The sequence below is a fragment of the Azospirillum sp. Sh1 genome, assembly GCF_008365135.1.
Lineage (GTDB): Bacteria > Pseudomonadota > Alphaproteobacteria > Azospirillales > Azospirillaceae > Azospirillum > Azospirillum oryzae.
Genome location: NZ_VTTK01000033.1, coordinates 1 through 56,287, shown reverse-complemented (window position 1 = coordinate 56,287; position 56,287 = coordinate 1). Strand labels below are relative to the sequence as shown.

Below are 56,287 nucleotides of genomic sequence, written 5' to 3'. Positions count from 1 at the left end.
TCCGCCGGCGCCCGGGCGGCGGTGAGCAGGCCGTCCATCCGGTCGAGCAGGGCGTCCAGCCCGTCATGATCGTTGCAGGGCAGCTCCTCGAACCAGTTGCCGCACAGGGCTTCATAAGAGGCGACGCGCCGGCGGCAATCGGGACAATAGGCGAGGTGGGTCGCCACCAGCAGCGACTTGCCGGCCCGCTCCTGCCCGCTGGCATAGCCGATCAGGAACTGGTCGTCGGGATGGTGGAGCGGCAACGTCACGCCTTGTCCCCCAAGCTGCGTTTCAAATGGCCGAGCGCGAGGCGCAGCCGGGTCTTCACCGTGCCCAAGGGCACGTCGGTGTCTTCGGCGATCTCCTCGTGGGTCTGTTCAAGGAAATACGAACGGCGTAGCACTTCGGATTGGTTTGCCGTCAACGAACCGATCGCGTCCTGCAAATGCCGGCTGCTCTGGACCAGTTGGGCGGACTCCTCCGGCGTGGCGTGGGATTGCGGCGTCATCGCCGGATCCTCCGGGTCGGGAGCCGGGCGCATCTCCCTGCGCAGACGGTCGATGCGCCGGTTGCGGGCGATGGTGAAGACCCAGGTGCCGACGGTGGCCTGGGCGGGATCGAAGCTGTCGGCCTTCAGCCAGACCGTCAGCATCACGTCCTGCACCAACTCCTCCGCCGTGCTGCGGTCGGCGCCGAGCTTCAGGCAATAATGCAGGATCTTCGGGGCGAAATGGCGGAACAGGGCGGCGAAGGCCGTGCGGTCGCGATCCCGCGCCACCGCACCGACCAGCGTTTCCAGCCGGTCGGCATCCAGGCTCTGCGACGGCCGATCCTGGTCCGGATCCCGATCCGGCGGCATAGGCAAGAGAGGCTCCCGCGAAAACGGCATGCAACCACCAGCCAGCATTCCACCGCCGGGCAGCTTACCCCGAACTCCTTAACGGAGCCCTCCGAAAAACGTCAGTCCTCCGACGATGACTTCAGCGGGCCCATGGGATCGAGCGGAGAGACGGTGGGCGTCGTCTGCGGCAGCGGACGGAAGGCGGCCTGTTCCTCGGCCGGCAGCGGCGGACGGACGCGGGATCGCCACAGGCCATAGATTGTGGCGCACAGCGCGCCGCCGCCGATGAAGGCGAACAGGCCGGCCGGCCCCGTCGTGGTCATCAGGGTCGATGCCAACGGCGGCCCGATGATGGCGCCGACCGAGTTGGACAGGATGAGGCCGCCGCTGGCCGACACCATGTCTTCGCGGCGCACATAGTCGTTGGTGTGGGCGGCGCAGATCGGATAGATCGTGAAGGACAGGCCGCCGAACAGCGGCGCCACCAGCATCAGCGCCAGATGCTGGTTCATTCCGGCGGCGGCGATCATGCAGACGCTGATCAGCGACAGCGCGGCCGTCAGGCCGATGATGACACTGCGCCGGTCGAAGCGGTCGGACAGCCGGCCGAGCGGCCATTGCAGCGCCATCCCGCCGAGGATCAGCACCGACATGAACAGCGCCGTGCCCGACACCCCGAAATCGGAGGCGGCGCCGAACACCGGGGCCAGTCCGTAGATCGACCCGGTGATCGCCCCGCTGATGAAGACCCCGGCCACCCCCAGCGGCGAGCTTTGATAGAGCCTGCGGATGCCGAAGGACGAGACGTCCGGCAGCTGCGGCGGGGTGGTCCGCGTCAGTGCCACCGGAACCAGCGCCAGCGTCAGCAGGATCGACACGACCATGAAAAGGCGGATGCCGGACTCGTCATCCAACCGCAGCAGCTGCTGGCCGACGCCCGATGCGCCGTACAGCGTCACCATGTAGGCCGACAAGAGCTGTCCGCGGCTTTCGTTGGTGGCGGTGCCGTTCAGCCAGCTTTCGATGCACATATAGAGTCCCGCCATGCAGAAGCCCTGCGTCAGGCGAAGCACCGCCCACAGGGATGCATCGACGAACAGCGCATGCGACAGCGCCGCGACCGAAACGATCGAGGCGAAAGCGGCGAAGGACCGGATATGGCCGACGCGGGTGATGATCCGGTGCGCATAGAGAGACCCCAGGGTCAGCCCGGCATAATAGGCGGCGGTGATCATCCCGACCGCGGTCGTCCCGGAATCGGTCGCCGCGAGGCGAAGGCCGATCAGGGTCGACAGGGCGCCGTTCCCCAGCATCAGAAAGGCCACGCCCAGCAGAAGCGACGCGACCGAACGCACAACCATGGGCATGCCGTATCTCCGCCGCCGTCAGCGAGTCATGGCCGGTAAGCCGGTCAGGTTCCGTTGATGCATGGCGGGGACTCCGATCCTTTGTTGACGGGCGGCAGCTTGCACTGTCCGGGGACCAACAGCCAAGCCATGGATTCGCTCCGCCGCTGCAGGCCAGCACTTCGGCGGCCCTCCCTTACCATTGGGTCAACCGAACCATTGACAGATCATACCGTACGGTAACATACCTTCCATCAGGTAATGCCCAGCCCACCGATGTTCCTTCAGTTGATGCCAGGGGAGACGCCACGATGTCCGACACAGCTCCACCGGTCCTGGCCCCACCGGTCCTGGCCCCACCGGTCCTGGCCCCACCGGTCCTTGTCGTCCGCGAGGGGGCCGTCACCTGGATCCGGCTGAACCGGCCGGGCGTGCTGAATGCGCTGGACGAGCCGACCGCCGCCGCCTTCCTCAATGCTTGCCGCAGCGTGGCGGATGAGGGCGGGACGGGACCGACGCGGGTTCTGGTGATCGCCGGCAATGGGCGCGGCTTCATGGCCGGCGGCGATGTCGGCCGCTTCAACGACAATCCCGCCGCGGCGCCCGCCGTGGCCGGCGCGATCATCGCCCACCTGCACGAGGCGCTGCGCGTTCTCGACCGGCTGGACGTGCCGGTCCTGGCCTCCGTCCACGGGCCGGTGGCAGGGGCGGGGATGAGCCTCGCCAGCGCCGCCGACCTCTGCATCGCCGCCGACGACGCCAAGTTCACCATGGCCTATGCCCGCATCGGCGCGACGCCGGACGGGTCGGGCAGCTTCCATCTGCCGCGCCTGGTCGGGCTGCGCCGCGCCATGGAACTGGCGATGCTGTCCGACGTGATCGACACGGCGGAGGCCCTGCGGATCGGGCTGGTCAACCGGGTGGTGCCGGCCGCGTCGCTGGCCGAAGAAACCGCGAAGCTGGCCGCGCGGCTCGCCGCCGGGCCGACCGTCGCCTATGCCGGCGTCCGCCACCTGATGCGCCAGTCCTTCGACCGGACGTTGGAACAGCAGCTGGACGCCGAGCGCGACCGCTTCCTCACCACCGCCGCCACCACCGATTTTGCCGAGGGCGTCGGCGCCTTCATCGCCAAGCGCCGGCCGGACTTCACCGGCCGCTGATCCAACACCCTCTGACCGTCATCTCCGCCCGAGAAATGGACCCAACCATGCAGAACGACATCGTCATCGTCGGCACCGCCCGCACCGCCATCGGCGGCTTCGGCGGCAGCCTGAAGGATGTGCCGCTGACCAAACTCGCCACCGTGGCGGTCAAGGCGGCGCTGGAGCGCTCCGGCGCCGCGGCCGACGCCATCGGCCATGTGGTGATGGGCAACGTCATCCCGACCGAGACCAACGACGCCTATCTCAGCCGCGTCGCCGCCATCGACGCCGGCATTCCGATCGGCACCCCGGCCTTCAACGTCAACCGGCTGTGCGGCTCCGGCCTGCAGGCAATCGTTTCGGCGGCGCAGTCCATCGCGCTCGGCGATTGCGATGTTGCCATCGGCGGCGGCGCGGAGTCGATGAGCCGCGGCCCCTATTTCGTGCCGAGCGCCCGCTGGGGCACCCGGCTGGGCGACGGGGCGCTGGTCGATTACATGAACGGCATCCTGCACGACCCGTGGCAGAAGATTCACATGGGTGTGACGGCGGAGAACGTCGCTACCCGTTACGGCATCGACCGCGAGGCGCAGGATGCCCTGGCGTTGGAGAGCCAGCGTCGCGCCGCCCACGCCATCGCCGAGGGCCGCTTCAAGGATCAGATCGTCCCGGTGGAGATCGCGTCCCGCAAGGGCACCATCGTCTTCGACACCGACGAGCATGTGCGCGGCGACGTCACCCCGGAAGGGCTGGCGAAGATGAAGCCGGTCTTCAAGAAGGACGGGTCGGTGACCGCCGGCAACGCCTCCGGCCTGAATGACGGTGCCGCCGCGGTGGTGCTGGCAGATGCCCGCCGTGCCGCGGCGCTTGGGCTGAAGCCGCTTGCCCGCCTCGTCGGCTATGCCCATGCCGGCGTTGAGCCCGACCACATGGGCATCGGCCCGATCCCGGCGACCCGCAAGGTGCTGGAGCGGACCGGCCTGTCTGTCGCCGACCTCGACGTGATCGAATCCAACGAGGCTTTCGCCGCCCAGGCCTGCGCCGTGATCCGCGAGCTGGATTTCGACCCGGCCAAGGTGAACCCCAACGGCTCCGGCATCTCGCTCGGCCACCCGGTGGGGGCGACCGGCGCCATCATCACGGTGAAGGCGATCCACGAACTGCACCGCACCGGCGGGCGCTATGCCCTGGTGACCATGTGCATCGGCGGCGGCCAGGGCATCGCCGCGATTTTCGAGCGGGTTTGAGGTCAACAGAATCCCCCTCCCCCCCCGGGGGGAGGGGGATTCCTCCCGTGGGGAAAGATGCGCACCCCGGTTTTTCATTGAACGATCAATCAAAATAAAAGCGGTCTGCGTCTGCGGCCAATCCCGCACGAGTGCCGTCAAAATGCAGCTTTCGTGAACGCAGCTATCGACCGCGCCCCTCGTCTCGGGGCAATCTACGGCCCGATTGCCTTCACCCTGGTCTGTTGCGTTCCGGAAGCCTTGCCCATGACGATGATCCTGCCCACGCCCACCGGCTCGTCTTCGACGGGCGCTGCTCCGGTGCGTCTGGCGGTCCGCGGCCTGCGCAAGGTCTTCGCCGACGATCCGCGCCCGGCGCTGGAGATGCTGCGCAGCGGGGCGACCAAGGCGGAGGTCCTGCAGCGGCTGAACGTCAATGTCGGCGTGGCCGAGGCCAGCTTCGATATCCGGGCCGGCGAGATCTTCGTCATCATGGGCCTGTCGGGGTCGGGCAAATCCACCATCGTCCGGCTGCTGAACCGCCTGATCGAACCATCGGAGGGGGAAATCCGGCTGGACGGCCGCGACCTCACCGGCCTGTCCTATTCCAAACTTGTCGAGGTGCTGCGGCGGGACATGAGCATGGTGTTCCAGTCCTTCGCCCTGCTGCCCAACCGCACCGCTCTGGAGAACGCCGCCTTCGGGCTGGAGGTCGCCGGGGTGAAGCGGGGCGAGCGGCGCAGGGCGGCGTTGGCGGCGCTGGAACGGGTGGGGCTGGCGGACTATGCCGACCGCTATCCGAACGAACTGTCGGGCGGCATGCAGCAGCGGGTCGGGCTGGCCCGCGCGCTGGCCAAGAACCCGACGATCATGCTGATGGACGAGGCCTTCTCGGCGCTCGACCCGCTGATCCGCAGCGACATGCAGGACGAGCTTCTGCGGCTGCAGCGCGAGGATGCCCGCACCATCGTCTTCATCTCCCACGATGCGGAGGAGGCGATGCGGATCGCCGACCGCATCGCGGTGATGGAGGACGGGCGGATCGCCCAGATCGGCACCCCGGCGGAGATCCTGCGCGCGCCGGCCGACGAGTATGTCCGCGCCTTCTTCCGCGGCGTCGATGCCTCACGCGTGCTGCGCGCCCGCGACATCGCCCGGCCGCCCGACGACGGCTTGCCGCCGCCCGGGCTTGAGCCGGTGGCGGCCGACACGCCCATCCACGCGCTGCTCGGCCGGGTCGCCGCGGCGCCCGGTCCGCTGCCGGTCGTCGAGGCGGACGGCCGGCTCATCGGCGTGATCTCCCGCGCGGTGCTGCTGGAGGCGCTCGACCGTGGCGGGGACGCCGGGCGCGAGGTGCGCCATGGCTGACGCCTCGCTGATCGACGTCGAATGGCTGAGCGAGACCATCGGCGGCGGCATCGCCCGCGGCTCCGAATGGCTGGTGAACACGATCCTCGACCATGGGCAGCCGGCGCTGTCGGTCATCGCCGCGGCGGTGGACGGGCTTGGCGAGACGCTGGACGGCCTGCTGCTGGGGGTGCCGCCCTGGCTGCTGGCGCTGGTGCTGGCGGCCATCGCCCTGTGGCGGGTCGGGCGCGGCTTCGCCCTGTTCACCCTGCTGGCGCTGGGCGGCATCTTCGTGATGGGGCTGTGGGAACCGACGGTCTCCACCCTCGGGCTGGTGCTGGCCTCCACCGCGCTCAGCCTGATCGGCGGGGTGCCGCTGGGCATCTGGATGGCGCGCAGCAAGCTCGCCGACGGGCTGGGCAAGACCCTGCTCGACCTGATGCAGACGATGCCGGCCTTCGTCTATCTGATCCCGGCGGTGCTGTTCTTCGGGCTGGGCCGGGTGCCGGGAATCATCGCCACCGTGGTCTTCGCCATGCCGCCGGCGGTGCGCCTGACCGCGCTCGGCATCCGGCAGGTCCCGGTGGAACTGGTGGAGGCTGGCCGCGCCTTCGGCTGCCGCCAACACCAGCTTCTGTTCAAGGTGCAACTTCCCAACGCCCTGCCGTCGATCATGGCCGGCGTGAACCAGACCATGATGATGGCGCTGTCGATGATCGTCGTCGCCTCGATGATCGGCGCCGGCGGCCTGGGCAACGTGGTGCTGCAGGGCATCCAGCGCCTGGACATCGGGCTTGGCGTGCAGAGCGGGCTGAGCGTGGTGTTCCTGGCCGTCGTGCTCGACCGCATCACCCAGAGTTTCGGCCGGGGCTTTGGCCGTCCGGCTTCCGCCGGATCGGCCAAGCGGCGCTGGTGGCGGCGGTGAGGCCGGAAGAGGTTTTCGAGGCGATTATCGGCCGTCATCCCCGCGAAGGCGGGGATCCAGGAAGCTTCGCGTCCATCCTCCTGGTTCGGATGGATTCCCGCCTTCGCGGGAATGACGGCCGAGAGAAGGACTCGACGAGTTCCGATGGGAAGCGGCGCAAACGTGAAGCGGCTCTCGCCGGGACCAGCGAAAGCTCACAAACTCTGACGTCAGGCGTTCAGTTCGGAATCGAGGTAGCCCAGCGCCACGGCGCGCGCGGCGCTGCCGTCGATGGCGCCGGTCAGGGCGAAGCGCAGCCACAGCCCGTCGATCATCGCGGCAAGGCCGACCGCCACCCGCTCCGCCCGTTCCGGCGGCAGCAGCGGGCGCAGGGCGTGCAGCAGGTTGGAATGCAGCCGGCGGGCGTTGATCCGCTGCAGCCGGCTCAGCGCCGGGTTGTGCGGCGCCTGCGCCCAGAAGCCCAGCCATGCCGCGACCACCCGCGGTTCGAACTGGTCGGGGGCGAAGTTGCAGTCGACGATCGCCTCCAGCCGGGCGCGCGGCGAATCGGCCGCCGCCAGCCGCTGGGTCGCGTCGTCGCGCAGCTGTTGCAGCATGCTGCGCATGGTGGCGGCCAGCAGTTCGTCCTTGCCGCCGAAATAATGGTGGATGATGCCGGGCGACACGCCGGCCCCGCGACTGATCGTCTGCACCGTGGTGTCGGCCAGGCCATGCTTGCCCATCGAGGCGATGGTCGCGTCGATCAACTGGCGGCGGCGGATCGGTTCCATTCCGACTTTGGGCATGGGGCTGGCGGTCTCCTGTCCTTGTCCGCCAAGGCCGTCCGCAACCGGGACCTTGGCTTGCGCCGCAACAAATGCGCCATTTTCACCGCTCCGTCGATGACGAAAACGGCAAATGCCGCGGACTGGAACAACAAGAACGAGGAGTTGAGCACATGAACGGATGGAAGGCTCCGGCCAAATGGATTGCCGGCGTGGGCATCGCGGCGGTGATGGCGCTGGGCGCCGGCGGGGCGCTGGCCGCCGATCCGGCCACCTGCAAGACGGTGCGCTTCGGCGACGTCGGCTGGACCGACATCGCGGCGACGACGGCGCTCGCCTCCGTCACGCTTGACGCGCTGGGCTACAAGCCGACCACCACGATGACGTCGGTTCCGCTGGTCTATACGGGTCTGAAGACCAAGTCGCTGGACGTCTTCCTCGGCAACTGGATGCCGACGATGGAGCCCTTCCTGAAGCCGGTGCTTGAGGATGGTTCGGTCGAGGTGACGCGCGTCAACCTGGAAGGCGCCAAATACACGCTGGCGGTGCCGAAATACGCCGCCGATGCCGGACTGAAGAGCTTCGCCGACATCGCGAAGTTCAAGGACAAGCTGGGCGGCAAGATCTACGGCATCGAGGCCGGCAACGACGGCAACCTCATCATCGATAAGATGCTGAAGGCCGACGCCTTCGGTCTGAAGGACTTCAAGCTGGTGGAATCCAGCGAGGCCGGCATGCTGGCCGAGGTGAAGCGGGCGACCCGCAACAAGGGCTGGGTGGTCTTCCTGGGCTGGGAGCCGCACCCGATGAACAAGAGCTTCGAGCTGACCTATCTGGAAGGCGGCGACGACTGGTTCGGCCCCAACCTGGGCGGTGCCACCGTCGCCACCAACGTCCGCAAGGGTTATGCCGCCGAATGCCCGAACGTGGGCAAGCTGCTGTCCAACCTGTCCTTCACGCTGGACATGGAAAACGCCGTGATGGGCGACATCATGAACGACAACAAGAGGCCGGAAGCCGCCGCCAAGGCCTGGCTGAAGAAGAACCCCGACGTGCTGAAGGGCTGGCTCGGCGGCGTCACCACCATCGACGGCAAGGACGGGCTGGCGGCCGTGCAGGCCAAGCTGGGCGTGGCCGGCAAGTCCTGATCCGACGGCGACCGGAGCAGGGCGGTGTGGGGCAGGGCGGTGTGGGGCAGGGCGGGGCGACCCTATGCCCCGCCCGCTCTACTGCATTTTTTCTTGAAGCAATATCCCTTTGCCCCCGAACATTGCTCTGCTAAGGCCCTTTAGGTCCTGAATGCGGAGCGTTCGTGGCGGCTCGTCGATCACCCATTGCCCGATCCCTGCTCCTGTCCCGGCGGCCCGTCCGGGCAGCCTGCGTGCGTGACGGCACGGTGGGGCGCGGATGAGGATTCGGTCACGCATCGCCATGGTCGGCGGCGTGCCGGTGGCGGTCGCCGCGGTGATCGCGGTCGCCGGCGGGCTGCTGCTCGCCCGCAGCGAGCGGGTCTATGAATCGGCGGTGCTCGCCGGCTCCGTCTATCGCGACGTTCTGGCGGCGACGGCGGCCCGCATCGACTATCTCCAGGTGGCGCCGGCCGACCGTGCCGGCCGCGCCGACCGTTTTGAAAAACTGTCGCAGTCTGCGGCGTCCGAACTGCGGCAGCTGGACGAGGCCGGATCGGCCAGGACCCACCGGTCGGAGGTGGAGCGCGCGACCGGTGTGCTGGCGCGCTATGTCGACCAGATGCGCAGCTTCATCCAGGTGACCGCGGCGAACGATGCCGCCGTGGCCGACATGGGGCTCCATTCCGCCACCCTGATGGCTTTGACCGACCGCGCCCGCGAACGGCAGCATGCCGCCAACGTCGACTCCCTGGGGTCGCTGACGGAAGCCGACAAGCGCCTGCGCGACAGCCGCGAGGTGGTCGACGGCGCCCACGAACTGCGCGAGGCGATGCTGGACCTCCAGCGTGCCGAGGCGCAGCATGTCGCGGCGCTCGGCTTCGGCAGCGGCCTGCATGGCGGCGGGCAGCCCCTGACCGCCGGCGACTTCCGCATCGCCATCGACCGTCTGACGGTGACCGCCGACCGGCTGCAGGCGGTGCTGGGGCGGACGGACCCGCTGGTCGACCGCTATCCGGCGAAGCAGGCCGCCGCCCGCTATGCGGCCACCGTCGCCGGGCTGCAGGGCGCCGTCGCGGATCTGCGCGCGGCCGATGCGGAGCGCGACGTGGCGCTGAGCCGGTTCGAGGCGGCGGCACAGGCTGCGGCGGGGATCGCAGTGGACGGAGCCGATGTCGGACCTGCCGGCAGTCTGGGCGAGCGGATGCTGGGGGAACAGGTCCTCCGCACGCTGCCGGTGGTGCGGGCGCTGGTCCTGACCGGGACGCTCGGCCGTCAGCCCGACGTGACCTACCTGTCCTCTCTCCTGCCGGCGCTGCATCCGGCGCTCGACGGGTTGTATCAGGCGCAGGCCCGCACCGCGGAGGCCCAGCGGGCACTTGAGGCGGCCCAGCGCGCCGGCGCGGAGGCTGCTGCGGCCATCGAGGCGCTGACCGCCCGGATCCTGATGGTGAAGTCCACCGGCTACACCGCGATCCAGGACGAGGTGGTCCAGCTGATCGCCTATGCCATCCAGGCCAACGACACCGAGCAGGAGACACAGAACGTCGCCGTCGTCGCCCTCCGTCTGGGCCGGCGGGCGGCCGACGCCGTGGCCGTGCGCGACGCGGAGGAGGCCGACCGCATCGTCGCCGACGCCGGCGCCCTGCTGGCGACGGTGCGCGAGCTTCCCATGTCGCCGCTACTGCAGGACGAGGTGCTGGCGGCCATCCGCAATTGGCGCGACAGCCTGCGCCGTACGGCGGACGGGCTGCGCCGCCTGAATCAGCTTCTGATCGCCATGGACCGCGACGCCGGTGCCCTGGTCGAGACCGCCCGCCAGCTGGACGAGACCTTCCGGGAAGAGGCCGCGCGCATCGGCGAATTGCTGACCCGCATCCTGGTCATCGGCGCGACCATCGGCCTGCTGCTGGCCGCGGGCGCCGCGGCGGTCGTGGCGCGGTCGATCAGCCGGCCGGTTCTGCGACTGCAGCGGCAGATGACCCGTCTGGCCGAGGATCCGCTGGCCGGTCCGATCGACGGCACCCGCCGCCAGGACGAGTTCGGCGCCATGGCGCGCGCCGCCGCTTTCTTCATCCGCGAGATCGGCCTGCGCGAGCAGGCGGCCCGCCACGCGAAGGACCGCGCCGACCGTGCCCTGGAGGATCTGCGCCGGACCCAGGCCGACCTGATCCAGGCGGAGAAGATGGCGTCGCTGGGCGGGCTGGTCGCCGGGGTGGCGCACGAGATCAACACGCCGCTCGGCAACGCCCTGATGGGGGCGACCCATCTTCAGGACCGGCTGACGGCCATCGGGCGGCTGGCCGGCGAGGGCAACCTGCGCCGCAGCGACTTCGCCGAATTCCATGATACGGCGGACGAGCTGGCCCGGCTGATGGTGCTGAACCTGCGGCAGGCCGGCGAGCTGGTGCAGAGCTTCAAGCAGGTGGCGGCCGACCAGACCAGCGGCGAGGGGCGGCAATTCCTGCTGAAGCCCTATCTGGAGGATCTGGCGACCAGCCTCAGCCCGTCCTGGCGCCGCGCTGGCCACAGCCTGCGGGTGGAGTGTCCCGAAGACATCGAGATCGACGGCTATCCCGGCGTTCTGGCGCAGATCCTGACGAACCTCGTGATGAATTCCATCACCCACGCCTACCGGGAGGGGCAGCAGGGCCATCTGCTGATCCAGGTCGATGCGCCGGAGCCGGATATGGTGGATCTGGTCTACACCGACGATGGCCGGGGGATCGCCCAGCCCGATATCGCGCGGGTGTTCGATCCGTTCTTTACCACAAGACGCGGAAGCGGCAGCACAGGCCTTGGACTTCACATTGTATACAACCTCGTGGTGAACCGTCTGGGTGGCAGGGTTGCCGTCGACAGTCCTCCCGGCAGCGGTGTGCGCTTCACCATTCGCTTTCCACGGCGATTTGCTACTGATAACATATCGATGGCGCCCGCACTATCATCCCCGCAGGAGCAGTGAATGCCTTTGTCGCTGAAGACGTCGATGCGGAGTCTTGCGCAGGGGATTGCTGTTCTGATCGGGCTTGCCGGGCTGCCGGGCCCCGCATTCGCCGACAAGTCGCTGGTCTACTGCACGGAGGGAAATCCGCAGGGTTTCAATGCGCAGGTTTCCACCTCCGGCACGACCGTGAACGCCACGACGCCGCTGTTCAACAATCTGGTCGAATTCGGTCCGGCAGGGCAGATCATGAATTCCGGTCTGGCCGAATCCTACAGGATTTCGGACGACGGGCTGGTCTATGAATTCCATCTGCGCAGGAATGTCGCTTTCCATTCCAACGAGCTGTTCACGCCGAGCCGGCCGCTCAATGCGGATGACGTGCTGTTCACCATCGATCGTCAATGGCGGCCCGACCATCCCTATCACACTGTCGGAACGGCGAATTATGAATATTTCAGGGGCATGGGGCTGCCGACCCTGCTGAAATCGGTGGAGAAGCTGGACGACTACACGGTCCGCATCACCCTGACCCATTCGGAAGCTCCCTTCCTGGCCGATCTGGCCATGCCGTTCCTGTCGATCCAGTCCGCCGAATACGCCGATGTCCTGATGAAGGCCGGCAAACAGGATTTGTTCGACGACAAGCCCATCGGCACCGGGCCGTTCCGGCTGGTGTCCTTCCACAAGGATGTGGCGATCCGTTACAAGGCCTTCGACGGCTATTGGCGGGGTCGCCGGCCGCTGGACAACCTGATCTATTCGATCACGCCGAACATCGCGGTGCGCCTGAACAAGCTGCGATCCGGCGAATGCCATGTGATGATCTTCCCCAACCCGGCCGAATTGGGGGCGATAGAAAAAGATCCCAATCTGGTGATCGAGCAGCAGGACGGCCGGAATGTCGCCTATATGGCGTTCAATACGAGCAAGCCGCCGCTGAACGATGTGCGGGTGAGGCGGGCCGTCACCATGGCGATCGACAAGCGCACCCTGGTCGATGCGGTTTATCAGAATGGCGGATCGCCGGCGAAGAACCCGATTCCGCCCGGCATGTGGTCCTACGACGACGGCATCGAGGATTATCCGTTCGACCCGGCGGCGGCCCGCCGCCTGCTGGCCGAGGCGGGATATCCCGAAGGCTTTTCCCTCGATCTGTGGTACACGCCGGTCACGCGCCCCTACCTGCCGAACGGCAAGCGCGCCGCCGAAATGATTCGCGAGAATCTGGAGCGCGTCGGCATCCGGGTCGCCCTGAAGACGGACAGCTGGAGCAACTATCGCCAGCAGGTGACCCAGGGCGATCCGGACATGGTGATTTATGGCTGGACCGGCGATAACGGCGATCCGGACAATTTTCTTTATTTCCTGCTGAGCTGCGGTGCCGTGCGTCCGGGCGGCGCCAACCTTGCAAGATGGTGCAATCCGGATTTCGAAGACCGGATCACGAAGGCCAAGGTCACAACCGACGTCGAACGCCGCACCGCCGACTACAAGGAGGCGCAGCGCATCTTCCATCGGGAAGCCCCCTGGTTTCCCATCGCGAATTCCATCATTGCCGTCGCCCATCGCAAGGAGGTGAAGAACTACACCAACAACATCTTCAATCAGGATTTCTCCGGCGTAGACATCGAGCCCCAGTGAGCGACAGGCTTATGCAAACCTTGACTGGGCAGGTCCCGACCGTGGACGCGTCTCCCGATGATCTGATGTTCGAGGATGAAGACCCCGGCACGGTGCCGGAACGGCAGTCGGCGGCGGCTGTTCCCTGGCCGATCCTGGTGGTGGACGACGACGAGCAGGTGCACGCGATGACCCGCGTGCTGCTGAAGGATTTCGAGTTCGAAGGCCGGCGCTTCGCCATCGTCAGCGCCTTTTCGGCGGCGGAGGCGCGGGAGATCCTCGCCGAACGGTCGGACCTGCCGGTGGTGCTGCTCGACGTGGTGATGGAGACCCAGGATGCCGGGCTGCATCTGGTCCATCACATCCGGCGCGACCTGGGCAACCGCCACATCCGCATCATCCTGCGCACCGGCCAGCCCGGACAGGCGCCGGAGCGCGAGGCCATCGTCGCCTATGACATCAACGATTATAAGAGCAAGGCGGAGCTGACCGCCCAGAAGCTGTTCACCAGCCTGGTCGGCGCGGTGCGCAGCTGGCGCGATCTCGTCACCATCGAGACGCTGAACCAGTCGCTGGAGCGCCGCGTCGCCGAACGCACGGCGGAACTGGAGCGGCAGACCGCGCTGGCCGACGGGCAGCGCCGCTTCATCGAGAACCTTGTCGAGATGATGCCGAGCCCGGTCTGGTACAAGGACGCCGCCGGCCGGTACGCCCTGTGCAACTGTGCCTTCCGCGAGCTGTTTCCGAATGCCGCCGACGGGATCGAATGGTCCGCCGGCCGCCGGACCGCGTCCGAACCGATGCCGGCCGGCACCGGCGCCTTCTCCTTCGAGTCGAGCGTCGAGGGGCCGGACGGGCGGACGCGCGAACTGCTGGTGGTGAAGCGCCCGCTGACCGCCCCCGACGGTACGGAGACGGGGGTGATCGGCATCGCCACCGACATCACCGAGCGCCGGCGGATGGAGCACGAGTTGCACCGTCTCGCCACCACCGATCCGTTGAGCGGCGCCCACAACCGCCGGCAAATCCTGGAACTGCTGGATCGGATCGTGGACGGGCAGGGTGCCGGCACGGCCTGTCTCGTCATGCTCGACATCGACCATTTCAAGCGCATCAACGACGGGCTGGGCCATGCCGCCGGCGACGTCGCCATCCGCAGGGTGGTCGAGGAAATCCGCCGGCAATTGCGCGGCAGCGACCAGATCGGCCGCATCGGCGGGGAGGAGTTCGCCATCCTGCTGCCCGAGACCTCGCGCACCGGCGGCGCGGCGATCGCGGAGCGGCTGCGCAGCGGCCTTGCCGCGCTGGCGATCGAGCTTCCCGACGGCCGCTGTTTCCAGCTGACCGGAAGCTTCGGCCTGACCGAGGTGCGTCCGCTGGAGGATACGGTCGAAAGCGTGCTGGGCCGGGCCGATCAGGCGCTTTACCGGGCCAAGGCGCTTGGACGGAACCGGGTGGAGGCGGCCTGAGCGCCGGCACCCCCCTTGCGACATTTTGGACGATGACGGCTTGACCGCCGCCGCGGCAACGGGTATGCAGATCCCATGAACACCACCGATACCATGCGAATGCGAATTACCGGCCCGGCGCTCTGAAGCGTCGGAGAGTTGCCGCGTTCGTGTTCACTGGTCGTGTGGAGTGTGTGGCGTGTCGCTGCACCCTGTGGTCCCCGGAGCCCTCAATCCGGTTCATGAGAAGTCCCATCGTCTGACCGCTGCTGCGGCGTCGAACAACGGCGTCCGTTTCGGCGAGCGAATGTGTGGCTCGGCGCGAATTATTCACCCGGTCCGCTGAGGCGGTCCGGGGTACGCCCGTCCTACCCAAAAATTCGTTCGCCGAGGAATTTCGCGATGTTCACCGCGCATGCCGATGCCGCGCGCACCCTTTCTGTCTGCACGCCCGTCCATACGTCCGATCTTGAGGATCGTCCTCTTGAAGATCGTCTGCCGGCATGGCTGCCGCTGTCGGCGGTGACCGACGCCGCCCGGCGACTGTCCGGCCAGATCGTCCGTACGCCGCTGTTGCATGCCCCGACGCTCGACCGCGATCTGTGGCTGAAGGCGGAGGTGTTCCAGGCCACCGGCGCCTTCAAGGAGCGCGGCGCGCTGAACCGCCTGCTGCGGCTGACGGCGCCGGAGCGGGCCGGTGGCGTGGTGGCGATGTCGGCCGGCAACCATGCGCAGGGGGTGGCGCTGCACGCTGCCCGGCTGGGGGTGAAGGCCACCATCGTGATGCCGGAGACGGCCCCCCGCTGCAAGGTGGAGCGCACCGCGGAGCTGGGGGCGGAGGTGGTGCTGCACGGCGCCACGGTGGGCGAAGCGAAGGGCAAGGCGCTGGAGTTGGCGGCGGAGCGGCGTCTGACCTTCCTGCATCCCTATGACGATCCCGACGTGATCGCCGGTCAGGGGACGGTCGGGCTGGAGATCCTGGCCGACCGGCCGGACGTCGACACGGTGGTGGTGCCGGTCGGCGGCGGCGGGCTGCTGGCCGGTGTGGCCGCCGCGGTCAAGGCCCGGTGCCCGCGGGTGCGGGTGATCGGCGTGCGCCTTGCCCGCCGTGGCGGCCCGACGCTGGCCGACGGCATCAACGTCCATGCGCTGGGCAAGCTGCCCCAGGCCATCGTCGACACCCTTGTCGACCGGGTGGTCGAGGTGGAGGAGGCGGAGATCGCCGCGGCGATGCGCGCCCTGCACCGGTCCTTCGGCGTGGTGGCGGAAGGGGCCGGCGCCGCCGGAGTGGCCGCGGTGCTGGGCGGCCGGCTTGGGCGAACCGGGCGGACGGTGGCGGTGCTGTCCGGGCGGAATGTGGACGGCGACACGCTGGCGCGGACGTTGGCGGCGTGATTCCCGACTTGCGATTGCTGCGACCTCTTGCCCCCTCCCCAACCCTCCCCCGCTTTGCGGGAGAGGGAGCACGCGTCGAATCGGCGGCAGTCCCCTCTCCCGCGTTAGCGGGGGAGGGTTGGGGAGGGGGCAAAGCGGCTGGCACCAAAGGACCGCATCCCCGCCGCTCTCCCCCGCAAATCGCATAGCTCCCCCCTTTGCCGAAGCGAAGTCTGGATAGGTCAGCAGAAATGACCTATATTGGCGTTCGCGTGTAAACACACAGGCGACACCGAGGGGTAGCTGGCATGACGAACAATTCCGCCTCGACTATTTCGTCATCCCATGCATCGGTCACTTACGAGCGTCCGCGCGCGGCGCACAGTGTCTTTGACAATTTGCAAGGGCAACTGTTCGGCATCGTCATGACGTCATTCGGGATTGCCATTCTCCATGCCGCCGGACTGGTCACCGGGCAGGCGGCGGGGTTGGCCTTCGTGATTTCCTACGCGACGGGCGTGGATTTCGGACCTCTGTTCTTCCTGGTCAATCTGCCTTTCTACTTCCTTGCGCTGGCCCGCATCGGCGTCGGCTTCACCATCAGGTCGCTGGTCGCGGTGACCGGCATTGCCCTGCTGTCCGGCCTGCTGCCGACGATGATGAGTTTCAGCGCCATCAACCCCTATGTGGCGGCGGTGCTGGCCGGCTTCTGCGTCGGGATCGGCGTCATCGCACTGTTCCGCCACGGCGCCAGCGGCGGCGGTGTCGGCATCCTCGCCTATTACCTGCAGGAGAAGACCGGATTCCGTGCCGGCTGGCTGCAGGCGCTGTTCGATCTGGCGGTGTTCTCGGCCGCCGCCTTCGTGCTGGAGTGGCCGGCGCTGCTGGCGTCGATCCTGGGGGCGGCGGTGCTGAACGCCTTCGTCGCCTTCAACCACCGCGCCGACTGGTACGTTGCCCGGTAACGTGAAAGGGCCGCGTTATTCGCGGCCCAGCACCCGGTCGACCACGGCGTCGGCCCATTCGCGCGACCGGAAGCTCGCCTTGGCCTCCACCGGGTCATAGACGCGCTCGACCCAATCCCAGAAGGCGATCGGGCGCTTCTGGTTGTAGGCGGCGTACAGTTCGAAGAAGTAGTCGAGGATGCCGGTCTTCGCCTGCTTGAAATGGCCGTATTTCCAGGACAACTGCTTCATTGCCTGGTCGAGCGGCTGGCCTTCATGGGCGAACAAGTACAGCGTCGCCATGAAGCCGGCGCGGTCGGCGCCCGACTTGCAGTGCATCAGAGCCGGATAGGTCATGCTCTTGAACAGCTCGCGCGCCTTCAGAAGGGTTTCCTTCTTGGGCATGTCGCGGGAGTTCACCGGGAAATCGACCAGTTCCAGCCCATGGGCGCGGCAGGCCTCCGCCTCCAGGATGTAGGAGGCGCAATCGCGCGAACCGCGCAGGTTCAGGATCGTCTTCACCCCATTGCGTGCCGCCGCCGCGATGTGGGACGGCGAGGGCTGGCTCGCCCGGTACATGGTGGGGGAGATGCGGTAGGTGTTGGAATAGATCAGCCGGAAACAGGCATGGTCGATGAACACGCTTTCCAGGTGGCCGAGCGCCCGCTGCCACGGCGTCGCCATGCGGCTGCGGCTGCGCTTGATCGCGTCGGCCAGCGCGGTGGTGGTGACCGCCCGCAGGGTGCTTTTCTTCGCCAACTCAAACCTTCCGATTCTGACGGAACGCCAACATAGGCATGGTCGGCGTTCCGTCAAGCGCTGAGGATTGCGCCGATTCTCCCTCTCCCCCCCGGGGAGAGGGTCGGGGTGAGGGGGACGCGTCGCGTGCCGCCCCCAAGAATCCTGCCGCGTATCCCCCTCACCCTAACCCTCTCCCCGGGGGGGAGAGGGGATAAGAGAAGCATTTTTCTCCTGCAGCCGCACATACATGTCGTACTGGGCCGCCAGCGTCAGCACGATTTCCATGTAAAGATTGATCAGGCCGTTGGCATAGAAGGCCGGGCAGCCGGTGTAATGACGCTCCCCCGCCATCGCGGTCGGCTCTATCAGGTCGGTGTTCAGGACTATCAGATCCTTGTCCGGATCATAGAGGAAGGCCGACTGGTCGGGACGCAGCGGGTGGATGGCCTGATGGTCGTCGGCCTCGATCTTTCCCGCCGCCATGAACTGGCACAGCATGCCCAGGCTGCCCATGGCGAGCGGCAGCACCTGTTTCAGGCTGCGGCGGGCAAGGTCGTCATAGGCCGCGGCCTCCAGCCCCGGACGCAGCAGCGGCGCCGCCTCCACCAGATTCCAGCAGACATGCAGGGCGGTGTGGCTGCCGGTCTTGGTGATCGACAGCATGTCGTAGCCGGACGGCCCGTGCAGGACCGACTTCTGCAACTCACGCCCCAGCACATAGCCGGCGGCGGCCATGTCGGTAATCGTCCCCTCCGTCCGGCAGCGGTCCTCCTCCACCATCACCTTGATCGCCCAATCCTTGATGATGGCGTCCAGCAGATGGCAGACGGAATCGCGCAGGAAGCCGACCATGCGGTCGGGATCGGCGGCAGCCATGCCGTCGGGGTCGTGGAAGTCCAGCCCGTGCGGCGAGTCCGGCGGGGTCGACAGCAGCAGATGTCCGGACTCGTCGAGCGGCATGCGGGCGATGATGTGCTCCCGCAGGTCGACATAGAGGAATCCCAGCAGGGTGTTGATCGCGACCTTCTCGAAATCCTCCTTGCGGGTGTCGGCATGGGCCGGGCAATGGCCGGCCAGCGCCAGCAACTCCTCGCTGAGCAGATACGCCGGCTCCTCGGCGATCCGATGCAGGATCGGCGCGAGGTTGATCCGGGTCATCCCGGCCTCCTCATGCGCGCCGGCATAGGTCAGGGCGAAGTCGTTGGTGCGGGCCATCGGGCTCAGCCCTCCTGCAGGCGGTCGTAGACGCCGTAGTCGAGCGCCAGCCCGGCGACGATGTCGAGATACAGCTTGATGAGGTTGGTGGTGTAGAAGGCCGGGCAGCCGGTGTAATAGCGCTCGCCCGGCTTGGCGAAGGTGACGATGGGATCGGCGTTCAGCCGGATCAGCCCGTTGGCGTCCAGCACGAAAGCCGTCTGGTTCTTGGGCAGGCGGTGGACGGCCAGCCCGTCGGCCGGCTCGATCCCGCTTTCCTCCATGTAATGGACCAGCATGCCCAGGCTGGCCATCGACAGCGGCACGATCTGCTTCAGGCTGCGGCGGACGAGGTCGTCGTAGAAGGCGGCGTCGCGCCCCGGCACCAGCAGCGGCGCGGCCTCCACCAGCGCCCAGCAGATGTGGATCGCGGTGTGGCTGCCGGTCTTGGTGATCGACAGCATGTCGTAGCCGGCGCGCTGGTAGAGCGGCGAATGCTCCAGCAGCGTGCGCAGGACGAAGGTCGCCGCCGCTTCCAGCGAAATCGCGCCGGAGCCCTGGGAGCGGAAATACTCCTCCTCATGCACCAGATCGACGGCCCAGCCGGTGATTAGGCCGTCCAGCAGATGGCAGGTGGCGTCGCGCAGGACGGAGCAGAAGACGTCCGGCTCCGCCGCCGCCATGGCGGCACGGTCGGCCGGGTCCAGCCCGTGCGGCGAGCGCGGCGGGATCGGCAGCATCGGCCGGCCGTCCGCATCGAAGGGCAGCTTTTCCGCGATGTGGTCGCGCAGGCGATTGAACAGCAGGGCCAGCAGGCTGTTGACCGCGACCTTGTCGGCGTCGTCCTGGGGGATCGGGGCCTGAGGAATGGGCGCCGCTCCGTCCGTGGCGCCCTCGCTTTTCCCGGCATGGAACGGGCATTGCCCGGCGCCCTTGCGGAAGTCGTCGCTGAACAGGAAATTCGGGTCGGACTGGATACGCTGCAGGATATGGGCGATCGACACCCGGCCCAGCCCCGCCTCGCCATGGGCGGTGTTGAAGGTCTGGGCGAAGTCGTTGGAACGGGCGGTCAGGGTGTCGGACATGCGTGCGGCCTTCGGCGCGGATGTAGAGCGGACGGGTTACCCTAAAGGCAACTGCCGGCCGCGCGCAACGGAGTGTCGCCTCCCGGCTCTATAATGTCCCGGCCGCTGCGTTATTTTGCCACGATCCGCCCGTCCACCGTGGGCGCGACCGTTTTCTTGGATTCGACGTAATTCATCACGATGGTCGCCAGCAACACCGCGCCCGAGGCATCGACGATGACTTTGGCCCGTGGGAAGGCGGCATAGCCGTCGCCGCCCTTCAGCATGTAATCGTTGGTGGCGACGCGGTAGGTCGCCTGAGGGTCCAGCGGTTTGCCGCCCACGGTCACCGACATCACCCGCCGTCCGGCCGGCGCCTTGGGGTCGTAGGTCATGGTCAGGCCGGAGACCTGCGGGAAACGCCCGGCCTTCTCCTCCACCTTGCCGACGCCATGTTCGAGGGTGGAGATCAGATCCTGCCCCGACATCTCCACCAGCACGCCGACATTGCCGAAGGGCAGCTCGGCGAAGATGTCCTTGCGGGTCAGCGTGGAGCCGGCGGGGTGCAGCGCATCGGCGCGGATGCCGCCGCCGTTGGTGATGGCGACATCGGCCTTCAACGCGTCGCGCAAGGCGTCGGCGATCAGGTTGCCCATGCTGGCTTCGCGGCTGCGCACCACGTCCTTGCGGCTGTCCAGTTCGGTCGCCGTGGTGCCGATCACCGCGGCCAGATCGCTGTCGAGCCGCTTGGTGTAGCCCTCCACCACCGTCTCGACCGCCGGATCGGGGGCGACGCCGGCGGTGGTGACGAAGCGCCATTCGGTCGGCACGGTGGTGGTCGCCGGACCCTTGCCCGATTCTTTGGTCTCGCCCTTGGTTTCCACGGCCAGCTTCACGACGCCGAGATACTGCGCATCGTGCCCGGCCTTCAGGATCAGGGTGGAGCCCTCATAGAAGCTGATCGGGTCGTGGTCGTGGCCGCCCAGGATCAGGTCGATGCCCTTGACCTTGGATGCCAGTTCCCGGTCCTCCGCGATGGTCAGGTGGGTCAGCGCGACGACGACTGCAGCCCCCTTCGCCCGTAACTCCTTCACCGCCGCATCCGCCGTTTCCAGGACCGGAGAGAAGCTCAGGCTCGGCCCGGCGCTGGACAGGCGGGCGGTGTCGGGGGTGATCAGGCCGATGAAACCGACGGTGATGCCGTCGGTGGTCCGGGTCCAACTCGGCACCGTGCCGGCGAAGGCGGAGCCGTCGGCCGACCGCACATTGCTGCCGATCCAGGGGAATTTCGATTCGGCCATGCGCTGTTTCAGCGTGTCGGGACCGAAGTCGAATTCATGATTGCCGAAGGTCACCGCATCGACGCCGATGGCGTTGAACAGCGCGATCATCTGCTCGCCCCGCGTGGTGCCCGACAGCAGCGACGGCGACAGGAAGTCGCCGCCGACCGTTGTGATCGCATCGGGGGCCGCGGCGCGTTCGCGCTTCAGCAGCGTCATCAGCGGCCCGAACCCGCCCTGGCCCTTCACCGGCGCGATCTCGTACACGTCGTTGACATGCAGGAAGGTCAGCGTGCCGTTCTGCGCCCAGCTGGGCAGGGCGGCTCCCAGGATGACGGCAAACAGTGGAGCGGCGATCAGGCGGAAACGGAACAGCATGGAGAGCGGACCTCCGGTGGCATACTTGCGTATTCTAGACCAGCTTTGCCCCGCCGCGCATAGCGGCTTTGCGGCGAGGAGCATGCGATCGGGCGCGGCTGCGGCTTGAACTCCGCCTGCGACGGTCTCACAACTTGATGACAAGATTGCCAACGACGCGAGCCGAGCAGACCCATGCGCATCCTGGTCGTTCAGAACAGCCGCACCGCTCCCATCGGTCTGGTGGGCGACGCGCTGACCGACAACGGCGCCACCCTCCACACCATTGCGGCCAACGAGGGGGAAACGATCCCCGACAAGGACGGCTATGCCGGTCTCGTCGTGCTGGGCGGCCCGCAGGATGCCTGGAACGACGATAAGGGGCCGCATTTCGGCCAGGTGATGGAGACGATCCGCGACTTCACCGACGCCGACCGGCCGGTGATGGGCATCTGCCTGGGGGCGCAGCTGGCGGCCCGCGCCTATGGCGCCAAGGTCTACCGCCACACCACGCCGGAACTGGGCATCCACCGCGTCAGCCTGACCGACGGCGCGCAGGGCGATCCGCTGCTGGAAGGGTTCGGTCCGGAGCTGAACCTCGCCCAGTGGCACTACGACACCTTCGAGTTTCCCGACGGCGCGGTGCCGCTGGCCACCAGCGAAGCCTGCGACCGTCAGGCCTTCCGCCTCGGCCGCGCCACCTACGCCTTCCAGTTCCACCCGGAGGCCACCGGCGACATCCTGCGCGGCTGGGCGTCGCGCATCCGGGAGGAGGCGCGGGAAAGCAACGCCGAGATGCTGCACGGTCTGGAGGACTCCATCGCCACCCACCTGCCGGTGGCGGAGCGCTTTACCCGCGCGATGACCCGGCGCTGGCTGGATCTGGCGCGATAATCTTTCTACCGTCGGCCGCTTCGGTGAAACGCGCCAGCAGGTCGGGGGTATCGACGTCGTAGAGGATGCCGGCGTCATCGACCGGCACCTCGCACAGCCGGTCGGCATGCTGGCCGATCAGCCGCTTGGCACCGGCGTCCCCCGTCAGCGCCGCCATCTCCGTGAAGAAGGCGCGATCCCACAGCACCGGGTTGCCCTGCTTGCCGTGGGTGGTGGGGATGCAGATGGCGCGCCCCTCCACCGGGCTGTAGGCGGCGATCAGCCGGTCGATCACGGCGGACGCCACCCGCGGCATGTCGCCCAAACACACCACCACCGCATCGGATTCGCTGGGCACCGCCGCGAGACCGGCGCGCAGCGAGCTGCTCAGCCCGTCGGCGAAGGCAGGATTGTGGACGAAGGTGACCGGCCGGTCGGCCAGCGCCCGCGCCACGCTTTCCCCCTGGTGGCCGGTGACCACGATGACGCTTGAGGCTTGCGAAGCCAGCGCCGCGTCGACGGCGCGGGCGACCAGCGGCGTGCCGTTGACCTCCGCCAGCAGCTTGTTGGTCGGCCCCATGCGGCTGGAGCGGCCGGCGGCCAGCACCAGGGCGGTGACGCGCGGCGCGCGGGGCGCTTCCGTCGCGACGCCGGCACGCGGCAGCGGCCGCGTCGGAATCTCGGCCAGCAGCCCGCCGACGCCCATCCGCATCACGTCCGCCCGGTTCGGCGGAATGCCGGCGGCGATGCGCTGCAGCACCCAGTCGAAGCCGTTGAGCTTGGGCGAGCGCGCACAGCCCGGCAGTCCCAGCACCGGTTTGCCCTGGCGACGGGCCAGCAGAAGCAGGTTGCCGGGATCGACCGGCATGCCGAAATGCTCCACCACGCCGCCGGCCCGCTCGATGGCCGCCGGCAGCACGTCGCGGCGGTCGGTGATGGCCGACGCGCCGGCAATCAGCAGCAGGTCGGCCGGCGGCGCCTCTGCGATTTCAGCCGCCAGCGCCGCCTCGTCATGGTTGCAGCGCGATTCATGGATCAGCGTGCCGCCGAGCGACTCGACCCGCTCCCGCGTCACGGTGACGGTCTTGTCGAGCACGCTGTCCTTCATCCCCGGCAGCCGCGTCTGGATCAGCGCCACCGACAGCGGGCGATAGGGCAGGACGCCCAGCGGCGGCGGCCCGTCGGCGGCGATTAGCTCCGCCTTCTCCACTGCGGCGGTGGGGGCGGCGAAGGGGATGATCTTGACGGTGGCCAACATCTGACCGGGCGCGACGGGAGCGAAGTCGGGCAGGGTGGCGATGGTGACGCTCTCGTCGATTTCATTGATGGCGTCGATGCGGGCGGGGTCGAGGCGCAGAAGCCCATGTGCTTCGGCGAACAGGTTGACGCGCCCGGTGAAGGCCGCGGCGATCTGGACGGAGCCGCCCGCCACGGCGGCGGCGATGCGGGTGGCGGCGGCGTTCTCGGCGATGTCGCTGTCGGACAGCTTGGCGGCGATCACGTCCGAAATGCCGGCTTCGCGCAACGCAGTGACGTCTTCGGCCGAAAGCCGGCGACCCTTCTTGAAGGCGATGGAACCCAGGCGCAGCGAATGGGCGAGGATCACGCCCTCGGCATCGGACAGGGGTAGCGGGCCGAAGAACATGGGGGGCTCCGGATGGGCACGGACGATGTATGCCCACGGATATGGCGAGCGGGCCGGAGCCGGGCAATGGGCGGAAGGTGTGGGGTATCTTGGGGGAGGGTTAGGGTGTCGGCTGACGATGCCCCCTCCCTAACCCTCCCCCGCTAACGCGGGAGAGGGGACTGCCGCCGCTTTGGCATTTCATTCATGCCGACAAGCATCCTGCCCCCTCTCCCGCGAAGCGGGGGAGGGATGGGGAGGGGGCATCAGGGGCAACCACTCACCCCCTCAGCAGGGATGGTTCTCCCCGCGCCGCACGCAGGTGATCTGCCCCATGATCGCAATCGCGATTTCCGCCGGGGTGACGGCGCCGATCGACAGGCCGACCGGGCCGCGGATGCACTTCACTTCGGCCTCGCTCAGCCCCTCGTCGCGCAGGCGGTCCAGGCGCAGGGCGTGGGTGCGCTTGCTGCCCAGCGCGCCGACATAGAAGGCGGGAGAGCGCAGCGCCACCACCAGCGCCGGGTCGTCCAGCTTGGGGTCGTGCGTCAGGGTGACCACGGCGGTGCGGGCGTCGGGCTTCAGCTCCGCCAGCGCCTCGTCCGGCCACAGGTGGTTCAGCTTCACGCCCGGGAAGCGCGCCTCGGTCGCGAAGGCGCCGCGCGGGTCGATCACCGTCACGTCATAGCCGGTCAGCGCCGCCACCGGGGCCAGCGCCTGGGCGATGTGCACGGCGCCGACGATCAGCAGCCGCATCGCCGGATTGTGGACATGCACGAACAGGCGGAAGCCGTCCTCGTCCTGCGGATCGACCAGCAGGCCGGAACGGTCCTGGCGGATGCGCCGGCGCACCTCGTCCAGCAGGTCGGGCTCAAGCCCGAAGCCGCCATGGACGGTGTCCTCGTAAACCAGGGTCTGGAGGCCGGTGTTGAGATCGGTCACCAGGGCGGCCGGGATCGCCGCGGCCTTTGCCGCGAGCAGCCGGTCCAGAATATCGCGTTTCATTCCACGGCCTCGACATAGACCTGTACCTGTCCGCCGCAGGCCAGCCCGACTTCCCAGGCCATTTCGTTGGTGATGCCGAAGGACAGCAGGCGCGGTTCGCCGTCCTCCATCGACTTGGCGGCCTCGTGCGCCACGGCGCTTTCGATGCAGCCGCCGGACACGGAGCCGGCCATCGACCCGCGGTCGTCGACCGCCATCTGGCTGCCGACCGGCCGGGGCGAGGAGCCCCAGGTCGCGACGACGGTCGCCAGGGCCACCCTGCGGCCGGCGGCCCGCCATGCGGCCGCTTGCTCCACGATGTTGTCCGCCATCAGGGTGTCGTTCATCCCGCCGCCTCCTTCAACCAGCGGCGCAAGCCCGGGCTACGACGTGGATGGTCGGCCGACAGGACACCGGCCAGATCCGCGAGGCTGTTCAGGCTGTGGGCCGCAAGAAAATCGTCCACATGCGGCAGCAGCGCCCGGATGCCCGAGGATTTCGGCGCGAAGCCTTCCCAGCGCAACAAAGGATTCAGCCAGACGAGCCGCCGACAGCTTTTGTGCAACCGATCGGCCTCTGCCGCAAGCCCTTCCCCTGCATCCCTGTCCAGCCCGTCGGTAATGAGAAGCACGACCGCGCCCTGGCCCAGCACCCGCCTCGCCCAGGTCCGGTTGAAGGCGTGCAGCGCGGTGCCGATCCGCGTGCCGCCCGACCAGTCGGCCACCGCCCCGGATACCGCGTCCAGCGCCACGTCGACGTCCTTGTGCCGCAGATGGCGGGTGATGTTGGTCAGCCGCGTGCCGAAGACGAAGCTGTAAACCCGGTCGCGGTCGTTGGTCACCGCATGCATGAAATGCAGCAGCATCCGCGAATAGCGGGTCATCGAGCCGGAGATGTCGCACAGCACCACCAGCGGCGGCGGCCGGGTGCGGCGGCGCTTGCGGGCAAGGTCCGACAGGTCGCCGCCGGTGCGCAGCATCCGCCGCAATGTGGCGCGCGGATCGACGCGCGGCCCCATCGGGTCGGACCGGTAACGCCGCGTCGTGACCTCCGCCAGCGGCAAGGCGAGACGGGTCAGCAGGCGTTTGGCCTGCGCCATCTCCTCCCCCGTCATCTTCTCGAAATCCTTGTCCTGCAGGCGTTCGGTGGCGGACACGGTGAAGGAGGCGTCGATTTCGATCTCGGTCTTTTCCGGTTCCTCCTGTTCGGCGCCGCTGCCGTGCAGGGCCTCGGCAAGGCGCTGGGCCATCTCCGGCTGGTCGGGCGGAGCCTCCGTCCGCACCTTCGGCAGCATCAGCGACATCATCTTCTTGAGGATGTCGGGATTGCGCCAGAAGACGTGGAAGGCCTGGTCGAACAGCTCGCTCTGGTCGTGGCGGTTCACGAAAATGGCGTGCAGCGCCCAATAGAAGTCGGTGCGGTTGGACAGGCCGACGGCCTCCACCGCCTCCACCGCCTGCAACAGCTTGCCCGGCCCGACCGGCAGGCCGGCGGCGCGCAGCACGCGGGCGAAATGCATCAGGTTGAGGGTGAGGCGGCCGGCCGGCGCGTCGTCCGTCATGGCGGCCTCAGCGCGCGGTGGTGGCGGCCAGCTCGGTCTTGACCTGGGTCAGGATGCGCGCCGCCTCGCTGCCCTGGATGCGGGCGATGTCGTCCTGGTATTTCAGCAGCGTGCCCAGCGTGTCGTTGATGACGGAGGGTTCCAGCTCCAGCTGGTTCAACTCCACCAGGGCCTGCGCCCAATCCAGCGTCTCCGCCACGCCCGGCGCCTTGTAGAGGTCGAGGCCGCGCAAGTTCTGGACGAAGCCGACCACCTGGGCGGCCAGCCTTGCATCGGCCTGCGGCGCCTTGACCGCGACGATCTCCCGCTCCCGCGCGGCGCTGGGGTAATCGACCCAATGGTAGAAGCAGCGTCGTTTCAGCGCGTCGTGAATCTCGCGCGTGCGGTTGGAGGTGAGGATGACGATGGGCGGCTCCGGCGCATGGACGGTACCGAATTCCGGGATCGAGACCTGATAGTCGGACAGGATCTCCAGCAGATAGGCTTCGAACGGCTCGTCGGTGCGGTCCAGTTCGTCGATCAGCAGCACCGGCGGCCCGGCGAGATCCGGTTCCAATGCCTGCAGCAGCGGGCGCTTGACCAGGAAGCGTTCGGAAAACAGGTCGGAGGCCAAGGATTCACGGTCCTGCCCGCCCGACGCCTCGGCCAGCCGGATTTCCATCATCTGGCGGGCATAGTTCCACTCATAGACGGCGGAGGAGGCGTCCAGCCCCTCATAGCATTGCAGCCGCAGCAGCTTGCGGCCGAGCGTCGCCGACAGGACCTTGGCGATCTCCGTCTTGCCGACGCCCGCCTCGCCCTCCAGGAACAGCGGGCGCTTCAGCTTCAGCGCCAGGAACAGCGCGGTCGCCAGCGAGCGGTCCGCGACGTAGGAACCGCGGGTGAGAAGCGCCAGTGTGTCGTCGACGGAGGCGGGGAGAGGGGTGGTCATGAAGGGCCTTGATGGATTGAATGAATGCGCGGCATCAGGCGGCGGCGCACCGTTGGTCCTGTGCACGCTGCCACAGCCGATCTGCCGGATAATCGATGTCCGGGTCCTCCGCGTCGCCCCAGCCGATGGCCCAGCCCCAGGCTGCGACCTTCACCTTGGCGAATAGGGCCGGATCCGCAAGTGGACGCAACATGGTGAAGCGACGGATCGGTTCGGACAGGTCGACCACGTCCCGGGTGCCGTCGATCCAGGTCACGGCCACCGACAGCGTACCGGTAAGGGCTTCGACGGCGGCGACGCGGGGTTGGTCCATCGACTTACTCCTCGCCATTGATCTCGATCCAGCGCAATGCCAGCAACGGCCGGTTTTCTCCCGCCCATTCCAGCACCTTACGCATCGTATCAGGCGGCGCGGTGCCTTTCAGCAAGACCAGATCATTGATCCGGACCAGTGCGTTGAAGTCCGGTCCGACGATATGGAAATGCGGTGGATTGTGGTCGTCGGCATAGATGTAAACGCGGGCGTTTCCTATTCGGACGATGATCGGCATGGAGAAAGTCTGACTGCCCTTGTCCCGCAGCGTCAAGCACCCTCGCCACGACACAGATGGCCGTGGCGAGGGTGTATCGACCGTCTTAGCCCGCGGCTTCGACCGCGCGCTTCGCCATCACGGTGACGAGGTGGGCGCGGTAGTCGGCGCTGGCGTGGATGTCGGCATTCAGGCCGTCGGAGCCTACCGACAGGCCGTTCAGCGCCTCCGCCCGGAAGTCGGCGGCGAGCGCCGTCTCGAACGCCTCGGCGCGGAAGACCGAGCCTGCGGCGCCGGTCACCGCCACCCGCACTTCGGCGCCGAACTTGGCGACGAAGACGCCGACGATGGCATAGCGGCTGGCCGGATTGCGGAACTTGGCGTAGGCCGCCTTGTCGGGACGGGAGAAGCGCACCGACTTGATGATCTCGCCCGGCTCCAGCGCGGTTTCGAACATGCCGGTGAAGAAATCGTCGCCGGCGATGCTGCGGCGGTCGGTGGTGACCGTGGCTTTCAGCGCCACCACCGCCGACGGATAGTCGGCCGACGGATCGGCGTTGGCGATGGAACCGCCCATCGTGCCCATGTTGCGGACCTGCCGGTCGCCGATGCCCTCGGCGAGGCTGGCCAGCGCCGGGATCACCCGTTTGATGAGGTCGGAGTGGGCGACCTCCGCATGGCGGGTGAAGGCGCCGATCTCCAGCCCGCCATCCGCCTCGCGGATGCCCTTCAGCTCCGGAATGGCGCCGAGGTCGATCAGGTCGGTCGGGCGGGCGAGGCGCTGCTTCAGCGTCGGCAGCAGGGTCTGGCCGCCGCCCATCAGCTTGGCCTCTTCCGCCTGAATGGCAGCCGCCGCATCGGCGAGCGTTGTCGGCCGTTGGTACGTGAACGCGTACATTCTCTAGCCTCCTTCTTCTTCGGCCGTCTTATTCCGCCGCCATGGCAGGAGTGGGGGCGGGCGTGGCGTCGCGGATGGTGCGCCAGACCTTTTCCGGCGTCGCCGGCATGTCCATGTGGGTGACGCCGTACTCCGACAGCGCGTCCACCACCGCGTTCATCACGGCGGCGGCGGCGCCGATGGTCCCGGCCTCGCCGCAGCCCTTCACGCCCAGCGGGTTGTGGGTGCAGGGCTGGTCCTCGTGATAGCGCACGGTGAAGGATGGGACATCGTCCGCCCGCGGCATGCAATAGTCCATGTAGGATCCGGTGACGAGCTGGCCCGACTCCTCGTCATAGACGCAGTTCTCGTACAGCGCCTGCCCGATGCCCTGGACAAGGCCGCCATGCACCTGCCCCTCGACGATCAGCGGGTTGATGACGTTGCCGAAATCGTCCACCGCGGCGAAGCTGACGATGGTGGTGACGCCGGTGTCGGGGTCGATCTCCAACTCGCAGACATGGCAGCCGTTGGGGTAGGTGAAGTTCTTGGGATCGTAGAAGGCCTGCTCGTCCAGTCCCGGCTCCAGTTCGTCCAGCGGGAAGTTGTGCGGGACATAGGCTTGCAGGGCGATCTCGCCGATACCCAGGCTCTTGTCGGTGCCGGCGACGGTGAAGCGGCCGTCCTTCACCTCGATGTCGGTCTCGGCGGCCTCCAGCATGTGGGCGGCGATCTTCTTCGCCTTGCGCTCCACCTTGTCCATCGCCTTCACCAGGGCCGAACCGCCGACCGCGAGCGAGCGGGAGCCGTAGGTGCCCATGCCGAAGGGGATCTTGTTGGTGTCGCCGTGGACGATCTCGACATTCTCGATCGGGATGCCGAACCGCTCCGCCACGATCTGGGCGAAGGTGGTCTCATGGCCCTGGCCGTGGCTGTGAGATCCGGTGAAGACCGTCACCGAACCCGTTGGATGGAAACGGACTTCCGCGCATTCATAAAGTCCTGCGCGAGCGCCGAGCGCACCGGCGACATTGCTGGGGGCGATGCCGCAGGCTTCGATGTATGTCGCAAATCCGATGCCGCGCAGCTTGCCGCGCGCCTTCGATTCGGCCCGGCGCTGCTGGAAGCCGGGGTAGTCGACCAGCGGCAGGGCGATGTCCAGGTTCTTGGCGAAATCGCCGGTGTCGTATTGCAATGCTACCGGCGTCTGGTAGGGCATCGCCTCCTTCGGCACGAAGTTGCGGCGGCGGATCTCGGTCTTGTCCATGCCCATCACGCCGGCCGCGACATCCACCAGCCGTTCGATCAGATAGCAGGCTTCCGGCCGGCCGGCGCCGCGATAGGCATCGACGGGGGCGGTGTTGGTGAAGACGGCCTTTACCTCGGCATAGATCGCCGGGGTCTTGTACTGGCCGGCCAGCAGGGTGGCGTAGAGGTAGGTCGGGATCGACGGCGCGAAGGTCGACAGATAGGCGCCGAGATTGGCCAGAGTCGAGACGCGCAGCGCCAGGAAATTGCCGTCGGCATCCATCGCCAGTTCGGCATGGCTGACATGGTCGCGGCCATGGGCGTCGGTCAGGAAGCTTTCGGAGCGGTCGGCAGTCCATTTCACCGGCCGGCCGACCTTGCGCGCCGCCCAGGTGACGACGGCCTCCTCGCCGTAATGGAAGATCTTCGACCCGAATCCGCCGCCGACGTCGGGCGCCACCACCCGCAGCTTGTGCTCCGGAATGCCCAGCACGAAGGCGCCCATCAGCAGGCGGGTGACGTGCGGGTTCTGGCTGGTGGTGGTCAGCGTGTATTCGCCGCTGGACTGGTCGTATTCGCCCATCGCCGCCCGCGGCTCCATGGCGTTCGGGACCAGCCGCTGGTTGACCAGATCGATCTTGGCGACATGGGCGGCATTGGCGAAGGCCGCGTCCACCGCCGCCCGGTCGCCCAGATGCCAGTCGTAGCAGACATTGTCCGGCGCATCGTCATGGACCAGCGGAGCACCGCCGGCGATGGCGCGGGTGGAGGACCCAACCGCCGGCAGTTCCTCGTAATCGACCACCACCATCTCGGCGGCGTCGCGCGCCTGCTCGCGGGTTTCGGCGATGACCACCGCCACCGCGTCGCCGACATAGCGCACGCGGTCGCGCGCCAGCGGATAGTGCGGCGGCTCCTTCATCGGCGAGCCGTCCTTGGAGTGGATCTGCCAGCCGCAGGGCAGGCTGCCGACCTTGTCGGCCTCCATGTCGGCCCCGGTCAGCACGGCGACCACGCCCGGCATCGCCAGAGCGTCCGTGAAGTCGATGCCCAGGATGCGGGCATGGGCGTAGGGGGAGCGCACATGCACCGCATGGGTCATGTTCGGGCGCTTGAAATCGTCGGTGTAGTTGCCGCGGCCGGTCAGAAAGCGCTGGTCTTCGCGCCGGCGCACCGAGGCGCCGATGCCATTGGGGTTCGCCATCTCGTGTTTCCTCCCACAGGAACGCTGAAGATGCGGAAATGCCTGCTTCTTGCTGGACTTTTTGCCCTTATTCGGCGGCCACCGGCGTTGCCTGCGTCCCCGCCATCGCCTCGGCACCCGCCTTCACCGCCTTGACGATGTTGTGATAGCCGGTGCAGCGGCAGATGTTGCCCTCCAGCCCCTCGCGGATCTCGGCCTCGGTCGGGTTCGGGTTCTCGCGGACCAGATCGACCGCGCTCATCACCATGCCCGGCGTGCAGAAGCCGCACTGCAGGCCATGATGCTCGCGGAAGGCGGCCTGCATCGGGTGCAGCGTGCCGTCGGCCGCCGCCAGCCCTTCGATCGTCGTCACCGCCGCCCCGTCGGCCTGGACGGCCAGCGTGGTGCAGGACTTCACCGACCGGCCGTCGACAAGGACGACGCAGGCGCCGCACTGGCTGGTGTCGCAGCCGACATGGGTGCCCGTCAGGCCGAGATGCTCGCGCAGGAAGGCGACGAGCAGGGTGCGCTCCTCCACCTCGCGCGAGACCGTCTTGCCATTGACGGTCATCGAAACGGTACAGGACATCGGTTTTCCTCCCGCTGGCTGAAGTCTGGCTTGCAGTCGTTTGGCGTGCAGTTGGGACTTATGACTGTCGTATGACGCGCCTTGATCCGGAGCCGTGGTGGTGTCCGCTTCGGCCGGCGGTCTTCCGCCACAAGGATAGGGGGTGTCGGCCCGTCGAGGTCAAGGAGCCTGTGCATGCCTTGGCCGAAAGAATGGCCTGTCAACGGTCGATATGTCGGATTGTACGTACTGGCGCGCAATTTTGTGGCGCGTTACAGTGGGTTGGGGCTGCCCATGGCTTTGGGCATGCAAACGAATCCGCCCGGCAACGATCCGGGTGCAGCAACGATAATGGGGAGAGCCGCTATGAATCGCCCATCCGTGAAGCGTCACCTTCTGGCCCTGTACACGGCCGCCGGCCTTGGCGTCAGCCTTGGCCTGGCCGCCCTGCCGGCCAAGGCGGAGACCTTCATCACCGTTCTGACCGGCGGCACCAGCGGGGTCTATTATCCGCTCGGCGTGGCGCTGTCGAACGTGTACGGCAAGGCGCTGCCGGGGGCCAAGGTGACGGCGCAGGCGACGAAGGCGTCGGTGGAGAACCTGAACCTGCTGCAGGCCGGCCGCGGCGAGATCGGCTTCACGCTGGGCGATTCGCTGAGCGACGCCTGGAAGGGCAACGAGGAGGTCGGCTTCAAGCAGAAGCTGGACAAGCTGCGAACCATCGCCGCCATCTATCCCAACTATATCCAGGTCGTCGCTGCCAAGGAATCGGGCATCAAGACGCTGGCCGACCTCAAAGGCAAGCGGGTGTCGGTCGGCGCGCCGAAGTCGGGGACGGAACTGAACGCGCGCGCCATCTTCAACGCCGCCGGTCTGGCCTACAAGGACTTCGCCAAGACTGAATATCTGCCCTTCGGCGAATCGGTCGATCTCATCAAGAACCGCCAGCTGGACGCGACGCTGATCTCCGCCGGTCTCGGCGTGGCGGCGATCAAGGATCTGTCGTCGTCGCAGGAGATCACCGTCGTCAGCATCCCGGCCGACGTGGTGCAGAAGGTCGGCGACGCCGCCTACATCACCGAGACGATCCCGGCCGGCACCTATCCCGGCCAGGACGCCGCGGTGCCGACCGCCGCGGTCCGCAACCTGCTGGTCAGCCATTCCGGGGTGTCGGACGACGCCGCCTATGCGATGACCAAGACGCTGTTCGAGAATCTGGACGCGCTGGCCGCCGCCCATGTCGCCGCCAAGCAGATCAAGCTCGACAAGTCGGCCACCCAGTCGCCGGTGCCGTTCCACCCCGGCGCCGTCAAGTACTACAAGGAAAAGGGGCTGATGTAAGGGACGGGCCTTATTTAAGAAAGGAAATGGCGGAGAAGCCGTAGTGAGCGCACAGAAAAATCAGGCGGAAGCCGAGATCCGCCAAGCCATCGACCGGGAAAATCCGTCCACGGTCGCCGCTTTCGAAGGGTTCGACGGGCGGGCGGTCTTCGCCATCGCGGTCGCCTTCTCCGCCTTCCAGATCTGGACCGCCGCGTTCAATCCCGTGTCCACCATGGTGGTGCGGGCGGTCCATGTCGGATTCCTGCTGCTGATGACCTTCACCCTGTTCGGCTTTCGCCAGACGGCGGAACGCAGGCGGGTTCCCTGGTACGACTGGCTGCTGGGCCTGACCGCCTTCGGCGTCGGCCTCTACCATTATGTGTTCGAGGTCGACCTGATCCAGCGGGCGGGGGACCCCAACACCACCGACCTGATCGTCGGCACCATCGCGGTGGCGCTGGTGTTCGAAGCGGCGCGGCGCATCATGGGGCTGGCGTTGCCGATCATGTGCGGCGTCTTCATTCCTTACGCCCTGTTCGGCCGTCATCTTCCCTTCGGTCTTGCCCACCGCGGCTATGACATCGATCAGGTGATCGACAACCTGTATTTGTCGACGGAGGGTATCTACGGCACGCCGACCTTCGTGTCGGCCAGCTACATCTTCCTGTTCATCCTGTTCGGCGCCTTCCTGGAGCGCGCCGGCATGATCAAGCTGTTCAACGACGTGTCGCTCGGTCTCGTCGGTCATGCCAAGGGTGGGCCGGCGAAGGTGGCGGTGATCTCCTCCGGCCTGATGGGCACCATCAACGGGTCGGGCGTCGCCAATGTGCTGACCACCGGGCAGTTCACCATTCCGCTGATGATGCGGTTCGGCTATCGCCCGGCCTTCGCCGGCGCGGTGGAGGCCACCGCCAGCATGGGCGGGCAGCTGATGCCGCCGGTGATGGGGGCCGCCGCCTTCATCATGGCGGAAACCATCGGCGTGCCTTACAGCGAGGTGGCTGTAGCCGCGGCGATTCCCGCGATCCTTTATTTCGGCAGCGCCTTCTGGATGGTCCATCTGGAGGCGGGCATGCACAACCTCGTCGGCCTGCCGAAGGACCAGTGCCCGAGCGCGCTTCGTGCCGTGGTGGAGGGCTGGTACCTGATCATGCCGTTGGCGGCACTGGTCTATCTGCTGTTTTCGGGTTTCACGCCCCTGTTTGCCGGCGTGATCGGCATTGCGGCCACGGCGGCGTTGATCCTGGGCACGGCCATCGTCGGCAAAATCGGTCCCATGGCCCTGCGGGTGGCCTTCTGGGTAGCGGTCGGGCTGGTGGCGGCCGGCCTGTGGAAGCTGGGCTTCCGGACCGAGCATCTGGCCTTCACCATGGTCGTGCTGCTCATCATCCCGTGCCTGATGTTCAAGGGCGGCAGGGAGACGCTCACGCTGGTGGTGAACAGCATCGCCGATGGCGCCAAGAACGCCGTCGGGGTCGGCGTCGCCTGCGCGCTCGTCGGTGTGCTGATCGGCATGATGACGCTGACCGGCCTCGCCTCCAGCTTCGCCTCCACCATCGTCGACTGGTCGGGCGGCAATTTGCTGGCGGCGCTGGTGCTGACCATGATCGCCTGCATCGTTCTGGGAACCGGCCTGCCGACCACCGCCAATTACATCATCACCGCGTCGATCGCCGCGCCGGCTCTGCTCACCATGGGCGTGCCGCTGATGGTCAGCCACATGTTCGTCTTCTATTTCGGCATCATGGCCGACCTGACCCCGCCGGTGGCCCTGGCGGCCCTGGCGGCCTCGTCGATCTGCAAGGCCGATCACATGAAGATCGGCTGGATCGCGACGCGGGTGGCGATGGCGGGCTATGTCGTTCCCTTCATGGCGGTCTACGACCCGGCTCTGGTTCTGCAGACCGGGGACTGGCTGGCGGTGGCTTATGTGTTCGTCAAGGCCTGCCTCGCCATCGCCCTGTGGGGAGCCGCAACCATCGGCTTTTTCTGGACATCGCTGCCGCTGGTCGCCCGGGCCTATGCCGCTTTGACAGCCTTCCTGTACGTGGTCGCCTTGCCGCTGACGGACGAGGCCGCCTTCGTCATGACCGGCATGTTCCTGCTGTGGCAACACCGGCGCCGCAGCATGCCGACCGCGGCGGCCGTCTCGTAGTCCGTGGCCGGTCTCTGCCTGTTCGCCCTCGGCGGCGCGCTGCTGGCGTCGCTGCCGGGGACGCAGTTCACCCTGTCCTGGACCCACTCCATCGAGAAGACGGAGTGGCGGGAAAGCTGGACTGTCGAAGCCGGCCGGCTGCACCCGACCGAGGCCCGCATCCGCGGCACCGGCGCCGGGATGGAGCCCGGCCCCGACGCCCGGCTGACCGCCGACGGCTGGATGGCGTGGACGCCCGATCTGCCGCCGCAGGACGGCGTCACGCTGGCGGCGTCGGGCTTTACCGGGGAGCACCGGCTGTGCGCCGGGGCGGACTGCCGGCCGCTCTCGGGCTGGACCGGGGTGAAGGATCAACCCGTGGCGATGCGGGCCTGCCCATAGGCTGTGCCCGCCCCCCGCCTACGAAAGTTCGTGCAGCCGGAGCCCCTTCCGGCTTGGCTTACGCTGCGTCAATCCGCATACTCCCGTTCCTTTCGTCAGCCTACCATCCGGACCGATGATCAATTCCCCCACGCACCAACGCCGTTCATCCCTCCTTCCGGCCGTCCTCGGCGCGGCGCTCGCCGTCGGCGGCGTGCTGCTGGGCACACATGGGGTTCAAGCGGCGGAGGTGGCGGCGGAGGTTGCCCATGGCGGTGTGCCGCATCTGGACGGACGGCTGCTGAGTGCCGGATGGGTCGTTCCCTTCGCCGGGATCCTGCTGTCGATCGCGCTGTTCCCGCTGCTGGCGCCGATGGTCTGGCACCATCACTTCGGCAAGATCTCGGCCATCTGGGCGCTGGCTTTCCTGGTGCCCTTCGCCGCGACCTTCGGGGTCGATCTCGCGACCTACGAACTGCTGCACACGGTCCTGCTGGAATACATCCCCTTCATTGTGCTGCTGACCGCGCTGTTCACGGTGGCGGGCGGCGTGCGGCTGACCGGGTCGCTGGTGGGAACGCCGGCGGCCAACACCGTCGGGCTGGCGCTGGGCACGGTGCTGGCGAGCCTGATGGGCACCACCGGCGCCTCGATGCTGCTGATCCGCCCGCTGCTTCGGGCGAACGAACACCGGCGCCACAAGGTCCACACCATCGTCTTCTTCATCTTCCTGGTGTCGAATGTCGGCGGCTCGCTGACCCCGCTCGGCGACCCGCCGCTGTTTCTCGGCTTCCTGAAGGGCGTCGATTTCTTCTGGCCGACGGTCCATCTGCTGGCGCCGATGTCCTTCCTGGCCGGTCTGCTGCTGGTGATCTATTTCGTGCTCGACCTCGTCCTGCACACCCGCGACCCCGGCAAGCATCCGCTGATCGAGGGCGTTCACGAGCGCGAGCCGATCCGCATCGAGGGCAGCGTCAACCTGCTGCTGCTGGTCGCCATCATCGGGGCGGTGCTGCTGAGCGGCGTCTGGCATCCCGGCGTCGGCGTCACGCTGTACCATGTGACGGTGTCGCTGGAGACCATCGTGTCGAACCTGCTGCTGCTGGGCATCACCGGTCTGTCGCTGACCCTGACCAGCAAGCAGAGCCGCCGCCTGAACGGTTTCAGCTGGGGCCCGATCCTGGAGGTGGCAAAGCTGTTCGCCGCCATCTTCCTGACCATCATCCCGGCCATCGCCATCCTGAAGGCCGGCACCGACGGCGCGCTGGGCGCCATCATCTCCGCGGTGAACGAGGGTGGGAAGCCCAACCCCGCCGCCTATTTCTGGGCGACCGGCATCCTGTCCAGCTTCCTGGACAATGCCCCCACCTACCTGATCTTCTTCAACACCGCCGGCGGCGACGCGAAGATGCTGATGGGCGACCTGTCGCTGACGCTGACCGCCATTTCCGCCGGCGCGGTGTTCATGGGTGCCAACAGCTATATCGGCAACGCCCCCAACTTCATGGTCAAGGCGATCGCGGAGGAGCGGGGCGTCGCCATGCCCAGCTTCTTCGGCTATATGGCCTGGTCCTGCGGCATCCTGGTGCCGCTGCTGGGCCTGACCACGCTGGTCTTCTTCCTGTGACGGTCCCAATTCTGTAACAGCCCGCAACGAAACCAATCGTCACCTTCCACCGTTAACCCGCGATGGGGCCGCCTTTCCGTCCGCAATCGGACGGGTGTGTGCGGCGTAACGGCTGGAGGGTGACGTGGTTTCGAAGGATCTCGGCTGGAACACGGGTGCGGGCTTCAAGGCGGGGCAGCCGATGGCTGCGCGCAGGCAAATCCCATCGGGGCAGGTACCATCGGTCTGAGCGGCCGGAGCCTGCGCCATGAGAACGCAGACCAACCCCGGCCACCTCCATTCCCTGACCCCGCTACGCGGCATCGCGGCCTTGTGGGTGGTGCTGTACCATTACAGTTTCCAGTATTTCCCCAACCTGCACCCCGACAGCTACACGCATCTGGTGCAGAAGGGCTATCTGGCCGTCGACCTGTTCTTCATGCTCAGCGGCTTCGTGCTGACGCATGTCTATCACGACACCTTCAGCCGGTCGGTCGGCGACAAATACTGGAGCTTCCTCAGGGCGCGCGTCGCCCGGCTTTACCCGCTGCATCTGGCGGTCCTGCTGCTGTTCGTGGCGACGGCGCTGGCCGTCCGCACGGTGGAATATGCCGCCACCGGCAGCTTCCCGGCGATCCCGCTGAAAGGGGCGGAATCGGTCGGTGCGCTGGTCGCCAACCTGTTCATGCTCCAGGGCCTGTATGCCAGCATGCTGAGCTGGAATTACCCGGCCTGGTCGATCAGCCTGGAGTTCATGGCCTATCTGGTCTTCCCCTTCGCGCTGCCATTGGTCTGGCGGGCCAGCGGGCGGACGCAGGCGCTGATGGCGGCCGGTGCGCTGGCGACGCTCTGCCTGCTGGCCTGGGCGACGCAGGACAATCTGAACCAGTGGGACGGGCCGCAGACCCTGCTGCGCTGCCTGCCGGAGTTCCTGCTGGGCACGCTGCTCTACAGCGCCTTCCGCAGCGGGCTTGCCGCGTCGCTGCTGTCCAGCGACCTGACGATGGCCGGCGTCGTTCTGGCGATCCTGGTGCTTCTGCACGCCGGCGGTCCGGACCTGCTGGCGGTGCCGCTGTTCGCCCTGCTGATCCTGGCGGCGGTCGCCAACCGGGGTCGGGCCGCGGGTGCCTTGAATGTCCGGCCATTGGTGTGGTTGGGCGACGTGTCCTATTCGCTCTACCTGATCCACGGCTTCGTCGAATATGCCACCACAAGGGTGCTGGGGCTGGGGCTCGGCATCTACGACCGCAAGGCGCTGCCGGGCGGTTGGTCGATGGCGCTGCTGGTGGCGATGGTGACCGCCTGCCTGCTGATGGCCGGCCCGGCCTATCGCCGGATCGAGGTGGGCGGCCGGCGCCTTCTGCGGGAGGGGCCGAGCGTCGGCCGGCTGACGCTGGCAGCGGCGGGGCGGCGGGCGGATTGACGCGGAACTTTGCTAAAAAAATGCGCCCGGGGCAGATGCCGCCGGGCGCAAAGGCACAGTACGAAAGAGGATCATCAGCAATTGATGATGCAATCGGGAGATCGATTGTGGCGTCACCCTGTCATGGGTCGTTCGAGCGTCCCTTGACCGTGGTCAAGCTTGAGCGTCAAGTCGAAACAATGTTGTTGGTCGCGCGAATGGGCTGTGCGATTGGATAGAGTTGTTCCCCAAATGGGAACGCTGTAAGCTTGAGGGCATGAACGTCATCAAGCGCGCCACTCTGACCAGCTTCTGGGAACGGCATCCGGAAGCGGAACAGGCCCTCAAGGAGTGGTTCCGGACGGTAAAATCATCCGGGTGGACCTGCATGGATGACGTGATGAAGAGCTATCCGAGGGCGAAGGTTCTGAACGGCGAGCGCGTCCGGTTCGAGATCTGTGGCGGCAACCATCGCCTGATCGTCGCGTTCAAGTTCACCGTCAACATCGCGTTCGTGAAGTTCATCGGAACACATGCGGAGTATGACCGCGTCGATGCTCTTACAGTCGACCGGTATTGAGGAGACCTGGAATGTCCCACCTGAAGCCCATTCATTCGGACGCCGATCACGCGGCATCGGTTGAGGAGATCGAACGGCTTTGGGATGCCGAACCGGGAACTCCGGAGCATGACCGGCTAGAGATTCTCGGCACGCTGGTCGATGCCTATGAATCCTCCCGCTGGCCCATCGATACCCCCGACCCTGTCGAGGCGATCAAGGCCCGGATGGATGCGGCCGGCTACACGCAGTCGGATCTCGGGCGTCTTCTCGGGTCGCGGCCACGGGCGAGCGAGGTGTTGAACCGACAGCGCCGCTTGACCGTCGAGATGGCGTGGAAGCTTCATACGGCCTGGGCGATCCCGGCGGAGAGCCTTATCAAGCCCTACGCTCTCCGTACGGGAGAGATGCCGAAGTAACCCGGCACCTCTCCCGATCCGTCAATCCCCCAATGCCGGCCTGGGCAGTGCCCCGTTCATCCCGTCGTCCTCCACCTCCTCCGTCTCCGGCCGGGGCACGCGGAACCATGCCGCGTAGAGCGCCGGCAGGAAGAAGATCGTCAATACCGTGGCGCCGGCCAGACCGCCCATGATGGCGACCGCCATCGGGCCCCAGAAGACGCTCTGGGTCAGCGGGATCATAGCCAGGATGGCGGCGGCGGCGGTGAGCGCGATGGGGCGGGCGCGGCGGACCGTCGCCTCGACGATGCTGTCCCAGCGCGAACGGCCGCCGCGGATGTCCTGTTCGATCTGATCGACCAGGATGACCGAGTTGCGCATGATGATGCCGGCCAGCGCGATGACGCCCAGCATGGCGACGAAGCCGAAGGGCAGGTTGAACAGCAGAAGCGAGGCGGTGACGCCGATCAGACCCAGCGGCGCCGTCAGCAGCACCAGGAACACGCGCGAGAAGCTCTGCAGCTGCAGCATCAGCGTGGTGACCATGATCAGCAGCATCACCGGCATCATGGCGTTGATCGAATCCTGGCCCTTGGCGCTCTCCTCGATGGCACCGCCCATGGTGATGGCGTAGCCATCGGGCAGGGTGGTGCGCAGCGCGTTCAACTGGGCGTTCAGCTGGGTGCTGACTACCGGAGCCTGCAGGCCGCCGGTGACGTCGCCCTTGACCGTCATCGTCGTCTCACGCGCCCGGCGCCACAGGACGGGCTCCTCAAGCTCGTAGCGGACGCTGGCGACCTGGCTGAGCGGGACGGTGGTGCCGCGGCTGGTGCGGATGTTCAACTCGCCCAGGCGGGACAGATCCATCCGCTCTTCCGGCGTGGTGCGCAGCAGGACGCCGATCAGCTCCGTGCCCTCGCGGTACTGGGTGACGGACATGCCGTTCAGCAGCAGTTGCAGGGCGTTGGACAGATCCTGCTTCGACACGCCCAGCGCGCGCGCCTTGGCGGTGTCCACCTCCAGCCGGACGCGCTTCGACAGCTCGTCCCAATCCAGATGGACGTTGGCGGTGTTGGGATGGGCGCGCATGGTGTCGCGCACCTGATAGGCGATCTTGCGGATGGTGGCCGGGTCCTCGCCGGTGACGCGGAACTGCACCGGGTAGCCGACCGGCGGCCCGTTCTCCAGCCGGCTGATGCGGACGCGGGCGGCGGGGTAGTCGGCCTCCAGCGTCGGCTCCAGCCGCTGCATGAAATGTTCGCGCTCCTCCAACCCCTTGGTCATTACCATGAACTGGGCGAAGTTGGCGGTTTCCAGCTGCTGGTCGAGCGGCAGGTAGAAGCGCGGCGAGCCGCCGCCGGTATAGGCGACCCAATAATCGACATCCGGGTCCTTGGCCAGCACCGCCTCCATCCGCTTCACCTCGGCGGCGGTCGCCTCGAAGGAGGAGCCTTCGGCGAGACGGATGTCGATCAGCAGTTCCGGCCGGCTGGCCGACGGGAAGAACTGCTGCTGGACATGGCCGAAGCCGATCAGCGCGGTGACGAAGGCAGCCACCGTCACGCCGATGGTGATCCAGCGCGCCCGCACGCAGGCCTCGATCATGCCGCGCAGGATCCGGTAGGCGCGGGTGTCGTAGATGTCCAGCTCGTGCCCGTCCGGCACCACATGCTTGGGCTTGGGCAACAGCAGCCAGCCGAGATAGGGGGTGAAGATCACCGCCACCACCCAGGACAGCAGCAGCGACAGCGCCACCACCCAGAAGATCGAGTTGGTGTATTCGCCGGCGGCCGACGCGGCGAAGCCGACGGGCACGAAGCCGGCGGCGGTGACGACGGTGCCGCTCAGCATCGGGAAGGCGGTGGAGGTGTAGGCGAAGGCGCCGGCCTTCAGCCGGTCCCACCCCTGTTCCATCTTCACCACCATCATCTCCACCGCGATGATGGCGTCGTCGACCAGCAGGCCGAGCGCGATGATGAGTGCGCCCAGCGAGATGCGCTGCAGATCGATGTGCAGAAGCTGCATCGCCACCAGCGTCATCGCCAGCACCAGCGGTACCGCCAGCGCCACGACGATGCCGGTGCGCCAGCCCAGGCTGACGAGGCTGACCAGGATGACGATGCCCAGCGCCTCGGCCAGCGATTCCATGAACTCGCCGACCGAATGCTCCACCACCTTCGGCTGGTCGGCGACCTGCGCCACCTCCAGCCCCGCCGGCAGTTCGGCGCGGACCTTCTCCATTGCCGCGTCGAGCTGTTCGCCCAGCTTCAGGACGTTGCCGCCCTTCGCCATCACCACGCCGATGCCGATGGCGTCGCGACCGTTGTAGCGCAGGGTGTAGCGCCGCGGCTCGACATAGCCGCGCTTGACCTCCGCCACGTCGCCGATGGTCAGCAGCCGGCCGCCGCTTTCCACCGGGATCGCGCGCACCGCCGCCGCGGTATCGAGGCCGAGATCGAGCCGGACATAGACGCGCTGCGATCCGGTATCGACGTCGCCCGATGCTGCGATGGCGTTCTCGCGCTGGAGCGCCTGGATCACCGACTCCACCGGCAGGCCGAAGCTGGCGAGCCGCTGGCTGGAGATCTCGACATAGACGCGCTCCTCCTGCGGGGCGATCAGGTCGATCTTCTCGACGCCCGGCAGCTTCAACAGGCGGGCGCGCGCCTGCTCGGCCACCTTCTTCAGCTGGGCCGGAGTGAAATCCTCGCCCATGAAGGCGTAGATGCCGGAATAGACGTCGCCGAACTCGTCATTGAAGAAGGGGCCGACCACGCCGTCGGGCAGGGTGTAGCGGATGTCGCCGATCTTCTTGCGCACCTGATACCACAGGTCCGGCACCATCTTCGGCGGGGTGTAGTCCTTCAGCTGGACGAAGACCACCGACTCGCCGGGCTTGGAATAGCTGCGGGCGACGTCGTAATAGGGGACCTCCTCCAGCTTCTTCTCGATGCGGTCGGTGACGAACTGTTCGACCTCTCGCGCGGTTGCGCCCGGCCATTGGGTGCGCACCACCATCACCTTGAAGGTGAAGGACGGATCCTCCGCCCGGCCCAGGGTCTTGTAGGCCAGCGCGCCGGCCAGCACGCTGGCGAGCATCATGAACAGAACCAGCGTGCGGTGGGCCAGCGCCCAGGCCGACAGGTTGAGGCGGGAGTGGTTCATCGCGCCGGCTCCGTCCAGACGCGGACCTTCTGGCCGGCGTCGAGCTTGTGCACACCGGCGGTGACGACGCGCTCGCCGTCCTTCAGCCCGCCGCCGATCAGGGCGAGGTCGCCGGCATAGGCCGCGACGGTGACCGGGCGCAGCTCCAGCCGGTCATCCGGCGCCGACAGCACCCAGACCGCCGGCGTTTGCTCGCGCTGGGTCAGCGCGCTGAGCGGCAGGCGGGCGACCGGGGCGCCATGGTCGGCGGCGGCGGTGACCGTGGCGGTCATGCCGAGCTGGACCGTCGGCGGCGGATCGGTCAGCGCGATCTTCGCCTGGAAGGTGCGGGTCGCGGCGTCGGCGCTGGGCGAGACCTCACGCAGGGTGCCGGCGATGCTCTGGCCGGAATGGGACCACAGCTCGACCGACAGTTTCTGGCGGGGCAGGGCGGCGACGCTCTGTTCGGGGATGTTCGCCACCGCTTCCATCGCGCCCAGCCGGGCGACGCGCAGGGCGGTCTGGCCGGCTGCCACCACCTGTCCCGGCTCGATCAGCGTCGCGGTGACGATGCCGGCCTCGTCCGCCACCAGCGTGGCATATTGGGCGGAGTTGTTGAGGACGCGCAGCTGCGCCTCCTGCTCCCGCACCTTGGAGTCGGCCTTGTCCAGCGTGGTCTTGCGGCGGTCGTATTCCTGGCGCGTCGTCCATTCGCCCTGGCGCAGGCTGGCGTAGCGCTGGAAATCGCTGCGGGCGTTGGCCGCGTCGGCCTGGGCGGAGGCGAGCTGCGCCTGGGCGGCGCGAATCTGCAGCTGCAGGTCGGTCGGGTCCAGGCGGGCGAGAGGCATTCCGGGTTCGATGCGGGTCCCGACCTCCACCAGCCGGGCGGTCACCTTGCCGCCGACGCGGAAACCGACATCGGCCTCCACCCGCGGACGGATCACCGCCGGATAGCGCACGCTGTCGACCAGCGGTTCCAGTGCCACGGTGGCGACGCGGACCGGCCGCACCTCTCCCTCCGCCGGGGTCGAAGCGGACTGCGTTTCATTGCAGCCGGCGAGCAATCCCGCCACCGCCAGCAGCGCCGTTGTCGCCATGACGGCGGACGCAAGCCGCCTTTCGCGGAATTGGGCCATACCACGTCTCCCCACTGGACTGGACTGTATCGTACTGCTACCGTCCTACTCCGGCACCCATCCCACGTCAAGAGTGAACGGTACAGTTCAGTGCAGTCATCGGAGCAAAAAGCGTCTCATCCGCCCGCGTCCCATGATGCGAAGGCGGAACAGATCGTCGCCGCCGCGCGGGAGGTGTTTCTGGAGCTTGGCTATGCCGCCACGTCGATGGATCAGGTGGCGCAGCAGGCGCGGGTGTCCAAGACCACCCTCTACACCCGCTTTCCGTCGAAGGAGGAGCTTTACACCGCGGTGATCTCCGCCGAATGCGAACGGCGCGGCCTGCGCTTTGCGCCGGAGATGTTCGATCGCATGCCGTTGCGCGACGTCCTGGTCCAGGTCGGCCGCCGCTTCACCGACCTGCTCTGGTCGGATGCGGCGATCCGCGTCCATCAGGCGGTGGTGGGGGAGGCGACGCGGATGCCGGTCGCCGCCCAGCTCTATTTCCAGGCGGGGCCGGAGCAGGGCATCGCCAATTTCGTCGCCCTGTTCACTCGGCTGGCCGAGCGCGGGGTGATCGCCACCGACGACCCGGCCTTCGTCGCCCGCCAGTTCCTGGCCGCCATGCAGGGCGGCGCCTATTGCCAGCTGGTGCTCGGCCTCTGCCCCGCACCGACGGAGGAGGAGCGCCACGCCTTCGTCGACAAGGCGGTGGACCTGTTCCTGCGCGGCCTCAGCGCTTGAGCCGCCTCAGGCCAGCTTGAAATAGCGCATCACCAGCCCGCGCAGCTCGTCCCGCACCCCGTCGTCGCCCATCTCGGTCAGCTGCTCGTGAAGATCGGCGGCGATGGCGGTGAAGCGGGCGAGCACCACCGGGTCGAAATGCTTGCCGGCGCCGTCGGCGAGGATGCCCATGGTGGTGGCGTAGGACATCGGCTCCTTGTAGGGCCGGCGGGAGGTGAGGGCGTCGAACACGTCGGCAACGGCGAAGATGCGGGCGGAAATCGGGATCGCCTCTCCCCGCAGCCCGCGCGGATAGCCCGATCCGTCGAACTTCTCGTGATGGCCGCCGACCACGTCGGCCGCATCGGCCAGCCAGTCGGACGAGCCGACGATGTCCAGTCCATGGACGACATGGGTCTTCATCACCGCGAACTCCTCGGCATCCAGCTTGCCGGGTTTCAGCAGGATGCTGTCGGGAATCGCGATCTTGCCGACATCGTGCAGGAAGGCGCCCTTCACCAGCTGCCGGATCGCCGCATCCTCCAGCCCCAGCGCCTCGGCCAGCCGGATGGCGAGGACCGTCACCCGGTAATTGTGGGCGTTGGTGTCGCTGTCGCGCTTGGCGATGGCGCTGCCCAGCGCCGTCAGCATGCCGATGTTGGCGTCGAGCAGGCCGCGCGACAGCCGCAGGATGCCCCGGTTGTAGGCCCCGAAAATCGGCAGCAGGACGAGCGCCGTCCCCAGCACCGACAGCGACGACACGGCGACCACGGTGGCGGTGTCGCGCAGGATCTCGTGCGACCGGCGGGCCGAGAGCTGGAAGACGCTTTCGAAATAGCCGAGTGGCCGGCCATCGGAATCGAGCAGCGGCTCCATCGTCTGGATGAAGATATGCCCGTCGAGCGTGAAGCGGTCGTAGATCGCCTCGCCGTCCGTGGGAAAGCCATGCCGGGTGGAGGATAGGCGCTGCTCTGCCCACTCCGCGCCGGGGGCGACATATTCGGCCGTCTTCCGCTGATCCGGTGCATAAAGCTCCGCGACGATGAAATGGCCGTCGCCATGGTTCAGGCGCAACCCGTTGCGGCTTGCCATGAAGCGCTGGAGCGACGCCTCCAAATCCGAATCGGCGGCCCCGGCGGCGAGCGACGAGCGGGCTTCGGTCAGGAAAGCCGCCGATTCCTCACGCGCCAATTCAACGACCCGGCCGTCGGCGATCTCGACCTCGACCAGAAAGGCGATGCCGCCGACCGCCAGCGCCAGGAACAGGGCGGCGCCGGCCAGACGCAGCAGCACGGCGCGGGCGGTGGGCAGCCGCATCGTCGCCACATCGGCATGGCGGCCGGACAGGGACCTGAAAAGCAGGCTGAGCCGCCGCCGCTCGCTCGTCGCCGTCATCGTGCTGCCGACCACCTTGCTGCCGATCACCTTGCTGCTGATCTGCGCGCTCATCGCCACACCCCGTTTGCGCCATACCCCGTTTGCAGGGCTGGCCGATCTAGACGATGCCCACGCCAAGCGTCAATATCGCCGGCCCGGGTCACAGGATCCGGCGGGAAATGTTGAGACGGCGTTAAGTTTTGGCAGGCACCGTGCCGCCGGCCGTTACTCGATGCTCATGGAAGGAATTGTATCGTGAAGTCCGCCTGCCCCTGCGGTTCGGGTGTCGAATTCGACCGCTGCTGCGGCCCGATCCTGGCCGGGCGGCCCGCGCCCTCGGCCGAAGCGCTGATGCGGTCGCGCTACACCGCCTTCGTCCGCCACGACATCGACCATATCGAGCGAAGCTGCGCCCCGGAAACCCACGCCGCCTTCAGCCGGGCCGACGCCGAACGGGTGGCGGAGGAATGCGAGTGGGGGCCGCTGACCGTCATGAAGGCGGAGGAGACCGGCGACGACGGCATGGTCGAGTTCTTCCTGACCTTCCGCCGCGACGGGGAGGAATGGCCGCTGCACGAACGGTCGCGCTTCCGCCGGATCGACGGGCGCTGGCTCTATGTCGACAGCGTCCTGAACCCGAAGGACCCGCCGCGCCGGGTGGTGAAGGTCGGCCGCAACGATCCCTGCCCCTGCGGCTCGGGGCGCAAGCACAAGGCCTGCTGCGGGCGTTGAGAGATCTCAGTTACGTTAAGAACCTTTCTCGGCCGTCATTCCCGCGAAGGCGGGAATCCAGCTTTCCCAATGGCTTCATTCCGGAAAAGCCTGGATCCCCGCCTTCGCGGGGATGACGGCCGATAAGAGTGCGCGTGTTCAATCCAACACCCGCAGCTGACGACCCATCAACTGATGCCGAGATAGCGCCCCGGCTTGTGGTTGATCGCCAGCGTGATGTTGACGATGACGGCCCCCAGGATCGACAGCAGCAGCCGGTCCGGCGCCAGCACGAAGAAGGCGCCGCCCAGGATGGCGAGGTCGACGCCGAGCTGGAAATAGCCGGCGCGGATGCCGTAGCGCTCCTGCAGGTAGATCGCCAGGATGTTGACGCCGCCCAGCCCGGTGCGGTGGCGGAACAGCATCAAGAGGCCGGTGCCGCACAGGCCGCTGCCCACCACCGTGGCATAGACCGGGTCCAGATGGGTGAAGCCCACCCACTGGTCGGTCAGGCGGGAGAACAGGGTCACCAGCGCCACGGCGATGAAGGTGCGCGCCGTGAACTGCCAGCCCAGCCGCTTCCAGGCCAGCCAATAAAAAGGCAGGTTGATCGCGAAGAAGATGATGCCGAACTGAACCTTGGTGACGTAGCTCAGCAGCAGCGCCAGACCGGCGGTGCTGCCCGTCAGCAGCATCGTCTTGGAATAGATCAGCATGCCCAGCGCGATGAACAGCGTGCCCATCAGCATGGCGAGCGCGTCTTCATACAGCTGGTGGCGCTCCACCGCGGCGGGCGGGGCCTGGAGGGTCGCGGCCATGGTCGTTTGCTCCCCTTAACGAAGAGCGACGAACTTCGCCACCACGTCGTCCACCTCGGCCGTCTTCAGGCCGGCGATGTTGATGCGGCCGGAGGTCGGCATGTAGATGGCATGGTCGGCGCGCAGGCGCAGCACCTCCGCCTCGGTCAGCGGCAGCAGCGAGAACATGCCCTCCTGCTCCGCCACCGCCGTCAGGGCGGGGAAGGCGCCGGCCAGCCCGGCGGCCAGCTTGCGGCGGATGCCGGTGATGCGGGCGCGCATGCCATCCAGCTCGGCGGTCCAGTCGGCGGTCAGGGCGGCATCGCTCAGGATGGTGCGGACCACGGCGGCGCCATGGTCGGGCGGCATCGAATAGCTGGTGCGGGCCAGCGCCATCAGGTTGGACTTGGCGAGATCGGCGGCGGCCGGCTCCGCGGCGACGGCGAAGATGGCGCCGGTGCGCTCGCGGTAGAGGCCGAAGGACTTGGACGACGACACGGCGACCAGCGTTTCCGGCACGGCCCCGATCAGGTAACGCAGCCCCTCCGCATCCTCGTCCAGCCCGCGGCCGAAGCCCTGATAGGCGAGGTCGACCAGCGGCAGGACGCCGCGCGTCTCCAGCACCGCCGCGATCGTCTTCCACTGGTCGAGCGACAGCGGCGCGCCGGTCGGGTTGTGGCAGCTGCCGTGCAGCAGGGCGACGTCGCCGGGCTGCGCCGCCTCGAACGCCGCGACCATGCGGTCGAACAGCACGGTCTGGCCGGCGGTGTCGAAGAAGGGATGGCTCACCACCTCCAGCCCGGCGGCGGCGAAGATGCCGACATGGTTGGGCCAGGTCGGCTGGCCGACCAGCACGCGCTTCGACCCGCCGCGCAGGACGAGGTCGGCAGCCAGACGCAGCGCGCCCGACCCGCCGGGGGTCTGCACGCCGGCGGCGGTGACCTTCGTCCCGGCCTCGGCGCCGACCAGCGACCACAGCCGCTCCAGATAGCCCGCGTCGCCTTCCAGCCCCAGGTAGGATTTGCTGTCCTGCCCGTCGAGCAGCAGCCGTTCCGCCGCCTTGACCGCGCGGAAGACCGGGGTGCGCCCCTCCTCGTCACGGTAGACCCCGACGCCGAGATCGACCTTGCCCGGCCGCGGGTCCTGCTTGTACAGCCCGATCAGGGCGAGCAGGGCGTCGTCGGGCTGGCGGGAAAGCGCATTGAACATGGCGGTTCGTCCGGTCCTTGGTGAGGGTAGAGGCGATGATGGCGGCCGTGAAGCCCGGCCGGTGCGATCCTCCACTTTCGCGGTCTCCGGGACAATGGAGAATTCATATCGTCTGATACGCTTAAGCATCGCGACAATTTGCAATGCCAGCGATTGCCGGGCATCCTTCACCGGGAAGGAGCAGTCAGATCGATGACCGATTTTCAGAAGACCCGCGCCCGCTTCCGCATTCCGGAGGGCGTGATCTATCTCGACGGCAACTCGCTGGGACCGCTGCCGATCGCTGCCGGGGAGCGGGTGGCCCGCACCCTGGCCGATGAATGGGGCGGCCAGCTGATCCGCGGCTGGAACAGCGCCGGCTGGATGGTGCAGCCACGAAAACTCGGCGACCGCATCGCCCGGCTGATCGGCGCGCCGGAGGGCAGCGTCGTGGTCGGCGACACCCTGTCGATCAAGGTCTATCAGGCGCTGGCCGCCGCGCTGGCGATGCGGCCGGATCGCAGGGTCATCCTGTCCGACAGCGGCAATTTCCCCACCGACCTCTACATGGCGGAAGGGCTGATCGAAACGCTGGGCCGCGGCCATGTCCTGAAGCTGGTGGCGCCGGAGGAGGTGGAGGGCGCCATCGGCGAGGATGTCGCCGTGCTGATGCTGACCCAGGTCGATTACCGGACCGGGCGCCTGCACGACATGGCGACGCTGACCGCCAAGGCCCATGCGGCGGGGGTGGTGACGGTGTGGGACCTCGCCCATTCCGCCGGCGCGCTGCCGGTCGATCTGGCCGGCGCCGGGGCGGATTTCGCCGTCGGCTGCACCTACAAGTATCTGAACGGTGGGCCGGGCGCCCCGGCCTTCATCTATGTCGCCCCACAGCATGCGGAGACGGCGCTGCCGGCCTTGTCCGGCTGGATGGGGCACGAGGCGCCCTTCGCCTTCGATCCCTCCTACCGGCCCGGTGCGGGGGTGGAGCGCATGCGCGTCGGCACCCCGCCGGTGATCGCGCTGGCCGCGCTCGACGCCGCGCTGGACGTCTGGGACGATGTCGACATGGCCGACATCCGCCGCGCCTCCGTTGCGCTGTGCGACCTGTTCATCGAACTGGTCGAGGCGCAATGCCCGATGCTGGAGTTGGCCTCCCCGCGCGACGGCAGCCGGCGCGGCAGTCAGGTGTCGTTCCGCCATCCCCAGGGCTACGCCATCATGCAGGCGCTGATCGACCGCGGCGTGATCGGCGACTTCCGCGCGCCGGACGTGCTGCGCTTCGGTTTCACCCCGCTCTACATCGGCGAGGCTGAGGTGCGGGGCGCCGTCGCGATTCTGAAACAGGTTATGGACGGCGGGCTTTGGGACCGGCCCGAATACCACAAGAAGGCGATCGTAACATGAGCGGGCGGGATGAGAGGGGGCCTTACGATCCGGCGGACGAGGGCGCCCAGATGGCCTTCGACGGGCGGATGTCCTACGGCGACTATCTGCAACTGGACCGCATCCTGGGGGCGCAGGTCCCGCGTTCCACCGCCCATGACGAGATGCTGTTCATCATCCAGCATCAGACGTCGGAACTGTGGATGCGGCTGGCCGTCTACGAGATCCGCGCCGCCCGCGAGGCGATCCGCGAGGACCGGTTGTCCCCCGCCTTCAAGATGCTGGCCCGCGTCGCCCGCATCTTCGAACAACTGAACTCCGCCTGGGACGTGCTGCGCACGATGACGCCCAGCGAATACACCCGCTTCCGCGACGATCTCGGCCAGTCCTCCGGTTTCCAGTCCTACCAGTACCGGGAGATCGAATTCCTGCTGGGCAACCGCAATCCGGCGATGCTGCGGCCCCACGCCCACCGTCCGGAAATTCATGCCATGCTGGAACAGGAACTGTCGCGTCCCAGCCTGTATGACGAGGCGCTGCGCCTGCTCGCCCGCAACGGCATTCCGGTTCCGGCGGAGGTGCTGGAGCGCGACGTGTCGAAGACCCACCAGCCCCATGACGGCGTGACCGAGGCGTGGCGGGTCATCTACCAGTCGCCCGAGGAACATTGGCCGCTCTACGAACTGGCCGAGAAGCTGGTGGATTTCGAGGATTACTTCCGCCGCTGGCGCTTCAACCACGTCACGACGGTGGAACGGGTGATCGGCTTCAAGCGCGGCACCGGCGGCACCGGCGGCGTGTCTTACCTGCGCAACATGCTGGCGGTGGAGCTTTTCCCGGAACTCTGGCGGGTGAGGACGGTGCTTTGACGGGTTTGCACAGGATCGCGGATTGGGACGACGCCTACAGCAACAGCGCCTACATCCCCGGCGGCGACGCCTATCCCGCCCGCTGGGCCGAACGGGCCGCCGCCTTCCGGGCGGAGCTTGCCGGCACCGGCCGGGCGGAACTGGACCTGCCCTATGGCGAGGGGGAGCGGGAACGCTACGACCTGTTCCGGCCGGAGGGAGCAGCCAAGGGGACGGTGGTCTTCGTCCATGGCGGCTATTGGATGGCTTTCGACAAGGGGTGCTGGTCGCATCTGGCGGCCGGGCCGCTCGCACGCGGCTGGGCGGTCGCCATGCCAAGCTACACGCTCTGTCCGGAAAACCGCATCGCCGGCATCACCCGACAGGTGGCGCGGGCGGTGGAAGCCATCGCGGTGACGAATGACGGGCCGCTGCGCCTGACCGGTCATTCCGCCGGCGGCCATCTGGTCAGCCGGCTCGCCTGCGCCGACGCCCCGCTGTCGGAAGCGGTGCGGGCACGGGTGGAGCATGTCGTCTCCATCAGCGGCCTGCACGACCTGCGCCCGCTGCGGAACACCCACATGAACGCCACGCTGCGGCTGGACGAGGTGGAGGCCGCGGCGGAAAGCCCGGCCCTGCTGTATCCCCGGCCGGGCATCGGCGTCACCTGCTGGGTCGGGGCCGACGAGCGGCCGGAGTTCGTCCGACAGTCGGAGCTTCTTGCCAACATCTGGCTTGGGCTGGGGGTGGCGACCGGGTTGCGGCTGGCCGAGGGGCGCCACCACTTCGACGTCATCGACGATCTGGCGGACCCGGAGTCAGAACTGGTGGGGAGGCTGTTGACTGCGTGAGGGGGATTACTGGGTGAAGAACATTGCGGCAAAAACGGCGGCAGTGGCGGCGATCACCGTCACCAGCCCGCTGCGCCCCAATGCGCGCTGGCGGTGCAACGCCACCGCCACCACGATGACGGCTATGCTGGTCAGGATCAGGCCCAACTTGGCTTCGGTCATGTCGAATTATCCTTGATGTCGGTGTCAGTGCGGGCCGATCCAGCCCAGCGCGCCGGCGGCGGTGACCAGCAGGATTGCGCCGCACAGCAGCACCAGCCAGCCGGTCATCGCCAGCCGCCAGCCCGGTCCGGCCTGGTCCAATTCCAGGTAATGCAGGAGGATTTCCCGTCCCTTCGCCACGGCCAGCGCCAGCAGCAGAGCCGCCCCGGCGATGCCGACGCTGCCGCCCGCATCGCCATGGCGGGCGAACAGCAGGGTGACGGCGGTCAGGCCGATCAGTACCAGCCAGGACAGCGTCAGCCGGTCGATCTTCTTGAAATGCGTCATGGCCGGTCTCCTCAGCGGATCAGATAGACGAGCGGATAGAGGATCACCCAGACCAGATCCACCATGTGCCAGAAGGCCGCCCCGGTCTCCAAATTCTCAATCAGCGTTTCGGGCACCGTCTCGGGGCCGGACCGGCTGACCAGCAGCAGGATGACGATGCCCAGCATCACATGCAGGGCGTGGAAGCCGGTCAGCAGGAAATAGAGGGTGAAGAAGCTATCGGTGTCGATGGTCAGGCCGGCGCCCAGCGTCGCCGAATATTCCATCGCTTTCACCGCCAGGAACACCGATCCGACCGCCGCCGCCATCACCATCGCCCGGCGCGCCTGCGCCACCGCGCCGCGCCGGCCGGCGGCGACGCCGCGGGCGGCCAGATAGCCGCTGGTCACCAGCACCATGGTGTTCAGCGCCCCCGCCGTGCCGTTCAGATGGGCCTGTCCCGCGGCGAAGGTCGCCGGATCCAGCACGCGGGCGACGGCGAAGCCGATGAAGGCGGCGCCGAACACCGCGAGTTCGCTGAAGATCAGGATCCACATCATCAGGTTGCCGGGCAGGGCGGCGAGGCCGCCCGCCCGTTCTTCAGGTCCCGGCAGTTCCAGGCCCGTCATCTCCAGGCCCCTCATCTCGATGTCGGCCATATCCAATTCCCGCTGTCCAAAGCTTGTCATCACGTATGCGAATGATATGTCACCGGCCCCGCCATCGGCTTGACCACGGTCAAGGAATGACCTTCCGCCACGGTCAATTATTCGTCCGACCCGTGGCGGTAAGACGCTGCGACGCCCGTCTTCCGGCCCCTGCTTCCAGACTGCGGCTTCGCGCAACCAACGCCTCCCGAACCGACCCCCACTCGACCGACAGATCGAGATTTCCAGGGATCCCGAGCGATGACCGAACGCTTTACTAAGGCGGCCGCGCGAAACATCTTCTATGGCGGATCGCTGTTCTTCTTCGCGACATTCGTCACGATGACCGCGCTCAGCCACAATTACATCGTCAATACCAGCACAGACAAGAAGGGGCTGACCGAGGCGGTCACCCGTGGCAAGCATGTGTGGGAAAAGAACTCCTGCATCAACTGCCACACGCTGCTGGGCGAGGGCGCCTATTTCGCCCCCGAGCTGGGCAATGTCTGGCTGCGCTACGGCGGCGACAAGGACCCCGAGGGCGCCGTGATGGCGCTGAAGGGCTGGATGGCGGCCCAGCCCTCCGGGATCGAGGGCCGGCGCCAGATGCCGCAGTTCAACCTGACCGATCGGGAAGTCGAGGACCTCGCCGCCTTCCTGGAATGGACCAGCCGCATCAACACCCAGAACTGGCCGCCCAAGCTGTCGGGCTGAGGAGATTTCCGTCATGAAGTACGAATCGCAAAAAGTCGCCCTCTATTACTTCGCGGCGGCCATGGGACTGTTCGGTGTGCAGATCCTGGTGGGTCTCCTGGCCGGCACCGTCTATGTGCTGCCCAATACGATGTCGGAGCTGCTGCCCTTCAACATCATCCGGATGATCCACACCAACGCGCTGATCGTCTGGCTGCTGATCGGCTTCTTCGGCGCCGCCTATTATCTGATCCCGGAAGAGGCTGAAACCGAACTGCACAGCCCGAAGCTGGCGCTGATCCAGCTCGGCCTGTTCGTCTTCGGCGCGCTGGCCGCCGTCGTCGGCTATGTCTTCCGCATCCATGAGGGGCGCGAGTTCCTGGAACAGCCCCTGTGGATCAAGGCCGCCATCGTCGTCGTCGCGCTGATGTTCCTCTACAACGTCACGCTGACGGTGCTGAAGGGCCGCCGCACGGTCATCACCAACATCCTGCTGGTGGGCATGTGGGGCATCGCCATCTTCTTCCTGTTCTCCTTCTACAACCCGGGCAACCTGGCGCTGGACAAGATGTACTGGTGGTACGTCGTCCATCTGTGGGTCGAGGGCGTGTGGGAACTGGTCCTGGCCTCCATCCTCGCCTTCCTGATGATCAAGATGACCGGCGTCGACCGTGAAGTGGTCGAGAAGTGGCTGTACGCCATGGTCGGCCTGGCCCTGTTCAGCGGCATCCTCGGCACCGGCCACCATTATTATTGGATCGGCACGCCCGGTTACTGGCAGTGGATCGGCTCGCTGTTCTCCACGCTGGAAGTCGCCCCCTTCTTCACCATGGTCGTCTTCGCCTTCATGATGGTGTGGAAGAGCGGCCGTCGTCATCCGAACAAGGCGGCGATGCTGTGGTCGCTGGGCTGCGCGGTCTTCGCCTTCTTCGGCGCCGGGCTGTGGGGCTTCCTGCACACGCTGGCCCCGATCAACTACTACACCCACGGCACCCAGGTGACCGCGGCGCACGGGCACCTCGCCTTCTACGGCGCCTATGCGATGATCAACCTCGCCATCATCACCTACGCGATGCCCTACCTGCGCGGCCGGGCGCCCTACAACCAGACCCTCAACATCTGGAGCTTCTGGCTGATGAGCGGCGGCATGGCCTTCATGACCTTCGCCCTGACCGCCGCCGGCATCGTGCAGACCCACCTGCAGCGCGTGATGGGCATGGGCTACATGGAGGTCCAGGAACAGATCGCCATGTTCTACTGGCTGCGTCTGGGCGGCGGCGTCGCCGTCGGGATCGGCGTGCTGGTCTACCTCTACGCCATCTTCGGCCCGGCCCGTGAAGAGCGTCCGGCGGCCGTCGCCGGCAACCTGCAGGCGGCCGAGTAAGCCTCGAACCTCCGGCCCCCGTTCGCATCCGCGACGGGGGCCGTCCGTTTTCCAAGAGTCCTTCCCATGATCCGCAGCGCCGCCACCCTTGCCGCCGTCCCCGGTACCGCCGATGCCGCCAACAGCGCCGATCTGCCCTACTATCAGCCGACGGGCGACGAGTGCGCGCTGTTCGAGCATGCCTACAACCACCGCCTGCCTCTTCTGCTGAAGGGGCCGACCGGCTGCGGCAAGACCCGCTTCGTCGCCCATATGGCCGCCAAGCTCGGCCGGCCGCTCTACACCGTGTCCTGCCACGACGACCTGACCGCCGCCGACCTGACCGGCCGCTATCTGTTGAAAGGTGGCGACACCGTCTGGGCCGATGGGCCGCTGACCCGTGCCGTGCGCGAGGGGGCGATCTGCTATCTCGACGAGGTGGTGGAGGCGCGCAAGGACGTCACCGTCGTGCTGCACCCGCTGACCGACGACCGCCGCATCCTGCCGCTGGACCGCACCGGCGAAACGCTGGAGGCACCCGCGGGCTTCATGCTGGTGGTGTCCTACAACCCCGGCTACCAGAATGTGCTGAAGGCGCTGAAGCCCAGCACGCGCCAGCGCTTCCTGGCCGTCGAGTTCGATTTCCCGTCGCCCGAGCGCGAGATCCCCATCGTCGCCACCGAAAGCGGCCTGCCCGAAAACCGCGTCGCTCCGCTGGTCCGCCTCGCCAACGCGCTGCGCGCACTGAAGGGGCAGGATCTGGAGGAAGGCGTGTCGACCCGCCTGCTGATCTACTGCGCCACGCTGATCCGCTCCGGCATGAAGCCGGAACGCGCCATCCGCGCCGCCCTGATCGAGCCGCTGACCGACGATCCGGACATCCGCGCCGCCCTGCTGCGCGTGGCCGAGGTCACGCTGGGGTAGGGGCTGCCGGCAGATTACGGAACCGGATCTCCACCTTTGCGGCCGTCATCCCCGCGAAGGCGCTACGGGATGCACACATCTCAGCGTCACGTAAGACGTTGGAACAAAGCAATTTTGTCGGTCGTCATTCCCGCGAAGGCGGGAATCCAGGCACATCCGCCGCTGATCTGCGGAGTTTCCTGGATCCCCGCCTTCGCGGGG

At 67.4% G+C, this 56,287-nt stretch carries 52 protein-coding genes (1 of these 52 cut by a window edge); 26 read left to right on the top strand and 26 right to left on the bottom strand.

Annotated elements, in window-relative coordinates; all coding sequences use genetic code 11:
* From FZ029_RS25540 to FZ029_RS25530, 3 genes are all read right to left on the bottom strand, one after another.
* Positions 1 to 251: the 5' end (the start) of a cupin domain-containing protein gene (locus tag FZ029_RS25540; RefSeq protein ID WP_149201526.1), read on the bottom strand. The gene continues 436 nt to the left of window position 1, outside the view; the window shows 251 of its 687 coding nt (coding positions 1-251); its start codon is at positions 249 to 251; its stop codon lies beyond the left edge, outside the window.
* Positions 248 to 841 carry a sigma-70 family RNA polymerase sigma factor gene (locus FZ029_RS25535; protein WP_247892500.1) on the bottom strand — a complete coding sequence of 198 codons (594 nt, stop codon included), beginning with the start codon at positions 839 to 841 and terminating at the stop codon, positions 248 to 250. Before FZ029_RS25535 ends, FZ029_RS25540 begins: the two co-directional genes overlap by 4 nt.
* A gap of 101 nt (positions 842 to 942) precedes the next feature.
* A complete protein-coding gene (locus FZ029_RS25530) occupies positions 943 to 2,190 on the bottom strand; it encodes an MFS transporter (protein ID WP_149272499.1) in 1,248 nt (415 codons plus the stop codon).
* A 290-nt stretch (positions 2,191 to 2,480) separates the two neighbouring features.
* On the opposite strand from FZ029_RS25530, the gene FZ029_RS25525 reads away from it, so the two are divergent.
* The 4 genes from FZ029_RS25525 (at position 2,481) to FZ029_RS25510 (ending at position 6,809) form a co-directional block, all read left to right on the top strand.
* Positions 2,481 to 3,329 carry an enoyl-CoA hydratase-related protein gene (locus FZ029_RS25525; RefSeq protein ID WP_149272498.1) on the top strand — a complete coding sequence of 283 codons (849 nt, stop codon included), beginning with the start codon at positions 2,481 to 2,483 and terminating at the stop codon, positions 3,327 to 3,329.
* A 47-nt stretch (positions 3,330 to 3,376) separates the two neighbouring features.
* On the top strand, positions 3,377 to 4,558 hold the full coding sequence (locus FZ029_RS25520; RefSeq protein WP_149272497.1) for an acetyl-CoA C-acyltransferase family protein: 1,182 nt from the start codon (positions 3,377 to 3,379) through the stop codon (positions 4,556 to 4,558).
* Positions 4,559 to 4,804: 246 nt separating this feature from the next.
* Positions 4,805 to 5,905 carry a glycine betaine/L-proline ABC transporter ATP-binding protein gene (locus FZ029_RS25515; protein ID WP_247892499.1) on the top strand — a complete coding sequence of 367 codons (1,101 nt, stop codon included), beginning with the start codon at positions 4,805 to 4,807 and terminating at the stop codon, positions 5,903 to 5,905.
* On the top strand, positions 5,898 to 6,809 hold the full coding sequence (locus FZ029_RS25510) for a proline/glycine betaine ABC transporter permease (protein ID WP_149272496.1): 912 nt from the start codon (positions 5,898 to 5,900) through the stop codon (positions 6,807 to 6,809). Before FZ029_RS25515 ends, FZ029_RS25510 begins: the two co-directional genes overlap by 8 nt.
* Before the next feature lie 209 nt (positions 6,810 to 7,018).
* Here the strand turns inward: FZ029_RS25510 and betI are convergent, their stop codons facing one another.
* Positions 7,019 to 7,594 (bottom strand): transcriptional regulator BetI, encoded by a 576-nt coding sequence (betI, locus tag FZ029_RS25505; protein WP_149201531.1) that lies wholly within the window; start codon positions 7,592 to 7,594, stop codon positions 7,019 to 7,021.
* 152 nt (positions 7,595 to 7,746) lie between these two features.
* On the opposite strand from betI, the gene FZ029_RS25500 reads away from it, so the two are divergent.
* The 6 genes from FZ029_RS25500 (at position 7,747) to FZ029_RS25475 (ending at position 17,054) form a co-directional block, all read left to right on the top strand.
* A complete protein-coding gene (locus tag FZ029_RS25500; RefSeq protein WP_149272495.1) occupies positions 7,747 to 8,721 on the top strand; it encodes a choline ABC transporter substrate-binding protein in 975 nt (324 codons plus the stop codon).
* Between the two features lie 259 nt (positions 8,722 to 8,980).
* The gene (locus FZ029_RS25495; RefSeq protein ID WP_247892498.1) at positions 8,981 to 11,665 is read left to right on the top strand and encodes a HAMP domain-containing sensor histidine kinase; all 2,685 of its coding nucleotides are present in this window, start codon (positions 8,981 to 8,983) and stop codon (positions 11,663 to 11,665) included.
* Positions 11,666 to 13,288: an ABC transporter substrate-binding protein gene (locus tag FZ029_RS25490; protein WP_149272494.1), complete on the top strand. Its 1,623-nt coding sequence runs from the start codon at positions 11,666 to 11,668 to the stop codon at positions 13,286 to 13,288. It begins immediately after the preceding gene.
* Positions 13,289 to 13,299: 11 nt separating this feature from the next.
* Entirely contained in the window at positions 13,300 to 14,736 is a 1,437-nt protein-coding gene (locus FZ029_RS25485) for a diguanylate cyclase (protein ID WP_149272493.1), read from the top strand.
* A 381-nt stretch (positions 14,737 to 15,117) separates the two neighbouring features.
* A complete protein-coding gene (locus FZ029_RS25480; protein WP_149272492.1) occupies positions 15,118 to 16,110 on the top strand; it encodes a pyridoxal-phosphate dependent enzyme in 993 nt (330 codons plus the stop codon).
* A 287-nt stretch (positions 16,111 to 16,397) separates the two neighbouring features.
* Positions 16,398 to 17,054: a YitT family protein gene (locus FZ029_RS25475; protein ID WP_149272491.1), complete on the top strand. Its 657-nt coding sequence runs from the start codon at positions 16,398 to 16,400 to the stop codon at positions 17,052 to 17,054.
* A gap of 15 nt (positions 17,055 to 17,069) precedes the next feature.
* Here the strand turns inward: FZ029_RS25475 and FZ029_RS25470 are convergent, their stop codons facing one another.
* The 4 genes from FZ029_RS25470 to FZ029_RS25455 form a co-directional block, all read right to left on the bottom strand.
* On the bottom strand, positions 17,070 to 17,792 hold the full coding sequence (locus FZ029_RS25470) for a sulfur transferase domain-containing protein (RefSeq protein ID WP_149272490.1): 723 nt from the start codon (positions 17,790 to 17,792) through the stop codon (positions 17,070 to 17,072).
* 165 nt (positions 17,793 to 17,957) lie between these two features.
* On the bottom strand, positions 17,958 to 18,989 hold the full coding sequence (locus FZ029_RS25465; RefSeq protein ID WP_149272489.1) for a hypothetical protein: 1,032 nt from the start codon (positions 18,987 to 18,989) through the stop codon (positions 17,958 to 17,960).
* 5 nt (positions 18,990 to 18,994) lie between these two features.
* Positions 18,995 to 20,053: a hypothetical protein gene (locus tag FZ029_RS25460; protein WP_149272488.1), complete on the bottom strand. Its 1,059-nt coding sequence runs from the start codon at positions 20,051 to 20,053 to the stop codon at positions 18,995 to 18,997.
* A gap of 110 nt (positions 20,054 to 20,163) precedes the next feature.
* Entirely contained in the window at positions 20,164 to 21,690 is a 1,527-nt protein-coding gene (locus tag FZ029_RS25455) for a 5'-nucleotidase C-terminal domain-containing protein (protein ID WP_149272487.1), read from the bottom strand.
* A 174-nt stretch (positions 21,691 to 21,864) separates the two neighbouring features.
* Here FZ029_RS25455 and FZ029_RS25450 point away from each other — a divergent pair, with 174 nt between their 5' ends.
* Positions 21,865 to 22,563 carry a type 1 glutamine amidotransferase gene (locus tag FZ029_RS25450; protein WP_149272486.1) on the top strand — a complete coding sequence of 233 codons (699 nt, stop codon included), beginning with the start codon at positions 21,865 to 21,867 and terminating at the stop codon, positions 22,561 to 22,563.
* On the opposite strand, the gene FZ029_RS25445 is transcribed toward FZ029_RS25450, so the two are convergent.
* The 10 genes from FZ029_RS25445 to FZ029_RS25400 form a co-directional block, all read right to left on the bottom strand.
* Positions 22,520 to 24,187 (bottom strand): molybdopterin-binding/glycosyltransferase family 2 protein, encoded by a 1,668-nt coding sequence (locus FZ029_RS25445; RefSeq protein ID WP_149272485.1) that lies wholly within the window; start codon positions 24,185 to 24,187, stop codon positions 22,520 to 22,522. The two genes, FZ029_RS25450 and FZ029_RS25445, sit on opposite strands and share 44 nt — an antisense overlap.
* 267 nt (positions 24,188 to 24,454) lie before the next feature.
* Positions 24,455 to 25,171 carry an XdhC family protein gene (locus tag FZ029_RS25440; RefSeq protein WP_149272484.1) on the bottom strand — a complete coding sequence of 239 codons (717 nt, stop codon included), beginning with the start codon at positions 25,169 to 25,171 and terminating at the stop codon, positions 24,455 to 24,457.
* The gene (locus FZ029_RS25435) at positions 25,168 to 25,497 is read right to left on the bottom strand and encodes an XdhC family protein (RefSeq protein WP_211101190.1); all 330 of its coding nucleotides are present in this window, start codon (positions 25,495 to 25,497) and stop codon (positions 25,168 to 25,170) included. Before FZ029_RS25435 ends, FZ029_RS25440 begins: the two co-directional genes overlap by 4 nt.
* Positions 25,494 to 26,711: a VWA domain-containing protein gene (locus FZ029_RS25430; protein ID WP_149272483.1), complete on the bottom strand. Its 1,218-nt coding sequence runs from the start codon at positions 26,709 to 26,711 to the stop codon at positions 25,494 to 25,496. Before FZ029_RS25430 ends, FZ029_RS25435 begins: the two co-directional genes overlap by 4 nt.
* Before the next feature lie 7 nt (positions 26,712 to 26,718).
* Complete coding sequence (locus FZ029_RS25425; RefSeq protein ID WP_149272482.1) at positions 26,719 to 27,642, bottom strand: MoxR family ATPase; 924 nt, start codon at positions 27,640 to 27,642, stop codon at positions 26,719 to 26,721.
* A gap of 34 nt (positions 27,643 to 27,676) precedes the next feature.
* Complete coding sequence (locus FZ029_RS25420) at positions 27,677 to 27,955, bottom strand: DUF2442 domain-containing protein (protein ID WP_149272481.1); 279 nt, start codon at positions 27,953 to 27,955, stop codon at positions 27,677 to 27,679.
* A gap of 4 nt (positions 27,956 to 27,959) precedes the next feature.
* On the bottom strand, positions 27,960 to 28,193 hold the full coding sequence (locus FZ029_RS25415) for a DUF4160 domain-containing protein (protein WP_247892497.1): 234 nt from the start codon (positions 28,191 to 28,193) through the stop codon (positions 27,960 to 27,962).
* 85 nt (positions 28,194 to 28,278) lie between these two features.
* A complete protein-coding gene (locus tag FZ029_RS25410; RefSeq protein ID WP_149272479.1) occupies positions 28,279 to 29,070 on the bottom strand; it encodes a xanthine dehydrogenase family protein subunit M in 792 nt (263 codons plus the stop codon).
* A 28-nt stretch (positions 29,071 to 29,098) separates the two neighbouring features.
* The gene (locus tag FZ029_RS25405) at positions 29,099 to 31,501 is read right to left on the bottom strand and encodes a xanthine dehydrogenase family protein molybdopterin-binding subunit (RefSeq protein ID WP_149272478.1); all 2,403 of its coding nucleotides are present in this window, start codon (positions 31,499 to 31,501) and stop codon (positions 29,099 to 29,101) included.
* 67 nt (positions 31,502 to 31,568) lie between these two features.
* The gene (locus FZ029_RS25400; protein ID WP_149272477.1) at positions 31,569 to 32,069 is read right to left on the bottom strand and encodes a (2Fe-2S)-binding protein; all 501 of its coding nucleotides are present in this window, start codon (positions 32,067 to 32,069) and stop codon (positions 31,569 to 31,571) included.
* Positions 32,070 to 32,414: 345 nt separating this feature from the next.
* Between FZ029_RS25400 and FZ029_RS25395 the strand changes: the two genes are divergently transcribed.
* The 7 genes from FZ029_RS25395 (at position 32,415) to FZ029_RS25365 (ending at position 39,872) form a co-directional block, all read left to right on the top strand.
* Positions 32,415 to 33,389 carry a TAXI family TRAP transporter solute-binding subunit gene (locus tag FZ029_RS25395; RefSeq protein ID WP_149272476.1) on the top strand — a complete coding sequence of 325 codons (975 nt, stop codon included), beginning with the start codon at positions 32,415 to 32,417 and terminating at the stop codon, positions 33,387 to 33,389.
* Positions 33,390 to 33,432: 43 nt separating this feature from the next.
* Positions 33,433 to 35,526, top strand: a complete 2,094-nt coding sequence (locus tag FZ029_RS25390; protein WP_149272475.1) for a TRAP transporter permease — start codon at positions 33,433 to 33,435, stop codon at positions 35,524 to 35,526.
* Positions 35,527 to 35,529: 3 nt separating this feature from the next.
* Positions 35,530 to 35,907 (top strand): DUF1850 domain-containing protein, encoded by a 378-nt coding sequence (locus FZ029_RS25385; protein ID WP_149272474.1) that lies wholly within the window; start codon positions 35,530 to 35,532, stop codon positions 35,905 to 35,907.
* 115 nt (positions 35,908 to 36,022) lie between these two features.
* Positions 36,023 to 37,513 (top strand): sodium:proton antiporter, encoded by a 1,491-nt coding sequence (locus FZ029_RS25380; protein ID WP_149272473.1) that lies wholly within the window; start codon positions 36,023 to 36,025, stop codon positions 37,511 to 37,513.
* 247 nt (positions 37,514 to 37,760) lie between these two features.
* Positions 37,761 to 38,915: an acyltransferase gene (locus tag FZ029_RS25375; protein WP_149272472.1), complete on the top strand. Its 1,155-nt coding sequence runs from the start codon at positions 37,761 to 37,763 to the stop codon at positions 38,913 to 38,915.
* Between the two features lie 256 nt (positions 38,916 to 39,171).
* Positions 39,172 to 39,474 (top strand): type II toxin-antitoxin system HigB family toxin, encoded by a 303-nt coding sequence (locus tag FZ029_RS25370; RefSeq protein ID WP_149272471.1) that lies wholly within the window; start codon positions 39,172 to 39,174, stop codon positions 39,472 to 39,474.
* An 11-nt stretch (positions 39,475 to 39,485) separates the two neighbouring features.
* Positions 39,486 to 39,872 (top strand): helix-turn-helix domain-containing protein, encoded by a 387-nt coding sequence (locus tag FZ029_RS25365; protein WP_149272470.1) that lies wholly within the window; start codon positions 39,486 to 39,488, stop codon positions 39,870 to 39,872.
* 21 nt (positions 39,873 to 39,893) lie between these two features.
* Here FZ029_RS25365 and FZ029_RS25360 read toward each other — a convergent pair whose 3' ends face one another.
* On the bottom strand, positions 39,894 to 43,016 hold the full coding sequence (locus FZ029_RS25360) for an efflux RND transporter permease subunit (RefSeq protein ID WP_149272469.1): 3,123 nt from the start codon (positions 43,014 to 43,016) through the stop codon (positions 39,894 to 39,896).
* Positions 43,013 to 44,131 carry an efflux RND transporter periplasmic adaptor subunit gene (locus FZ029_RS25355; RefSeq protein ID WP_149272468.1) on the bottom strand — a complete coding sequence of 373 codons (1,119 nt, stop codon included), beginning with the start codon at positions 44,129 to 44,131 and terminating at the stop codon, positions 43,013 to 43,015. The genes FZ029_RS25360 and FZ029_RS25355 overlap by 4 nt, the downstream gene beginning before the upstream one ends.
* A 90-nt stretch (positions 44,132 to 44,221) precedes the next feature.
* Here FZ029_RS25355 and FZ029_RS25350 point away from each other — a divergent pair, with 90 nt between their 5' ends.
* Positions 44,222 to 44,854 (top strand): TetR/AcrR family transcriptional regulator, encoded by a 633-nt coding sequence (locus FZ029_RS25350; RefSeq protein ID WP_149272467.1) that lies wholly within the window; start codon positions 44,222 to 44,224, stop codon positions 44,852 to 44,854.
* A gap of 6 nt (positions 44,855 to 44,860) precedes the next feature.
* Here the strand turns inward: FZ029_RS25350 and FZ029_RS25345 are convergent, their stop codons facing one another.
* Positions 44,861 to 46,282 carry an HD domain-containing phosphohydrolase gene (locus FZ029_RS25345; RefSeq protein WP_247892495.1) on the bottom strand — a complete coding sequence of 474 codons (1,422 nt, stop codon included), beginning with the start codon at positions 46,280 to 46,282 and terminating at the stop codon, positions 44,861 to 44,863.
* A 183-nt stretch (positions 46,283 to 46,465) separates the two neighbouring features.
* Between FZ029_RS25345 and FZ029_RS25340 the strand changes: the two genes are divergently transcribed.
* Positions 46,466 to 46,942 carry a YchJ family metal-binding protein gene (locus FZ029_RS25340; protein WP_149272466.1) on the top strand — a complete coding sequence of 159 codons (477 nt, stop codon included), beginning with the start codon at positions 46,466 to 46,468 and terminating at the stop codon, positions 46,940 to 46,942.
* 167 nt (positions 46,943 to 47,109) lie between these two features.
* On the opposite strand, the gene FZ029_RS25335 is transcribed toward FZ029_RS25340, so the two are convergent.
* Both FZ029_RS25335 and FZ029_RS25330 read right to left on the bottom strand, forming a co-directional pair.
* Positions 47,110 to 47,739: a YitT family protein gene (locus FZ029_RS25335; RefSeq protein WP_149201561.1), complete on the bottom strand. Its 630-nt coding sequence runs from the start codon at positions 47,737 to 47,739 to the stop codon at positions 47,110 to 47,112.
* 15 nt (positions 47,740 to 47,754) lie between these two features.
* Positions 47,755 to 48,927, bottom strand: a complete 1,173-nt coding sequence (locus FZ029_RS25330; protein WP_149272465.1) for an amino acid aminotransferase — start codon at positions 48,925 to 48,927, stop codon at positions 47,755 to 47,757.
* A 192-nt stretch (positions 48,928 to 49,119) separates the two neighbouring features.
* On the opposite strand from FZ029_RS25330, the gene kynU reads away from it, so the two are divergent.
* Genes kynU through FZ029_RS25315 form a run of 3 tightly spaced genes read left to right on the top strand, consistent with a single transcriptional unit; the run spans position 49,120 to position 51,991 of the window.
* Positions 49,120 to 50,313: a kynureninase gene (gene kynU, locus FZ029_RS25325; RefSeq protein ID WP_149272464.1), complete on the top strand. Its 1,194-nt coding sequence runs from the start codon at positions 49,120 to 49,122 to the stop codon at positions 50,311 to 50,313.
* A complete protein-coding gene (gene kynA / locus FZ029_RS25320) occupies positions 50,310 to 51,161 on the top strand; it encodes a tryptophan 2,3-dioxygenase (protein WP_149272463.1) in 852 nt (283 codons plus the stop codon). The genes kynU and kynA overlap by 4 nt, the downstream gene beginning before the upstream one ends.
* Positions 51,162 to 51,166: 5 nt before the next feature.
* Complete coding sequence (locus FZ029_RS25315) at positions 51,167 to 51,991, top strand: alpha/beta hydrolase (RefSeq protein WP_348771138.1); 825 nt, start codon at positions 51,167 to 51,169, stop codon at positions 51,989 to 51,991.
* Positions 51,992 to 51,997: 6 nt separating this feature from the next.
* Here FZ029_RS25315 and FZ029_RS33150 read toward each other — a convergent pair whose 3' ends face one another.
* From FZ029_RS33150 to FZ029_RS25305, 3 genes are read right to left on the bottom strand one after another with little or no spacing between them, the layout of a single operon-like run.
* Positions 51,998 to 52,153: a hypothetical protein gene (locus FZ029_RS33150; RefSeq protein WP_188052053.1), complete on the bottom strand. Its 156-nt coding sequence runs from the start codon at positions 52,151 to 52,153 to the stop codon at positions 51,998 to 52,000.
* A 24-nt stretch (positions 52,154 to 52,177) separates the two neighbouring features.
* A complete protein-coding gene (locus FZ029_RS25310) occupies positions 52,178 to 52,480 on the bottom strand; it encodes a cytochrome C oxidase subunit IV family protein (protein WP_247892494.1) in 303 nt (100 codons plus the stop codon).
* Between the two features lie 11 nt (positions 52,481 to 52,491).
* Complete coding sequence (locus FZ029_RS25305) at positions 52,492 to 53,118, bottom strand: cytochrome c oxidase subunit 3 (RefSeq protein ID WP_247892493.1); 627 nt, start codon at positions 53,116 to 53,118, stop codon at positions 52,492 to 52,494.
* Positions 53,119 to 53,367: 249 nt separating this feature from the next.
* Here FZ029_RS25305 and FZ029_RS25300 point away from each other — a divergent pair, with 249 nt between their 5' ends.
* The 3 genes from FZ029_RS25300 (at position 53,368) to FZ029_RS25290 (ending at position 56,086) form a co-directional block, all read left to right on the top strand.
* Positions 53,368 to 53,820, top strand: a complete 453-nt coding sequence (locus FZ029_RS25300; protein WP_149272461.1) for a cytochrome c — start codon at positions 53,368 to 53,370, stop codon at positions 53,818 to 53,820.
* 13 nt (positions 53,821 to 53,833) lie between these two features.
* Positions 53,834 to 55,183, top strand: a complete 1,350-nt coding sequence (locus FZ029_RS25295; protein WP_149272460.1) for a cbb3-type cytochrome c oxidase subunit I — start codon at positions 53,834 to 53,836, stop codon at positions 55,181 to 55,183.
* A gap of 66 nt (positions 55,184 to 55,249) precedes the next feature.
* Positions 55,250 to 56,086, top strand: a complete 837-nt coding sequence (locus FZ029_RS25290) for a CbbQ/NirQ/NorQ/GpvN family protein (RefSeq protein WP_174757540.1) — start codon at positions 55,250 to 55,252, stop codon at positions 56,084 to 56,086.
* Positions 56,087 to 56,287 lie beyond the last annotated feature (201 nt).

Coding starts and splice junctions, on each gene's coding strand:
- FZ029_RS25405 (WP_149272478.1), bottom strand. CDS start 31,501: ATGGCGAACCCCAATGGCATCGGCGCCTCGGTGCGCCGGCGCGAAGAC.
- FZ029_RS25485 (WP_149272493.1), top strand. CDS start 13,300: ATGCAAACCTTGACTGGGCAGGTCCCGACCGTGGACGCGTCTCCCGAT.
- FZ029_RS25355 (WP_149272468.1), bottom strand. CDS start 44,131: ATGGCCCAATTCCGCGAAAGGCGGCTTGCGTCCGCCGTCATGGCGACA.
- FZ029_RS25380 (WP_149272473.1), top strand. CDS start 36,023: ATGATCAATTCCCCCACGCACCAACGCCGTTCATCCCTCCTTCCGGCC.
- FZ029_RS25330 (WP_149272465.1), bottom strand. CDS start 48,927: ATGTTCAATGCGCTTTCCCGCCAGCCCGACGACGCCCTGCTCGCCCTG.
- FZ029_RS25520 (WP_149272497.1), top strand. CDS start 3,377: ATGCAGAACGACATCGTCATCGTCGGCACCGCCCGCACCGCCATCGGC.
- FZ029_RS25295 (WP_149272460.1), top strand. CDS start 53,834: ATGAAGTACGAATCGCAAAAAGTCGCCCTCTATTACTTCGCGGCGGCC.
- FZ029_RS25305 (WP_247892493.1), bottom strand. CDS start 53,118: ATGGCCGACATCGAGATGAGGGGCCTGGAGATGACGGGCCTGGAACTG.
- FZ029_RS25365 (WP_149272470.1), top strand. CDS start 39,486: ATGTCCCACCTGAAGCCCATTCATTCGGACGCCGATCACGCGGCATCG.
- FZ029_RS25510 (WP_149272496.1), top strand. CDS start 5,898: ATGGCTGACGCCTCGCTGATCGACGTCGAATGGCTGAGCGAGACCATC.
- FZ029_RS25500 (WP_149272495.1), top strand. CDS start 7,747: ATGAACGGATGGAAGGCTCCGGCCAAATGGATTGCCGGCGTGGGCATC.
- betI (WP_149201531.1), bottom strand. CDS start 7,594: ATGCCCAAAGTCGGAATGGAACCGATCCGCCGCCGCCAGTTGATCGAC.
- FZ029_RS25525 (WP_149272498.1), top strand. CDS start 2,481: ATGTCCGACACAGCTCCACCGGTCCTGGCCCCACCGGTCCTGGCCCCA.
- kynU (WP_149272464.1), top strand. CDS start 49,120: ATGACCGATTTTCAGAAGACCCGCGCCCGCTTCCGCATTCCGGAGGGC.
- FZ029_RS25535 (WP_247892500.1), bottom strand. CDS start 841: ATGCCGCCGGATCGGGATCCGGACCAGGATCGGCCGTCGCAGAGCCTG.
- FZ029_RS25475 (WP_149272491.1), top strand. CDS start 16,398: ATGACGAACAATTCCGCCTCGACTATTTCGTCATCCCATGCATCGGTC.
- FZ029_RS25360 (WP_149272469.1), bottom strand. CDS start 43,016: ATGAACCACTCCCGCCTCAACCTGTCGGCCTGGGCGCTGGCCCACCGC.
- FZ029_RS25460 (WP_149272488.1), bottom strand. CDS start 20,053: ATGTCCGACACCCTGACCGCCCGTTCCAACGACTTCGCCCAGACCTTC.
- FZ029_RS25420 (WP_149272481.1), bottom strand. CDS start 27,955: ATGGACCAACCCCGCGTCGCCGCCGTCGAAGCCCTTACCGGTACGCTG.
- FZ029_RS25375 (WP_149272472.1), top strand. CDS start 37,761: ATGAGAACGCAGACCAACCCCGGCCACCTCCATTCCCTGACCCCGCTA.
- FZ029_RS25345 (WP_247892495.1), bottom strand. CDS start 46,282: ATGAGCGCGCAGATCAGCAGCAAGGTGATCGGCAGCAAGGTGGTCGGC.
- FZ029_RS25335 (WP_149201561.1), bottom strand. CDS start 47,739: ATGGCCGCGACCCTCCAGGCCCCGCCCGCCGCGGTGGAGCGCCACCAG.
- FZ029_RS33150 (WP_188052053.1), bottom strand. CDS start 52,153: ATGACCGAAGCCAAGTTGGGCCTGATCCTGACCAGCATAGCCGTCATC.
- FZ029_RS25300 (WP_149272461.1), top strand. CDS start 53,368: ATGACCGAACGCTTTACTAAGGCGGCCGCGCGAAACATCTTCTATGGC.
- FZ029_RS25400 (WP_149272477.1), bottom strand. CDS start 32,069: ATGTCCTGTACCGTTTCGATGACCGTCAATGGCAAGACGGTCTCGCGC.
- FZ029_RS25435 (WP_211101190.1), bottom strand. CDS start 25,497: ATGAACGACACCCTGATGGCGGACAACATCGTGGAGCAAGCGGCCGCA.
- FZ029_RS25395 (WP_149272476.1), top strand. CDS start 32,415: ATGAATCGCCCATCCGTGAAGCGTCACCTTCTGGCCCTGTACACGGCC.
- FZ029_RS25425 (WP_149272482.1), bottom strand. CDS start 27,642: ATGACCACCCCTCTCCCCGCCTCCGTCGACGACACACTGGCGCTTCTC.
- FZ029_RS25370 (WP_149272471.1), top strand. CDS start 39,172: ATGAACGTCATCAAGCGCGCCACTCTGACCAGCTTCTGGGAACGGCAT.
- FZ029_RS25495 (WP_247892498.1), top strand. CDS start 8,981: ATGAGGATTCGGTCACGCATCGCCATGGTCGGCGGCGTGCCGGTGGCG.
- FZ029_RS25490 (WP_149272494.1), top strand. CDS start 11,666: ATGCCTTTGTCGCTGAAGACGTCGATGCGGAGTCTTGCGCAGGGGATT.
- FZ029_RS25455 (WP_149272487.1), bottom strand. CDS start 21,690: ATGCTGTTCCGTTTCCGCCTGATCGCCGCTCCACTGTTTGCCGTCATC.
- FZ029_RS25465 (WP_149272489.1), bottom strand. CDS start 18,989: ATGGCCCGCACCAACGACTTCGCCCTGACCTATGCCGGCGCGCATGAG.
- FZ029_RS25450 (WP_149272486.1), top strand. CDS start 21,865: ATGCGCATCCTGGTCGTTCAGAACAGCCGCACCGCTCCCATCGGTCTG.
- FZ029_RS25480 (WP_149272492.1), top strand. CDS start 15,118: ATGTTCACCGCGCATGCCGATGCCGCGCGCACCCTTTCTGTCTGCACG.
- FZ029_RS25530 (WP_149272499.1), bottom strand. CDS start 2,190: ATGCCCATGGTTGTGCGTTCGGTCGCGTCGCTTCTGCTGGGCGTGGCC.
- FZ029_RS25445 (WP_149272485.1), bottom strand. CDS start 24,187: ATGTTCTTCGGCCCGCTACCCCTGTCCGATGCCGAGGGCGTGATCCTC.
- FZ029_RS25440 (WP_149272484.1), bottom strand. CDS start 25,171: ATGAAACGCGATATTCTGGACCGGCTGCTCGCGGCAAAGGCCGCGGCG.
- FZ029_RS25310 (WP_247892494.1), bottom strand. CDS start 52,480: ATGACGCATTTCAAGAAGATCGACCGGCTGACGCTGTCCTGGCTGGTA.
- FZ029_RS25290 (WP_174757540.1), top strand. CDS start 55,250: ATGATCCGCAGCGCCGCCACCCTTGCCGCCGTCCCCGGTACCGCCGAT.
- kynA (WP_149272463.1), top strand. CDS start 50,310: ATGAGCGGGCGGGATGAGAGGGGGCCTTACGATCCGGCGGACGAGGGC.
- FZ029_RS25515 (WP_247892499.1), top strand. CDS start 4,805: ATGACGATGATCCTGCCCACGCCCACCGGCTCGTCTTCGACGGGCGCT.
- FZ029_RS25415 (WP_247892497.1), bottom strand. CDS start 28,193: ATGCCGATCATCGTCCGAATAGGAAACGCCCGCGTTTACATCTATGCC.
- FZ029_RS25430 (WP_149272483.1), bottom strand. CDS start 26,711: ATGACGGACGACGCGCCGGCCGGCCGCCTCACCCTCAACCTGATGCAT.
- FZ029_RS25410 (WP_149272479.1), bottom strand. CDS start 29,070: ATGTACGCGTTCACGTACCAACGGCCGACAACGCTCGCCGATGCGGCG.